Consider the following 57,671-nt stretch of genomic DNA (forward strand, 5'->3'; position numbering starts at 1 on the left):
CTGTAGAAGAAGCGGAAGCTGGACAAACGGCTCTATTAGTTGGAGGGGGAATTGGTGTACCACCACTATATGAATTGTCACAGCGTCTTGTAGCAAAGGGAGTACGCGTTATTCACATCTTAGGTTTCCAAACGAAAGATGTTGTCTTCTATGAAGAGAAATTCGCAGAGCTTGGTGATACGTATGTTGCAACAGTTGATGGTACGCACGGTACAGAAGGCTTTGTAACAGATGTAATTGATAGCTATGGAATTGACTTTGACATTCTATATTCATGTGGACCTTTAGCGATGCTTCGTGCATTAGAAGGACGCTATAAAGAGAGAAAAGCCTACATTTCATTAGAAGAGCGTATGGGCTGTGGCATTGGAGCATGTTTCGCCTGTGTATGCCATTTACAAGCAGATCCGAGTGGACATTCTTACAAGAAGGTGTGTAGCGACGGACCAGTATTTCCAATCGGGGAGGTTGTACTATGAACAGATTGCAAGTTGAATTACCAGGGTTATCATTAAAAAATCCAATCATCCCAGCATCTGGTTGCTTCGGATTTGGTCGTGAGTATGCACAGTTCTATGATTTAAGTGTACTTGGATCAATTATGATTAAAGCGACAACAGAACAGCCTCGTTACGGAAACCCAACGCCTCGTGTTGCGGAAACACCAGGCGGAATGCTAAATGCAATCGGGCTTCAAAATCCTGGATTAGAAAAGGTAATGAATTCTGAATTACCTTTTCTCGAGCAATTTGATCTTCCGATTATTGCAAATGTTGCTGGCTCACAAGCTGAGGATTATGTAGCAGTTGCGAAGGAAATTTCAAAGGCACCTAATGTTCATGCGCTAGAATTAAATATTTCTTGTCCAAACGTAAAAACGGGTGGTATCGCTTTTGGTACGAATCCTGAAATTGCTGCTGATTTAACGAAGCGAGTAAAAGAGGTTTCTGAAGTACCTGTATACGTAAAATTGTCACCGAACGTGGCAAACATTGTGGAGATTGCAAAAGCAATTGAAAATGCGGGTGCGGACGGTTTAACGATGATTAATACATTGCTTGGTATGCGTCTAGATTTAAAAACTGCAAAACCAATTTTAGCAAACCGTACAGGCGGATTATCAGGTCCTGCGATTAAGCCAGTAGCGATTCGTATGGTACATGAAGTAAGCCAAGCGGTTAACATTCCGATTATCGGAATGGGTGGTATCGAAACAGCGGAAGATGTAATTGAATTCTTCTACGCTGGCGCAAGCGCAGTTGCAGTTGGAACAGCGAACTTTATCGATCCGTTCGTATGTCCGACAATTATTGAAGAATTACCAGCATTACTAGATGAATTAGGATTTGATCACATTTCGGAATGTCAAGGAAGGAGTTGGAAGTAAGTATGTCACAGACGTTAATCGTTGCATTAGATTTTCCAGGGAAACAAGATGTAGAACAATTCCTGCGCCACTTTGAAGGGGAAGAGTTATTTGTCAAAGTAGGTATGGAGTTATTTTACAAAGAAGGCCCTGCGATTATTACGTACTTAAAAGAAAAAGGACATAAGATCTTTCTAGATTTAAAACTTCATGATATTCCGAATACAGTAAAAAGCGCTATGCGTAGCCTAGCTAGTCTAGATGTAGATATGGTAAATGTTCATGCTGCTGGGGGAAGCAGTATGATGAAAGCCGCGATTGAGGGATTAGAGGAAGGTAAGCAAGAAGGAAAAGAGAGACCGATTTGCATTGCAGTTACACAACTAACAAGCACTTCGGAAGCTATGATGAAAAAAGAGATCGGCATTGAGAAAACGTTAGAAGAAGCGGTTGCTCATTATGCAAAACTAACGAAAGAAAGTGGACTTGATGGCGTTGTTTGTTCAACACTGGAAGTTCCAAAATTACGTGAAGTATGCGGAAATGAATTTGTAACAGTAACACCGGGGATTCGTCTTGCAAGCGATGATGTAAATGACCAGGTGCGCGTAGCAACACCGAAACGTGCGAGGGAACTTGGCTCAAGCTACATCGTAGTTGGACGTAGTATTACAAAAGCAGAAAATCCGCTTGAAGCGTATAAAACAGTAAAACAACAGTGGGAAGGTGTAACAGTATGAAAAAAGAAATCGCATCGCATTTATTAGAAATTGGAGCAGTATTTTTACAACCGAATGATCCATTTACTTGGTCTTCAGGTATGAAATCACCAATTTATTGTGATAACCGTTTAACTTTATCTTATCCAAAAGTACGTCAAGCGATTGCAGCTGGATTAGAAGAGTTAATTAAAGAGCACTTCCCAACTGTAGAAGTTATTGCAGGAACAGCAACTGCTGGTATTGCGCACGCTGCATGGGTAAGTGATCGTATGGATTTACCAATGTGCTACGTACGTAGTAAAGCAAAAGGTCACGGTAAAGGGAACCAAATTGAAGGAAAAGCTGAAAAAGGTCAAAAAGTAGTAGTAGTAGAAGACTTAATTTCAACTGGCGGTAGTGCAATTACATGTGTAGAAGCACTTCGCGAAGCTGGATGTGAAGTATTAGGAATCGTATCAATCTTCACATACGAGCTAGAAGCAGGAAAAGAAAAACTAGAAGCAGCTAACGTAGCATCATACTCTTTAAGCGACTACAGTGCATTAACTGAAGTAGCAGCAGAAAAAGGTATGATTGGACAAGCTGAAATGAAAAAATTACAAGAGTGGCGTAAAAATCCAGCAAATGAAGCTTGGATTACAGCGTAACACGAAAAAAAACGACCGCGGGGGAACGCGGTCGTTTTTTATATTATTGTTAAAACTTCATGTAAAGTCCTATCGATATCAAAAAAATCATATTATAATCTCTTTACTAAATACTACTTAGTGCTTTCTGCAATCTCATATCCTCTCACAAACAATAGAGTCATATAAGAAACAATAAATGAGAAGATGCTGTACATGCCAACCCAAAAGAAAAATTTTGGAGTAAAGGCGATAACACCTATTATTAAAAAACTAGCAAACGTTACAATCGGCATTACGTAATACGTTTTCGTCTTGCGCGTTCCAATAACAGAAACGATAAAGATAAGTAATGGACAAATTAATAAGACGAAAATCAATTCATTCATAGTTATGTCCCCTTTTCTAATGGAAGTAATCTGTTTCTCGTAAACGTTTTGAAATAAATACTCTCTTAATATAATTTCGCTAATATATATATAATCCCTTTTGAAAGTCAGTAATAAATGATGGATTTCACAATAAGAAAAGTAAGCAAGAGAACACTTGCTTACTTTATAGAATAAACACCGCAACGATCGTGGTGACAATTAAGCCAATCACAACAGGTAAAAAGTTTCGGCGTGCGAGTTCAAATGGATCTACTTTACAAATGGCAGCGGCAGGAATAAGGGCCCAAGGAATTAAAGTCCCGCCTCCGGTCCAGATTGCTGCAATTTGCCCGAGTGCTGTTAATGTGGCCGTTCCGTGCCCCAGTGCTGTGCCGAAAAGATTGGCAATCGAACCAGCAAGTGATATACCGGAAAAGCCAGATCCATCTAACCCTGTTATGACACCAACGATAGTTAATGTTCCTGCTGATACATATTGGTTTAAAGGAACAGTTTGAGATAAGGCGATTCCTAAGTCGTTAATGATTCCGTGTGAACCTTTCGGTAAATAGTCCCCGATAATTTTTACAAAGCCGCTATCTCCTAAATAAAAGAGTGCAGCAATTGGAATAACTGGGCCGAAAATTTTAAATCCAAATTGGAGCCCTTCTATAAAGTAATCGGTCGTTTTATTCAGTCCATTTCCTTTGTAAGCGATGAGCGAAATAATGATAATCATAATAACAGTCGTCCCGCCGATAAGTGCAGTTGCGTCGCTTCCTTGTAGTTTAAATTGAATCATGCAAAGGATATCGATGGCATATACGATCGGAATACAAATAGCGAGCCATTTTTTTGTCCGAGGAGATAATGAAGTAAGCGTTTTAGAAGATTCAGTTGATGGGATAGATTCTTGTATAGATAAGCCTGTATGGAATTCTTTTCGTAAGAAGAAAAATGCGACGGAAGTTGTCACAATACCCATAACGATAACGAGGGGAACACTGGCAGAAACAACGCTGGAAACAGGAAGACCAGCAGCATCCGCTGTTAATTTCGGTGCACCTTGAATAACGAAGTCACCAGATAAGGCGATGCCGTGTCCGAATAAGTTCATAGCGATGGCAACTCCAATTGGCGGAAGACCGACGCGTACAGCCACAGGTAATAAAATAGCTCCCATTAAAGCGACAGCTGGGGAAGGCCAAAAGAAGAAAGAAATTGTCATCATTAAAAGGCCGATAATCCAGTAGGCGAGGGTAGGGGTACGAATCATCTTTGTAAATGGTGAAATCATCGTATCATTTATGCCAGTATGAACGAGTAGATTGCTCATTGATACGATAATAGAGATGATTAATATAGTTGGTAAAAGTTCAGTAATAGCGTAAATGAAACTTTGAAAAATACCGCTAACGGCAAGAGGGATAGAACTTGTAGCGGTTAATGCTAATAAAAAGATAAAAACGATACAAATAATCGTCGTATCTTTCCGGAGAATAAAAAAAGTAATAATAGTGAGTAAACAAAGAATATAGAGAGCATGCAACAGCGTTAATTCAACTCCCATAACATTCACATCCTTTAGGCATTCGTGTAGTTTATTGTATGAAAGCAGTAAAAGTATGTGAGTATAGGAAAAAGAAAAAAAGTGAAATTTCATGTACTGTAATGGTAAGAAGTAGAAATGGATGTTACAATACAATTAATCCTAAAAATGGAATTTAAAGAGGGCTTATGCGCAAAAAAATCGGGTTTTGGGGATTCATTATATCTTGTAGTCTATTAATCATTTTGAATCTGTTTACAAGCAATGAATGGATCAGTATCATACCTGTTTTCGGGTTTGTATTTATACTTTTATATAACTGGGATGATATAAAACAATATAGTAAGAAAAGTATCGGAATTATAATAGGTATCATTGTTGTTTGCTCATTTTTCGTAGGGTTTATTTTAATAGAAGGGCAGAAGCAAATGGAGAAAATGTCTATTTTTCAACAATGGATGTCATCTGCGAAGGGTTTTTATATTGTAATTGTATTTGTTATTTTACTAAGACTTGTTATAAGCATAGTAAGTTACATATTAAAGGAGAAGTAGAATGGGGGAGTACGAATGAGAGGGAAAATAGGGTATTATGGTGTGCTCGTTTGTTTACTATTATCAGTTATTTCAGGGCAATTTCTTAAAAGTGAATGGGTACCAATTATATGGTGTATAGGAGTATTGATATTTGCTCCCATGTATCGCTGGGATGAATGGAAAGCATATAGCAGAAAAAAGAAAATTGTTTTCAGCATCGAGTTTGTCATTATAATTAGCACGATTCCTTTTTTGTTATTGAAAGGAAATGAGATAATAGATGCAATTGTAATGTTTCAAGGGTGGTTATTTATTGTGAAATTGCTATATTTAATATGTATATTAATGTCGGTAGCGATAATCGCTAAAAAAGTAAACGAAAAGTTATTCGTTAATGAATAAAAGAAAGTGCCACCTTATCTGGTGGCACTTTCTTACTTTACTGAATGAGCTTTTTGCATCTTTTTAATTAAACGAATTTGTCCGCGATGATTGATTTCATCTTCAAAAACGTGAAACCATTTAAAGTAGTTATTTGCGGGTTTGTCATACCAGAAATCTGTCGTTTTAAATAGCCATTCATCAGGTAACGATTGAAAAGTCTCGATCGTTTTGGAACGTACTTCTTGCAATGTATGTATGTAAAATTCTATAGAGTTGCCTTTGATTTTCTCGCGTCCAAGATTCCCTAATTCAATAGCAGGTAACCACCGTTCTAATTCAGCTTCCGTTGGTTCACGGTCTTCAAAAGTATGAATTTGGTAGTAAAATTCAATAGCAGCCATATGGTACAAAAGCATACCAATTGAGTTTGCTTCCTCATCATATAAATAATCAAGTTCTTCAATTGTTAAACCTTCCACTGCTTGCATTGTTGTATAGCGAGCGTAATTCATCATGGAAACAATTTTGGAAAATTCAGGATGCAAACCATCTATCTTGTCGATTACAAAATTCAATTAAAATTCCCCCTCTTTAAACGATGACTCCAGAGAAAGAATTCTATGTGCAGAGAAAAACTCCTTTTAAAAAGGTCATGATTTTAACAAGGAATCACAATTAGTTCCCGATTTGATTTTGTAATAACTTCATATCCGTCTTTTGTGATGACAATATCATCTTCAATTCTACAACCGCCCCAGTTTGGTATGTAAATACCAGGTTCAACTGTAACAACCATACCTTCTTCTAAAGTAGCCTTACTTTCTTGGGATAGGCGAAGAGGTTCATGTATTTCTAACCCAAGACCATGACCAGTAGAGTGTCCAAAGTATTGACCGTATCCATGTTCTGTAATGTAATCTCTCGTTATATCATCGATACTTTTCGCAGTTTCTCCAGGCTTAATTGCTTTAGTTCCACGCTTTAACGCTTCTCGTACAACATTGTATATCTTTTTGAATTCTTCTGATGGTTCTCCGATTGCTACAGTACGAGTTATATCGGAACAATATCCATCGTAAAGTGCACCGAAATCTAATGTAACGATGTCGCCTCGCTCGATTATTTTATTTGATGCAACTCCATGAGGAAGTGAAGAACGAACGCCAGAAGCTACAATGATTTGGAATGAAGAGGATGTAGCCCCTTTTTTTCGCATGAAAAATTCTAACTCATCTCGTACATCATTTTCACTTATTCCTGGTTTTAGAAACGTAATGATGTGGTGAAATGCTTCGTCAGCAATATTAGCTGCGATTTTCATTGTTTCTATTTCCGGCATGTCTTTAATAATACGAATATTTTCGATGATTTCGCACACTTGAACCATTTCCACATGTACACATTTTTGTAAGTTTTTATATTGTTGCAATGTCATGTTGTTCTCTTCAATTCCGAGTTTTTGAATGTTTAATTTTGATACTTGATTTGCAATTTCTTTTTCTAAATTTCCTGTATGCATAATAATTTCAGCATCTTTTATTTGTGATTTCGCTTGATCTACATAGCGAAAATCAGTTATAAAAACAGCTTTATCCGCAGAGATTAAGACGACGCCAGCACTACCTGTAAAGCCTGTTGCATATTGGCGATTTTCTTTTTTTGTAATGAGTAACCCGTCAATTTCATAGTTTTGTAGTTGATTTTGGATTTTATTAATTTTTAAAGTCATGTTAATTCCCCCTATTCACAGTATTTAATAAAGCAAATAGTGTGCCAAAATGTATATTTGAAGAAAGGATAGTAGGGAAAACATATATTTTAGGGGAGATAAGAAAATAGCCCGCCATTTGTGGGAGACGGTTTGTTTATAAAATTCAGATTGCTTCAATAAATAGCAGGGGGATGAAAAAATATTGATTGGAGTTACACTTGTACTTTATTTACATGCTGTAAAAAATTTTATACAAATGTGAAATGACACTGTCAATTTTTTTGACAATATTGAATGGATATAGCAACTAAATTGAAAATAAATAAAAAATGCGTTGCTTATAAGCAACGCATTTTTTTATTTACGCTTTTAATTTCATTACAGTATCAGCATCAGGTGTTACATATACGGTTTGCTGATTGTCGTACGTAACAAAACCAAGTTTTGCACCACTCGGTTTTTTGACATGGCGTATTTTGGTGAAATCTACAGGAACAGAACTAGAATCTTTTGCTTTACTGAAATAGGCAGCGATTTTAGCAGCTTCTAACACAGTTTCTTCGGTAGGTTCAAGAGAACGAATGACAACATGAGACCCAGGGATATCTTTCGTATGTAACCAAATTTCATCACGACGGGCAAACTTCGTTGTTAAATAATCATTTTGCTTGTTGTTTTTACCGACGAAAATTTCTGTGCCATCACTTGCTAAATATTTGTCCAATACTGGTTTAGTAGGCTTTTTCTTTGCGTTTTTCGTTTTACGATTACGCATATAACCTTCTTCAGCTAATTCCTCACGAATTTCTTCAATATCTTTTGAAGAAGCAGCTTCCATTTGTTGAAGTAAGCTATCAAAATAAAGAATTTCTTCATTTGTTTTTTCAATTTGTTCTTCTACAACAACAACTGAATTTTTCGCTTTTTGGTACTTTTGGAAATAGCGTTGCGCATTGTCAGATGGTGTTTTTAAAGGATCTAATGTAATTTTTACAGTTCCGCCATTTTCGTCGTAATAGTTAACGACTTCAATATCTTTATCACCTTTTTTCAAAGCGTACATATTGGCTGTAAGTAGTTCTCCAAATAGTTGATATTTATCTGCTTTTCCGGCATCCTGTAATGTTTTTTCTAGTTTAATGAGTTTCTTCACATTTTTATTTTTTTCGTTTTGCATAAAGCGCTCTAAATCATAAGCTTGTTGTTTTACACGGTCGCGCTCTGCTTTTCCGAAAAAGAAACGGTCTAGCAATTCACTAACAGATGAAAATATCTTACCTTCTCCTTGCAAGTGTGCAAGAGGGAAAAGATAAAAGAATTCTTTCCCATTTGAAGTAGTCATTGTTGGTGAATATGTATGAGTTAGTAATGGTTTTTGTATGGAGAAAAATGCGTCCGCTAATGCTTTTTCATTTACCATACCTGCTTTTTTCACTACTTCTTTTGCGAATAACGGCGATATTCCCGTAAAGGTGCCGACAAGCTGTTTATCCATGTTTCCAGATAGAAAGTCTAGCGGTCTAATAAATTCATCATTTGTTTCAATCTGAAGTGGGTTAATTTTATGTTGTGCTGGTGGTGCAATATATTCAGCTCCAGCGTATACAGTTCGATGGCGGTTTACTGCTAAAGAAACGTGTTTTAAGCTATCTAAAATATTGTTTGTTTTTGTGTCTACCAAAATGATGTTACTATGTCGTCCCATTATTTCAATTACTAATGTTTTTAGCGATTCATCACCAATTTCATTTCTGCTACGAACGGTGATTTGAATAATGCGCTCTAAATCAATTTGTTCAATTTTTTCAATGAAACCACCTTCTAGATGCTTGCGGAGAAGCATACAAAACATTGGCGGAAGTGCAGGTGAATCGTAATTTTGATTTGTTAAGTGTAAACGTGCATATGTCGGATGAGCGGAAAGAATTAGTTTTTGATTTTTTCCGTTTGCTCGAATATGTAATAAAATCTCGTATTTTGAAGGTTGATATATTTTGGAAATTCTTCCTGTGTAAAGAGAATTTGCAATTTCATGTGTAATTGCTCTTGTAAATAATCCATCGAATGCCATAAATGAACACTCCTTTCTAACTAAAAGTTAATTATAGCATTTTTTTGGACGAGGCTGAATAAGCTTTCAATAGAGTATGTCTGGAATCAGGAGGTCGATAGCGGGATGAACTGGTATGGAATGCGCGCACACGAAGTGGAAGAAAGAACGAATACGAATGTGAAGGTTGGACTTACAGAGAAGGAAGCAGAAGGGCGAATAAAAAAATTTGGTACAAATGAATTAGATGAAGCCAAAAGGCCTTCTGCACTGATGGTATTTTTGGCGCAGTTTAAAGATTTTATGGTACTTGTTTTATTTGGTGCAACAGTAGTTTCGGCTTTTTTAGGGGAATACATTGATTCTATTGCGATTGTTGCGATTGTTATTATCAATGGTATTCTTGGCTTTTTTCAAGAAAGAAAGGCTGAAAAATCACTGGAAGCTTTAAAAGAGCTAGCCGCCCCGCAAGTTACTGTAATGCGGAATGGAAAGTGGGTAAAAGCACCGTCTAAAGCACTTGTTTTAGGTGATATCATTAAATTTTCTAGTGGTGATCGTATTGGGGCGGATGTACGTCTTGTTGAGGCATCAAGTTTATATATCGAAGAATCAGCTTTGACAGGAGAGTCAGTACCGGTGCAGAAGAAGGTAGAAGCTCTGCAGGGGCAAGATGTTTCAATTGGTGATCAAAAAAATATGGCTTTTATGGGTACGATGATTACACGAGGAGCTGGAACAGGGGTCGTTGTAGCAACTGGTATGAATACAGCGATGGGCCAAATTGCAAATATGTTACAAAATGCAGAGCAAATGGAAACACCACTGCAAAGAAGATTAGAGCAACTCGGGAAAATATTAATTATTGTGGCTCTTATTTTGACAGCGCTTGTCGTATTAGCCGGTGTGTATCAAGGGAATGAAGTGTACCATATGTTTTTAGCAGGCGTGTCGCTAGCTGTTGCTGCTATTCCTGAAGGATTACCAGCAATCGTTACAGTAGCTTTATCGCTTGGTGTACAGCGTATGATTAAAAAGAGAGCAATTGTAAGGAAGTTACCAGCGGTAGAAACGTTAGGGTGCGCTTCTGTTATATGCTCTGATAAAACAGGAACAATGACGCAAAACAAAATGATGGTAACACATATGTGGTCAGGTGGAGAGTTATGGAAAGTGACGGGTCAAGGGTATGAACCTAATGGCTCTTTTTTGAAAGGTGAAAAAGAATGTGATCCAGCTAAAACAAAAGCATTGTATCAACTACTCACATTTGGTTCACTATGTAATAACGCAAATATTATTCAAAAGAAAAAGGCGTATGTATTAGATGGAGATCCAACTGAGGGAGCACTAGTAGCTGCAGCAATGAAGGCGGGGATAACGCGTGAGGCACTGAAAGGGAAATTTGAAATCATTCGTGAATTTCCATTCGATTCAACTCGAAAAATGATGAGTGTTATTGTGCGAGATAGAGAGGGGAAAAAGTTTCTTGTTACGAAGGGAGCACCAGATGTCCTCCTGCAAATGAGTCAAACGATTTTATGGGGGGATAAGCAACAACCGATAAGTGAGTTGTATAGAAAAGAAGTACAGGCGGCTATTCATAGTTTAGGTAGTCAAGCGCTTCGAACAATTGCAGTTGCATTTAAGCCATTAAAAGTAACAGATTCTATTGAACATGAAAGAGACGTTGAAAAAGATTTTATGTTGGTCGGGATACAGGGAATGATTGATCCGCCAAGACCAGAGGTAGAACAGGCTGTAAAAGAGTGCAGAGAAGCTGGTATTCGAACAGTGATGATAACAGGAGATCATAAAGTGACAGCAATGGCAATTGCGGAACAATTAGGGGTTTTACCACCTGGTGGACGTGTTGTTGAAGGAGTAGAACTCGCGAATATGGATGTAGAGGAACTAGAAAGTGTTGTAGAAGACACGTATGTATTTGCTCGAGTATCACCTGAACATAAATTGAAAATTGTTAAGGCGTTGCAAAATAAAGGGCATATAGTAGCGATGACAGGTGATGGAGTAAACGATGCTCCGGCTATAAAAACAGCGGATATTGGGATAGCGATGGGAATTACAGGGACAGACGTTGCGAAAGAAGCGTCTTCTCTTGTTTTGCTAGATGATAACTTTGCTACGATTAAATCAGCAATTAAAGAAGGTAGAAATATATACGAGAATATACGTAAGTTTATCCGTTATTTATTAGCATCGAACGTAGGAGAAATTTTAGTCATGTTATTTGCAATGTTACTTGCATTACCGCTGCCGATGGTTCCCATTCAAATTTTATGGGTGAACTTAGTTACTGACGGATTACCGGCGATGGCATTAGGATTGGATAAGGCGGAAGGAGACGTGATGAAGAGAACGCCGCGTCATCCGAAAGAAGGGGTATTTGCTAGAGGGCTTGCCTGGAAAATTATAAGTCGTGGCTTTCTAATTGGAGCAGTGACGTTAGTGGCGTTTATTATTGCATATAATCAACATCCAAATGAATTGAAATATGCACAAACTGTGGCGTTTGCGACGTTGGTACTTGCACAACTTATTCATGTATTTGACTGCCGAAGTGAACATTCTATCTTCCACCGTAATCCGTTTGGGAACGTGTATTTAGTAGGAGCGGTTATCATTTCTTTACTGTTAATGTTAGTGGTTATATATTACCCACCGCTACAACCGATCTTTAGTACAATGCCAATACAAGCGAGAGATTGGTTGTTAATTGGAGGTTTGTCATCAATTCCGACCTTCTTATTAGTAGGTTCTTTATTAACAGGGAAAAAGGGGAAGAAGGAAAAGCCAATATTATATAAGAAGGGATTAAACTTGAAATAGTCAATGATATGAAAATGTGATATAATTTACAGAAGGTAGTAGAGCCTTGTCTCTATTACCTTTTTCATTGAGTTATTTCATGGCTTGGATGTGATAAAAATGATTTGTAGTATGACAGGATTTGGAAGATCGAAAGTAGAAAATGATACTTTTCAAATTACAGTAGAAATGAAATCGGTGAACCACCGTTTTCTAGAGATGAGTATTCGACTTCCGAAGCAAATGATGATATTTGAGGACAAAATTCGTAAAATAATTGCAGAACAAGTTCGGCGTGGACGCATTGAAGTGTCTATTAGTATAACGGGTGAAGGACTTGTTGAAAGAAAATTAAGTGTGAATTGGTCGCTTCTTGAGCAGTACCAATTGATTATGGAAGATATAAAAGGAAAATTTCAATTACAAGATTCTATTACACTTCAGCAATTAATGGAAATGCCAGAAGTAACAGCGATTGAAGAAGTAGAAAATGTAAATGAACAATTTGAGAACGGTTTATATGAGGCTGTTCGCCAAGCTGCTCATATGTTAAAAACGATGAGAGATGGCGAAGGAGAACGATTACATAAAGATATAGCGTATCGTTTACAAGAGATTCACAATTGTGTAAATGCAATTATTCCGCATGTACCGATTGTTACACAAAAATATCGTGAACGATTAGAAAATCGCTTAAAAGAATTACATAATCAAGATCTAGATGAACAAAGATTGTTAACAGAAGTCGCAATCTTTGCAGAGCGTTGTGATATTCACGAAGAGTTAGTTCGTTTGCAAAGTCATTTAGAGCAATTTCGTGAAACACTGCAGATTGAAGAGCCTGTTGGAAGGAAAATGGATTTCATCGTGCAAGAGATGCATAGAGAAATTAATACGATTGGTTCTAAGGCAAATGACTTAACAATTTCAAAATATGTTGTAGAAATGAAAAATAACCTTGAAAAAATTCGTGAACAAGTACAAAATATTGAGTAGCTTTCAAAAAATATATAAAGTTATACGTGGTGGAGAAATCGGATAGACTTACTAGGAGGCGCAAACTATGGCCATGCGGTTTTTAAATATTGGATACGGAAATATTGTATCTGCTCATCGAATTATTGCTATTGTAAGTCCGGAGTCAGCTCCTATTAAACGAACAGTACAGGAAGCACGCGAACATAATGCTTTGCTTGATGCTACGTATGGGAGAAAAACAAGGGCGGTTATTGTTATGGATGATGGGCATGTGGTATTAAGTCCAATTCAGCCAGAGACGATTGCACATCGTTTGAATAATAAAGAAGATTTAAGTGAGGAAGGGTAGGTTTTACATATTTATGAGAAGTAGAAGAGGATTGCTCATCGTTCTTTCAGGACCTTCTGGGGTTGGTAAAGGAACGGTTCGAAAAGAGCTATTTAGTCATGAGGATACACGTTTTCAGTACTCCATTTCAGTAACGACACGTAAGCCACGTGAAGGTGAAGTTGATGGTGTGGATTATTTCTTTAAAGAGAGAGAAGAATTTGAGGAAATGATTCGTAATGAAAAATTACTTGAGTGGGCTGAGTTCGTAGGTAATTATTACGGAACACCAATCGACTATGTTGAAAAAACATTACAAGAAGGAAAAGATGTATTCTTAGAAATTGAAGTGCAAGGAGCAATTCAAGTTAAGAAAGCTTTCCCAGAAGGTGTATTTATTTTCTTAGCACCTCCAAGTTTATCTGAACTAAAGAACCGTATTGTCGGCCGTGGTACAGAAACTGAAGATGTTATTGAAAATCGTTTAACGGTAGCGAAAGAAGAAATCGAAATGATGGACGCTTACGACTATGTTGTAGAAAACGATCAAGTTGAATTAGCTTGTGAAAGAATTAAAGCAATTGTGGTTGGTGAACATTGCCGCCGCGAAAGAGTAGCAAAATATTATAAAGAAATGACGGAGGGTCTATAATTATGTTAAATCCATCAATTGATTCATTATTAACAAAAATCGATTCTAAATATACACTTGTAACAGTAGCTGCAAAACGTGCGCGTGAAATGCAACTTGCTGATAACTGTGTTATCGAGCAACCTGTTTCTCATAAATGTGTAGGTAAATCATTAGAAGAAATCGATGCAGAAGTATTAAAATATGTACCAAGCGAAGACAAAATCATCGATTAAGGCATTCTTTTCGACAAATTAAAACATAGACTTTATAATTTTCTATGTAACGGTAACAACCTATTTACAAGTAGGTTGTTATTTTTTTACGATAGGGAAGAAATATTGGTACTGACGAGCTGGGAATTCTGTTTCAGTATTATAAGTTTGAAAAAGAAAGAGGACGAGCCATATGCTAAAAGGGAAAAAGATACTTCTATGTGTAACAGGAGGCATTGCGGTCTTTAAAGCGGCTGCGTTAACTAGTAAATTGACACAAGCTGGTGCTATTGTAAAAGTAATGATGAGTGAGTCTGCAATGAAGTTTGTTACGCCTCTTACATTTCAAGCACTTTCTCGCCATGACGTATATACAGATACATTCGATGAGAAAGACTCGGCTGTTATTGCACATATCGATTTAGCAGATTGGGCAGATGTAGTACTTGTTGCACCTGCTACTGCCAATTGTATTGGAAAGTTAGCTGGTGGTATTGCAGACGATATGATTACAACTACTTTGTTAGCTACTACAGCCCCAGTGTGGATTGCACCTGCTATGAATGTGCATATGTATGAAAATAAAATTGTACAAAAAAATATGATGACGTTAAAAACGTTAGGATATACATTTATTGAGCCTGGAGAAGGTTTTTTAGCGTGTGGTTATGTTGCGAAGGGAAGACTAGAAGAACCAGAAGCAATTATTGCACGGTTAGAAGAGGCTTTTTCAGAACAAAAACCATTGCAAGGAAAAAAAATATTAATAACTGCCGGCCCAACTCGTGAAAAGATTGATCCAGTGCGTTTTATGACCAATTTTTCTTCTGGGAAAATGGGATATGCAATTGCGGAAGTGGCAGCGAACTTAGGTGCTGATGTCATACTTGTTTCGGGACCGACAGCATTAAACCCACCATTACATGTAAATACGGTACAAGTGGAATCTGCACAAGATATGTTAGAAGTAGTTCTGCAACAGTATCAAAACGTAGATGTTGTCATTAAAACAGCAGCAGTTGCAGATTATCGCCCGAAATATGTTCATGATAATAAAATGAAAAAGAAAAATGGTGATGCTGTAATCGAACTCGAGAGAACAGTAGATATTTTAAAAACGTTAGGTGAGATGAAGGATAAACAGTTACTTATCGGTTTTGCGGCTGAAACGACAAAGGTAGAGGAATACGCGACAAAAAAATTACGTGAGAAAAATGCGAATATGATTGTTGCGAACGATGTAAAGGCACAAGGAGCTGGATTTGGTACAGATACAAACATTGTAACAATGTATAGAAAAGATGGAGAAGTTATCGAGTTACCACTTTTAACGAAGAAAGAGGTTGCTCGTGAAATATTAAAGCAAATTGAAATGATGTTAGAAGATGATCGTCTATGAAATTTGCAAGTGTAATTGTTGATGTACCTGCACGTCAGACAGATCGACCATTTGATTATATTATCCCTAAAAAGTGGGAAGATATTGTCCAGACAGGCATGCGTGTAGTAGTTCCATTTGGCCCAAGGAAATTGCAAGGCTTTATTATTGGGATCAAAGATTCGGCTGAAGTAGAAAGTAAGAAGCTAAAGACAATCCATGAAATATTAGATGTAACACAAGTTTTAAACGAGGAATTATTAAAGCTTGGATATTGGCTTACAAGCGAAACGTTATGTTATATGATTTCAGCCTTTCAAGTCATGCTTCCAACGGCGATAAAAGCTACGTATAAAAAGCGTCTACAACTTCGTAAACAAGAAGAAGTAGCACTTGAACTACTGTTTTTATTTCAAGACAAAGAAGCGATAGATTGGGAAGCTATTGAGACGCAGCCGCATCTATACCGAACGATTCAACAAGAAATTAAAAATGGCACGATTGAAGTTGTTTATCAGGTAAAAGATAAAGTGCAAAAGAAGAAACAAAGAGTCGTTCAACCTGAGTTGTCAGAAGATCGATTGGAATTAGCAGCATTTGAACTGAAAAGTAAAAAACAACAAGATGTACTCTATTATTTTGTGGAAAATTATAAAAGTGTGCCGTTGAAAGTGATAACAGAAGAGTTGCAAATAACAGACGCTCCGATTAAGGCACTTGTTAAAAAGGGGCTAATTTCAGAAAAATATGTGGAAGTGTACCGAAATCCGTATGACGATGATGATTTTGAACAAACGAAACCATTCCCACTTACGGAGGAACAACAGCAAGTTATTGCACCGATTTTATCATCAATTACAAATGAAACTTACAATCCATTTTTACTATATGGTGTTACAGGAAGCGGAAAAACAGAAGTATATTTACAATCTATAGCAGCGGTGCTCGCGAAAGGGAAAGAAGCTATTGTGCTTGTTCCTGAAATTGCACTAACGCCTCAAATGGTAGATCGTTTTAAAGGCAGATTTGGCTCGCAAGTTGCGGTTCTTCATAGTGCGCTGTCTGTTGGAGAAAAATATGATGAATGGCGTAAGATTTTAAGAAAAGAAGTGAAAGTTGTAGTTGGTGCACGTTCAGCTGTATTTGCTCCTTTTGAAAATTTAGGGATTATTATTATTGATGAGGAACATGAATCGAGCTATAAGCAAGAAGATAATCCGAGGTATCATGCAAGGGATGTAGCTGTGTGGAGGGGGCAATATCATAAATGTCCTATCGTTCTTGGTAGTGCAACACCGACACTTGAATCGTTTGCAAGAGCGAAAAAAGGTGTGTATGAATTACTAACGATGGAAAAACGTATGAATAAACAAGCTTTACCAACAGTAGAGATTGTTGATATGCGTGAGGAACTTCGTGACGGGAATCGTTCCATGTTTTCGAAGGCATTGCATGAAAAAATAGCAGATCGATTAGAAAAGAAAGAACAGATGGTGCTCTTTTTAAATAGAAGAGGTCATTCTACATTTGTTATGTGCCGTGATTGTGGGTATGTTGTACAATGTCCGCACTGTGATATCTCGCTGACATATCATAAAATGAACCATCGTTTAAAATGTCATTACTGCAGTCACGAAGAGAATATGCCGACTGAGTGTCCTGCTTGTCAAAGTACATATATTCGTTTCTTTGGTACAGGTACACAAAAGGTAGAAGAAGAAATTACAAAACTATTTCCAGAGGCACGAGTCATTCGAATGGATGTAGATACGACAAGTCGCAAAGGAATGCATGAAAAATTATTAAAGGCGTTCGGGGAAGAAAAAGCAGATATACTACTTGGAACACAAATGATTGCGAAAGGGTTAGATTTTCCTAAAGTAACGCTTGTCGGGGTTTTAACTGCAGATACGATGCTTCACTTACCTGATTTTCGAGCGAGTGAAAAGACGTATCAGTTATTGACGCAAGTAAGTGGACGAGCAGGCAGACATGAATTGCCAGGGGAAGTTATAATTCAAACGTATACACCAGAACATTACAGTATAGAGTTAGCAAAGAACCAACAATATGATGTGTTTTTTGACCAAGAAATGCAAATGAGACGAACAAGACAATATCCACCTTATTACTATGTTGTACTTGTAACAGTATCGCATCCAGAATTATTAAAGGCAGTGCAAGTGACGGAAAAAATTGTCGGTCATTTACGGGCACACTGCACGCAGCAAACAATGGTGTTAGGACCGGTTGCTTCAGCAATTCCAAGGATAAAAGATAGATATCGTTATCAATGCATGATAAAATACAAACGGGAACCAAACTTAAAGAACGTGCTCAAAATGGTAAATGAACATTATCAAGCAGAAATGCAAAAAGAGCTACAAATCTCAATTGATTTTAATCCAACAATGTTAATGTAGCGGAGGGAAATATGGCAGTTTTAGAAATAGTAAAGCATCCAAATGAAGTGTTAGAAACACCATGCGAAAGAGTAATTAACTTTGATAAAAAGTTAGTGAAATTGTTGAAAGATATGCATGAAACAATGTTAATTGCGGACGGGGTCGGTTTAGCTGCGCCTCAAGTAGGTGTAAGCTTGCAAGTTGCGGTAGTTGATATCGGTGATGATACGGGGAAAATCGAGTTAATCAATCCATCGATACTAGAAAAACGTGGTGAACAAGTAGGTCCCGAAGGCTGTCTAAGCTTCCCGGGACTTTATGGTGAAGTGGAACGTGCGGATTATATTAAAGTACGTGCGCAAAATCGCCGAGGTAAAGTATTTTTACTAGAAGCAGAAGGATTTTTAGCACGTGCAATTCAACATGAAATCGATCATTTACACGGTGTGTTATTTACATCAAAAGTGACAAGATATTATGAGGAAAACGAATTAGAATAGGTATTAAAAGGAGCGGTTTTTAAATGATAAAAGTAGTATTTATGGGAACACCGGACTTTTCAGTGCCGGTGCTTCGTCGTCTTATCGAAGATGGCTATGATGTAATAGGTGTTGTGACGCAGCCCGATCGTCCGGTAGGTAGAAAAAAAGTATTAACACCTACACCTGTTAAAGTTGAAGCAGAAAAACATGGTATTCCGGTGTTACAACCGTTAAGAATTCGTGAAAAAGACGAATATGAACAAGTCTTGGCATTAGAGCCAGATTTAATTGTAACAGCTGCTTTCGGTCAGATTGTACCAAATGAAATTTTAGAAGCACCGAAGTATGGATGTATTAACGTCCATGCGTCTTTACTACCTGAACTTCGTGGTGGTGCACCAATCCATTATGCAATTATGGAAGGTAAAGAAAAAACGGGTATTACAATTATGTATATGGTAGAGAAATTGGATGCTGGTGATATCTTAACGCAAGTAGAAGTCGAGATTGAAGAGCGTGAAACGACAGGCTCTTTATTCGATAAGTTAAGTGAAGCAGGGGCACACCTTCTATCTAAAACAGTACCTTTATTAATTCAAGGTAAGTTAGAACCAATTAAACAAAACGAAGAAGAAGTAACGTTTGCATATAATATAAAACGTGAGCAAGAGAAAATTGATTGGACAAAAACAGGTGAAGAAGTATACAATCACATTCGCGGATTGAATCCATGGCCAGTCGCTTATACGACTTTGGCAGGACAAGTTATTAAAGTATGGTGGGGAGAAAAGGTCTCTATTACAGAGAAAGCTGAACCAGGTACAATAGTAGCTCTTGAAGAAGATGGATTTGTTGTTGCAACAGGGAATGAGACAGGTGTTAAAATCACTGAATTGCAACCTTCTGGTAAAAAACGTATGAGTTGTTCGCAATTTTTACGTGGCACAAAACCTGAAATTGGAACGAAGTTAGGAGAAAATGCATGAGACAAAATGTTCGTGAGTTAGCTCTTGATGGCTTAATTCAAGTAGAAAAAAGTGGTGCATACAGTAACTTACTTTTAAATAATCTAATTGAAAAAAATGCAATTGATAGAAAAGATATTGGTTTGTTAACTGAAATTGTATATGGAACGATTCAACGTCGTGACACATTAGATTATTATTTACAGCCTTTTTTAAAAAAGAAGGTTGAGGCGTGGGTAAGAGTATTACTTCGCTTATCTTTATATCAAATGATTTATTTAGACCGAGTGCCAGAAAGAGCGGCTATTCATGAAGCAGTTGAAATTGCAAAGCGTCGCGGGCATAAAGGGATTGCTGGTATGGTAAACGGGGTATTACGTTCGATTCAGAGAGAAGGGGTACCTTCTGTAGATGAAATCAAGGATCCAATAGAACGTTTGGCAATTGCAACAAGTCATCCAATGTGGCTTGTGCAAGACTGGGCTTCTGAATATGGTTTAGAGACAGCAGAGAAAATGTGTGAAGTGAACATGTTACCTCCGGTACCAACAGCGCGTGTAAATGTTGATAAAATAACAGTAGAAGAAGCAATTGAGTTGTTGGCTGGTGAAGGTATAGAAGCGAAGCGCGGCGATTTATCAGAGGATGCAATTCAAATTGAAAGAGGGAATGTAGCGCATACAGATGCGTTCAAAAAAGGTTTTCTTTCTATTCAAGATGAAAGTTCTATGCTTGTAGCACGCGCTTTAGAACCGAATGAGGGAGATGTAGTTCTTGATAGTTGTGCTGCTCCGGGCGGAAAGACAACGCACATTGCAGAGCGATTAAAAGGAACAGGTCAAGTTATGTCTCTTGATTTACATGCACACAAAGTACGTTTAATTAAACAACAAGCAGAGAGACTTGGTCTAGAAAATGTCGAAACAAAAGCACTAGATGCTAGAAAAGTGCAAGAACACTTTGCGAATGAAACATTTGATAAAATATTAGTAGATGCACCATGTTCTGGATTTGGTGTGATTAGACGTAAACCTGATATTAAGTTAGGTAAAAATAAAGGCGATAGTGAAAGATTATCGACGATTCAACTTGCAATACTAGAAAAAATAGCACCGTTATTAAAACAAGGTGGTCGCCTTGTTTATAGTACGTGCACAATAGAAAAAATAGAAAATGAACAAGTAATAAAGCAATTTTTACAAGAGCATCCTGAATTTGAATGGGATACTACGATAAAAGATCGCATGCCAGAAAAGTTAAATCCGCATATTGATGAAGGTCAAGTGCGAATTTTACCGCATTATTTTGCAACAGATGGCTTTTATATTGCTTGTTTAAGGAAGAAGGTGTAGCATCGTGGAAACGACTGTGAGAAAACAAAAGAAAAATCTAGAAACGAAGAAACCATCAATTTATTCTTTACAACTTCATGAAATGCAAGATTGGTTAAAGGAACAAGGAGAACCTAAATTCCGTGCAGGACAAATCTTTGATTGGCTATATAAAAAACGTGTAAAAAATTATGACGACATGTCGAATCTTTCTAAAGGATTACGCGATAAATTGTCGAATTCCTTTGATATTACTACTTTAAATACATTGGTAAAACAAACATCTTCTGATGGAACAATTAAATTCTTATTCCAATTATATGATGGTTATTCTATTGAAACAGTGTTAATGCGACACGAATATGGAAATTCTATTTGTGTAACAACACAGGTTGGATGCCGTATCGGTTGTACGTTCTGTGCATCTACACTTGGTGGGTTAAAACGAAACTTAGAGGCTGGAGAGATTGTAGCGCAAGTAGTAGAAGTGCAACGTGCACTTGATGAAACAGAAGAACGTGTAAGTTCGCTTGTTGTTATGGGAATTGGAGAGCCGTTTGATAATTACGACAACTTAATGTCATTCTTACGCATTGTAAACCATGAAAAAGGAATTCATATTGGTGCAAGACATATGACAGTTTCAACAAGTGGAATTGTTCCAAAAATTTATAAGTTCGCTGAAGAAGATATGCAAATTAATTTTGCGATTTCATTGCATTCTGCAAATACAGAGTTACGTTCAAAATTAATGCCGATTAACCGTGCTTATAAGCTACCAGACTTAATGGAAGCTGTTAAATACTATGTAAATAGAACAGGGCGTCGTATTACGTTTGAATATGGCTTATTTGGAGGAGAAAATGACCAAGTTGAGCAAGCTGAAGAACTTGCTGCGCTTTTAAAAGGTGTAAAATGTCATGTAAACTTAATTCCGGTAAACTACGTACCTGAACGTGATTATGTACGTACGCCACGTGAACAAATTTTCTTATTTGAAAAAACGTTAAAAGATCGTGGAGTGAATGTAACAATTCGCCGTGAACAAGGTCATGATATTGATGCAGCCTGCGGTCAGTTACGTGCGAAGGAGCGTAAAGAAGAGACGAGGTGACGAGATGAAAGCCGTGTTTCTATCAGATAAAGGAAAAGTTCGTCAACATAATGAAGATAGTGCAGGAGTTTTTCACAATTTAGATGGAAATATTTTAGCGGTAGTAGCAGATGGAATGGGAGGTCATCGAGCTGGTGATGTAGCTAGCTCGATGACCATTCAATTATTCCATGATTATTGGAAGCAAACGCATAATATGAATGAACCAAAAAAAGTAGAAGAGTGGTTACATACGAGTGTTGGGATTATTAATGAGCGTATATATGAGTACTCTAAGCAACATGTAGAATGTAATGGTATGGGAACAACACTTATAATAGCGATTTGTACGCCAAACTTTGTGACAATAGGTCATATAGGAGATAGTCGTTGTTATATGGTATCAGAGGGAGAAATCTCGCTTGTAACGGAAGATCACTCACTTGTAAATGAACTTGTGAGACATGGTGAAATTTCAAAAGAAGACGCAGAATATCACCCGAAAAAGAATGTTTTGTTAAGGGCATTAGGAACAGAAGAAAAAGTCGGATTAGATGTTAAAACATTGGTGCTTGAGGAAGATGATCAGTTACTTCTTTGCTCTGATGGGTTATCTAACAAAGTTTCTATTGCTGATATGCAACAAATTTTACAGTTAAATGAACAGCTTGAAACTAAGGGACAACGTCTCATTCAATTGGCGAATGATCGTGGCGGGGAAGATAATATCACCCTTGTTCTTATTGATTATGCGGGTTCGACAAACGAAAGTAGGTGAAGTGCAACGTGCTGATTGGAAAACGCTTAAATGACCGTTATAAGCTGCTGAAAATGATTGGTGGTGGTGGAATGGCCAATGTGTATTTAGCTCATGATGATATACTTGGCCGAGATGTAGCGGTAAAAATATTAAGACTCGACTATTCAAATAACGAAGAGTTTATTAAACGTTTCCATCGAGAAGCGCAGTCTGTTACAACGTTGTCGCATCCAAATATTGTGAATATGTATGATGTCGGAGAAGAAGATGGTATATATTATCTTGTAATGGAGTATGTACCAGGACAAACATTGAAGCAATACATAATTGAGCGAGGGATGTTACCTATAGGAGAAGCTCTTGATATTATGGAGCAGTTAACATCCGCCATGGCACACGCCCATCATTTTGAAATTGTGCACCGTGATATTAAACCGCACAATATTTTAATTCGAGCTGATGGAGTAATAAAAGTAACAGATTTTGGAATTGCGACAGCTACAAGTGCAACAACAATTACACATACAAATTCGGTACTCGGTTCGGTGCATTACTTATCACCAGAACAAGCACGCGGCGGGATAGCAAATAAACAATCAGATATTTATTCCCTAGGAATCGTTATGTTTGAGTTGTTAACAGGAAGACAACCGTTTTCTGGCGAATCTGCTGTTGCTATAGCTTTAAAACATTTACAAAGTGAAATTCCGTCTCCAAAAAGATGGAATGAAAATATTCCGCAAAGTGTCGAAAATATTATATTAAAGGCAACTGCGAAAGATCCGTTTCACCGATATCAATCTGCCAATGCGATGAAACGAGATATTGAAACTGCGTTATATCCAGAGAGGATAAATGAGCAGCCATTTTACATACCGGAAGATATGGAAGCGACAAAAGCGATTCCAATTATTCAACAAGAACAATTATTCCAAAATGTAACTGATGAAACAATTGTTTTAAAAGGAAGTAAAGTGGATGAGCAGACAAGAAAAGAAGAAACGGATTTAAATAAGAAGAAAAAACGAAGTAATAAATGGCTCAAAATTTTAATTACAACATTTTTACTTTTAGCGATTGGAATAACGTTAGCGCTTACTGTTGTTCCAGGATTCTTTATTCCAAAAGATGTAAAAGTCCCTGATGTGGCTGGTATGAAATATACGACAGCAGTAAATACATTAGTTGAAAAGGGTTTTGAGATTACGGAACCTAATATTGTATATACAGATGATGTTGAAACCGGTGATGTGATAAAAACAGACCCCGTAGCAGGAAGAGTCGTGAAAGAAAACTCTAAAATTACTATCTATCAATCAGGTGGAAAAAAGAAAAGTAAGATGAGTGATCTCACAGGAAAAGATTTTGAGAGTATAAGGAATGAATTAGAAGAAAAATATAAGCAAGTTACAATAAATTTTATTGAAAATGATAGGCCAAAAGGTGAAATCGTAGAGCAAATTCCGACGCCTGATCAAATGGTAGTAGAGGCGGAACAAGAACTAAAAATTTGGGTAAGTAAAGGTCCTTATCAAATTAGACCAGGTGATTTTTCAGGATGGACTGAAAATAGCGTAAATGGTTATTTGAATGAGAGAAAACTAACTCCAGATATAAAACGAGAGTATTCCGATACTGTTGATAAAGGACTTGTAATTTCGCAATCTCCAAAACCAGGAACGCCGTTAAAAGAAGGAGATAAAGTGACGATTATCATTTCAGAGGGGCCTAAGCCGAAAGTAACGAAAACAGTGAAAGTGGATAATATTTCTATTCCGTATGAGTCTTCTATAATTGGTGAGAAAAAACCGCAAACAATAGAAATTTATAAAGAAGATATGCAACAAAAAATGGATAGACCAATTGAAACTAGAACAATTTCAGAGTCGGCAACTATTTCTTTAGAATTTGTAATTCAAGAAGGTACAAAAGGACACTATAAAATTGTACGAGATGGTGTAACGATTATCGACAAAGAAGTACCATACCCAACTCAATAATAATGACTTCCATTTTCTTTCTAGAGGGGATGGAATGTATTACTCTTGCCTGTTATGCTGTCTACATATAGTGGACTGTATAACAGGCAAAAATATATGATTCAAAAAGCTATAAAAGTGATACTGTTATAAATAATATTTTAAATTTGATGGTAGATTAAATATATTAACTTGTATATATGACGGGTTTTGAAATAAGTATTTAAAGAATTTTAAACCATTCAATATTAATGACAGCTTCACTTTATACAAAATAAAGGAGAATTATATGCCAGAAGGAAAAATTGTAAAAGCTCTAAGTGGATTTTATTATGTGCAGCATGAAGAAGGGATTACACAATGTCGCGGGCGTGGTGTGTTCAGAAAAAATAAAATTACACCACTGGTAGGAGACCAAGTTGTTTTTCAAGCAGATAATCCAACTGAAGGATATGTACTTGAAGTATTTGATCGAAAAAATGAACTTGTTAGGCCTCCTATTGCTAATGTTGATCAAGCAATTCTCGTTTTCTCTGCAGTAGAACCAGATTTTAACCCGGGACTATTAGATCGATTTTTAGTGCTGATTGAATATCATAACATTAAGCCGATTATTTGCATTAGTAAGATGGATTTAGTGGATGAAAAAATGAGAGAGACTGTTGAATCTTATGCAAATGACTATCGTGAGATGGGATATGATGTGTTATTTACTTCTATAAACACATCGGAAAGTATTGATATTTTAAAACCATTCTTAGAAGGTTGCATTTCTGTTGTTGCAGGGCAATCTGGTGTTGGAAAATCTTCTATGCTTAACGTTTTACGTCCAGAGTTAGAACTGAAAACGAATGATATTTCCTCGCATTTAGGACGCGGGAAACATACGACAAGACACGTGGAATTAATTGCGGTTGGAAGCGGACTAGTTGCAGATACACCTGGTTTTAGTTCACTTGATTTCATAGATATAGAGGTAGAAGATCTTACATATTGTTTTCCAGAGTTGAAAGAAGCGAGCCAATACTGTAAATTTAGAGGGTGTACACATCTTGCTGAACCGAAATGTGCTGTGAAGACAGCGGTTGAAGAAGGGAAGATTACAGAATATCGTTATAAAAATTACAAACAATTCGTAGAAGAAATTAGAGAGAGAAAGCCGAGGTATTAGTTATGATTAAAATTGCACCATCGATCTTATCAGCAGATTTTTCAAAATTAGGGGAAGAGATTAAAGATGTAGAAAAAGGCGGAGCGGATTACATTCACGTCGATGTAATGGATGGACATTTCGTACCAAATATTACGATTGGACCATTAATTGTAGAAGCTATCCGCCCAATTACATCTTTACCATTAGATGTACATTTAATGATTGAAAATCCTGATAACTATATCCCGACTTTCGCAAAAGCGGGAGCGGATATTATTACTGTTCATGTAGAGGCGTGCCCTCATTTGCATCGTACAATTCAGCTAATTAAATCTCATGGCATTAAAGCGGGAGTTGTATTAAATCCGCATACGCCAGTTTCGACGATTGAGCATGTATTAGAAGATATCGATATGGTATTACTTATGACAGTAAACCCTGGATTTGGTGGACAGAAATTTATCCATTCTGTATTACCGAAAATTAAACAAGTGGCAGAAATGGTTAAAGAGCGCAATCTAGAAGTAGAAATTGAAGTTGATGGTGGTGTAAACGCTGAAACAGCACGACTTTGTGTTGAAGCAGGAGCAAATGTACTTGTAGCTGGATCAGCAGTATACAATCAAAAAGACCGCGGTGAAGCAATTCGTGTCATTCGTGGATAATGAATGAACGAGTCTTTATCCCAGTGAAACTTCTAGTGTAGTAAGTGTTCACTATTTATAAAGGATAGAGAAAAAACATGTAAAAAGGCAATCTACCGAATGGCAGATTGCCTTTTTACAATAGAAGGGGAAGGAAACATGATTATTCATATTTTAGCGGGTGGACCTGCGGAATATTGTGCAGATTTTTCTCGATATGAAAATGAGAAAGTAGTATGGGCAGCAGTTGATAGAGGAGTATATCGTCTATTAAAGGGAGGAATTACTCCAACTGTTGCGTTTGGAGATTACGATTCAGTTACTGAAGAGGAATTAGTATGGATGGGCCAGCAAACAAATGACTTACATATTGTTCCTCGTGAAAAAGATCAAACAGATTTAGAAATTGCGATTAACTGGGCGTTAGAACAAAATCCCACATTGATTCGTATTTTTGGTGCCACTGGTGGAAGGCTGGATCACGGTTTAGCAAATATACAGATGCTTTTAAGAGGGTTAGAAGTAGGGGTAGAAATGTGTATTGTAGATAATAAAAATGAAATAAGCGTGAAAAAAGTGGGTACACATATAATTGAAGACAATAAAAATTTCCCTTATGTATCTTTTGTACCGGTTACTGAAATAGTAGAAGGGATTACATTACTTGGTTTTAAGTATCCTCTAACTAATAAAACAATAGAATGGGGATCAACACTTTGTATTAGTAATGAACTCGTTGAGGAAAAAGGTACTTTTTCATTTACTTCTGGCATATTAATGGTGATAAGAAGCACTGATTAAAGAAACAATTTTGCTCCTTACATCATATAGTGAACAAGTGGAGTAATGGGGATTAGGAGGGAAACCATGAGATTTTATACAATTAAGTTACCTAAATTTCTTGGTGGAATTGTTCGTGCCATGCTAAATACCTTCAAAAAAGATTAAAAAAAGCACCTATTACCGGTGCTTTTTCCATTGTCATAGTAAAAAAAGAGCCTAGCGGCTCTTTTTTTTATTATTAAACACGTTCGATTTTGCCAGATTTTAATGCTCTAGCAGAAACGTAAACACGTTGAACTTTTCCGTCGATGCGTACGCGAACTTTTTGAAGGTTAGCGCCCCATTTACGTTTTGTAGCGTTCATTGCGTGAGAACGAGAGTTACCAGAACGAGCTTTTCTTCCAGTGATAGCACAAACACGAGCCATTTATATTTCCCTCCCTTGATACCTTACCATACGTAATTTTTCAATGTTAGTCTTTTTTGCGATGCTAAAAACACTACTATAATTTAACACAACTAAAAAGAGAATGCAACACCGTAGAAAAAAGAAATCAAGAAAAATTACTTGACACCATATGTCGATGATGAAAAGTTGAAATCAAGAAAAATTGCTTGACATATTATAGTGGTACATGTTGTATAATAACAATGGACTATTTTGCTCATCATAAAAAATGTGATTTAAAACATAAAATATGAGAGTGAAAAGAAAGAACGATGGAATTTTCTTTAAAAAGATTATATGATAGTAACTAAAGTAGTCTAGCTCACTTTCACCATTTATGAAGGGGGAAACGAGATGTCAATTGAAATTAAAACGAAGTATGGTCAAATTGATATTAGTACAGATGTAATTGCAACAATTGCTGGAGGTGCCGCAGTAGATTGCTACGGTATCGTAGGTATGGCATCAAAAAATCAGTTAAAAGATGGTTTAACAGACATTTTACGAAAAGAAAACTTCACTAGAGGTGTTATTGTTCGTAAAGATGAAGATGAAGTACATATTGATATGTATATTATTGTGAGCTATGGTACGAAAATTTCAGAAGTAGCACATAACGTGCAGACGAAAGTGAAATATACATTAGATCAAACTGTAGGACTAGCAGTAGATTCTGTAAACATCTACGTACAAGGAGTTAAAGTAATAAACTTGTAATGTGCATTAAGGAGGAAAATCTGTGTCAATTCAAAAAATTGATGGGAAACGTTTATCACAAATGATCATGCAAGGAGCGAATAATTTAACAAATAATGTTCAGCTTGTTGATGCATTAAACGTATTTCCAGTTCCAGATGGCGATACCGGTACAAACATGAACTTATCAATGACTTCAGGCGCACGTGAAGTGAAAGCAAATCCTTCACAGCATGCTGGTAAAGTCGGCGTAAGTTTAGCCAAAGGATTATTAATGGGAGCTCGTGGTAACTCTGGAGTTATTTTATCTCAGTTATTCCGTGGTTTCTCTAAATCCATTGAACAAAAAGAAGAATTAACAACAGTTGATTTTGCTGCAGCTTTAGATGCTGGGGTAGAAGCGGCTTACAAAGCGGTTATGAAACCGATTGAAGGAACGATTTTAACGGTTGCAAGAGAAACGGGTAAATATGCAGTGACAGTTGCGAAAAAACAGCGCGACTTTGTTTTGTTTATGGAAGACGTTGTGAAAGAAGCGAATGCATCGTTAAATCGTACGCCAGATTTATTACCTGTATTAAAACAAGTTGGCGTTGTAGATAGCGGTGGTAAAGGTCTTGTTGTTGTATACGAAGGATTTTTAGCTGACTTAAAAGGAGAAACGATTTCTTCTAATGTGTCTGCCCAACCATCTATGAATGACATGGTACGCGCAGAACATCACCGTAGTGTACAAAGCCAATTGAGTACAGAAGATATTAAGTATGGATATTGTACGGAATTCATGGTGAAATTAGAGCCTGAAAAAATGAAAGAACATAATTTCTCTGAACAAAAGTTCCGTGAAGATATTAGTGTGTACGGAGATTCACTACTTGTTGTATCAGATGATGAGGTTGTTAAGGTTCATATTCATGCGGAACATCCTGGAGATCCTATGAATTATGGACAACGCTATGGTAGTTTAATTAAGATTAAAGTAGAAAATATGCGTGAACAGCATACGGCTTTATTAGATGAGCCTACTATGATGCCTGAGCCAACTAGCCAGTCTAAAGAGAAACAACAGTACGGTATCGTAACTGTTGCTATGGGATCTGGTATCAAAACTTTATTTGAGAGCATTGGCGCGACGAAAGTTATCGAAGGTGGCCAAACGATGAATCCAAGTACGGAGGATATTGTGAAGGCGATTGAAGAAGCGAATGCTGAAAAAATCATTATTTTACCGAACAACGGAAATATCGTGATGGCAGCAGAACAAGCAGCGTCAGTTGTGGATCAAGAAGTGATTGTAATTCGTTCAAAAACAGTTCCTCAAGGTATGGCTGCAATGTTAGCATTTAATCCAGTTGGAACGTTAGAAGAGAACGAAGAAAACATGAAAGAAGCTTTATCTCATGTGAAAACCGGTCAAATTACGTATGCTGTACGTGATACGGAAATTGATGGTGTAGCAATTCAAAAAGATGATTTCATGTGTATTGCAGATGGGAAAATCGTATCAACAAATGCTGCAAAAGTAGGAGCTGCAAAGCAATTACTAGAAGCACTTATTGATGAAGATTCTGAAATTGTAACGATTCTACAAGGTGAAGATGCAACTGACGAAGAAGTAGCTGAGTTAGTTGCATTTGTAGAAGAGAATTTTGAAGATGCAGAAGTAGAAGTACATGCTGGAAACCAACCGGTGTATTCGTTTATCTTCTCTGTAGAATAAGAAAAAATTCGTTTTGAAAATAAATGGATTACTTACTTGCTAATGGATAAGAAGTAGTAATATGAAGTTCATTACTAGTTTTTATTCAAAAGGCTAGCATATTGAAGATAAAAAAGAGCCTTGCTGCTAATAGTGAGGCTCTTTTCTTTCGTATTGCTTATGAGGGATTTGAGTAGTTTCTCTAAGAATGCCTATGATAGAATATATAGGGTGAAAGAGAGCGATTACAGATGTCAATAGTATGAATGAATCAAAGAAAATAATGTGACGGAGCGTGAGAATCTTGAATGAAGTTGTACAAGTTCCTGTTACGGATGTAAAGGGAATCGGAGGAGAAACATCTGAATTACTACACGAGATGGGAATTTATACAGTTTCTCATCTATTAGAACATTTTCCGTACCGTTATGAAGATTATGCGATGAAAGATCTTGCTGAAGTAAAGCATGATGAACGTGTAACAGTTGAGGGAAAGGTTCATAGTGCTCCTTTACTGCAATATTATGGGAAGAAGAAGTCGCGTCTTACGGTTCGTGTCCTCGTCGGTCGTTATTTAATTACAGCTGTATGCTTTAATAGGCCGTACTATAAGCAGAAGTTAAATTTAAATGAAACAGTAACGATTACTGGTAAATGGGATCAGCACCGTCAAACGATTGCGGTATCAGAGCTTCATTTTGGACCAGTTGTACGTCAACAAGAAGTAGAGCCTGTATACTCAGTGAAAGGGAAACTTACAGTAAAACAGATGCGCCGTTTTATCGCCCAAGCGTTCAAGGAGTATGGAGAATCTATAGTTGAAGTGCTACCTGATGGATTGCTAAGTCGATATAAATTATTGCCGCGTTATGAAGCGATTCGGGCGTTGCATTTTCCAGCAGGACAGGAAGATTTAAAACAAGCACGTCGCCGTTTTGTATATGAGGAGTTTTTCTTATTTCAGCTGAAAATGCAAACATTACGGAAAATGGAGAGGGAAAATTCGAAAGGGACGAAAAAAGAAATTCCTTCAGCAGAATTGCAAGAGTTTATCGATGCACTTCCGTTTCCATTAACTGGTGCACAGCGTCGGGTAGTAGATGAAATTATGAAAGATATGACATCTCCTTATCGGATGAATCGTCTGTTGCAAGGTGATGTAGGTTCTGGGAAAACAGTCGTTGCAGCAATTGGCCTTTATGCAGCGAAGTTAGCACATTATCAAGGTGCTTTAATGGTTCCTACAGAAATTTTAGCAGAGCAACATTATCAATCGCTCGCAGAGACGTTCTCGCACTTTGGTATGAATGTTGAATTGTTAACCAGTTCTGTTAAAGGTGTAAGGCGTCGAGAGATTTTGGCAAAATTAGAACAAGGAGAAATAGATATCCTTGTTGGAACACATGCTTTAATTCAAGATGAAGTTATCTTTCATAGGTTAGGTCTCGTTATTACTGATGAACAACATCGATTTGGTGTAGCGCAGCGACGAGTTTTAAGGGAGAAAGGTGAAAGTCCGGATGTTTTATTTATGACGGCGACGCCAATTCCGCGTACGTTAGCAATTACTGCATTTGGAGAGATGGATGTTTCTATAATCGATGAGATGCCAGCTGGTAGAAAGGTAATTGAAACATACTGGGCAAAACATGATATGTTAGATCGAGTTCTCGGTTTTGTGGAGAAGGAGATAAAAAAAGGAAGACAAGCATATGTTATTTGTCCCCTTATTGAAGAATCTGAGAAACTTGATGTGCAAAATGCGATTGACTTACATAGTATGCTGACTCATCATTATCATGGGAAATGTCAAGTCGGATTAATGCATGGCAGACTCTCATCTCAAGAAAAAGAAGAGATAATGGGACGATTTAGTGAAAATAAAGTGCAAATTCTTGTGTCGACAACAGTTGTTGAAGTAGGTGTGAACGTACCGAATGCGACTGTAATGGTTATTTATGATGCAGAGCGTTTCGGTTTATCGCAGCTCCATCAGCTCAGGGGACGTGTTGGGCGTGGTAGTGAACAATCATATTGTTTATTAATCGCGGATCCAAAATCGGAAACGGGAAAAGAGCGAATGCGTATTATGACCGAAACGAATGATGGATTTGTATTGTCAGAAAAAGATTTAGAGTTAAGAGGTCCTGGAGATTTCTTTGGAAGTAAGCAAAGTGGTTTACCAGAATTCAAGGTTGCTGATATGGTACATGATTATCGAGCGTTAGAAACAGCTAGACAAGATGCGGCGTTACTAGTAGAGTCAGAAGCGTTTTGGCATAATGATCAGTATGCTTCGCTGCGTACTTATCTTGACGGGACAGGTGTGTTCCAAGGAGAGAAGCTCGATTAAAGGGAGGCAACGAAAGTTTTTGTTGCATTCTACTTTTAATGATTATATACTACTGTTAGTACCTAGTCATAAAAATGGATGGTGCGGTATGAAAAAAAGAAGAAGTAAAAAAGAAAGACAAGAATTATTACAACAAACAATAGAAACGAATCCTTTTATTACGGATGAAGATTTAGCAGAAAAATTTCAAGTGAGTATACAAACCGTACGTCTTGACCGTATGGAATTATCTATTCCTGAATTAAGAGAAAGAATTAAACATGTAGCTACAAAGCAACATGAAGAAGATGTAAAATCTTTACCGTTAGAAGAGGTTGTCGGAGAAATTATCGATATAGAATTGGATAGACATGCGATTTCTATCTTTGAAGTGAAGGTAGAACACGTATTTAAAAGAAATCAGATTGCCCGTGGGCATCATTTGTTTGCACAAGCAAACTCACTAGCTGTTGCAGTTATTGATGAAGAATTAGCTTTAACTGCAAAGTCTACCATTCGATACATTCGTCCTGTAAAATTAGGAGAGCGTGTTGTTGCAAAAGTGCGCGTTGAAGATGTAGAGAATGATAAAGGACGGACCGTTGTCAAAGTGCGTAGCTTTGTTGGAGAAGAACTGGTTTTTACAGGCACTTTTGAAATGTATCGATCTAGTAATTATAGTGAGGAAGGTAACAACTTATGAAAATCGCAATAGATGCAATGGGCGGCGATCATGCTCCAAAGGCTGTCGTATTAGGAGCAATGAAAGCTATTAAAGAATATTCTGATTTACATATTACGTTAGTAGGGAAAGAAGAGGAAATTCGTCAATACTTAACGAGTGAAGAGCGAATTACTATACTTCATACAGATGAAAAAATCGAATCGACAGATGAACCAGTAAGAGCGGTTCGTCGAAAAAAACAAGCTTCAATGGTACTAGCAGCGCAGCAAGTGAAAGACGGCGTAGCCGATGCTTGTATATCAGCTGGTAGTACAGGAGCTTTAATGGCGGCTGGATTGTTTGTTGTAGGTCGTATGGAAGGAATTGAGCGACCAGCTTTATCCCCTACAATGCCAACTGTTGATGGAGAAGGTTTTGTTATGTTAGATGTTGGAGCGAACGTTGATGCAAAACCAATTCATTTATATCAATATGCAGTAATGGGATCTGTATACGCTGAGAAAGTAAGAGGAATTAAAAATCCTCGCGTTGGACTTTTGAATGTTGGAACAGAGGATGGCAAAGGGAACGAACTTTCAAAACAAGTCTTTGCAATGCTTAAGGATGCCCCAATTCATTTCGTTGGGAACGTTGAATCAAGAGATTTATTGCAAGGTGTAGCAGATGTTGTTGTGTGTGATGGTTTTACAGGGAATGTAGCGCTGAAATCATTAGAAGGAACAGCACTTGCGTTATTTTCTATGTTAAAAGAGCAGTTAATGAGTTCATTTACGAGCAAATTAGCAGCAGCGGTATTAAAGCCAAAACTTATGGTATTAAAAGATAAAATGGATTATTCGGAGTATGGAGGAGCGGCATTATTTGGATTGAAAGCTCCTGTCATTAAGGCTCACGGTTCTTCTAATGACCAATCAATATTTAGTGCGATTCGTCAAACGAGAGAAATGGTAGCGAAAGAAGTTATTCCTACTATTTCAAGCGTAATGGAGAAAGAGCCACTCCAATAAGAGGAGGATTTGAAATGGGAAAACTAGCATTTCTTTTTCCGGGCCAAGGTTCACAGGCAGTTGGAATGGGTAAACAGTTAGCGGAGAATAATAAAGAGGTTGCAAATGTGTTTGCAAAAGCAGATGAGGTGTTGCAAGATTCACTTTCAGAAGTGATTTTTGAAGGGCCGCAAGAAAAGCTTACGTTAACGACAAATGCACAGCCTGCCTTATTAACAACGAGTTTTGCTATTTTGACAGCTTTGAAAGAGTATGATATTACACCAGACTTTGTTGCAGGACATAGTTTAGGTGAATATAGCGCTCTTGTAGCAGCGGGTGCAATAACTTTTGAAGACGCTGTATATGCTGTAAGAAAACGTGGGGAATATATGGAAGAAGCTGTTCCTGGCGGAGAAGGTGCAATGGCGGCTATTTTAGGTGCTGATCCACATATGCTGAAACAAGTTACAGAAGAAGTAACAAGTGAAGGATATGCAGTGCAAATCGCTAATATGAATAGTACGAAGCAAATTGTGATTTCTGGAACAAAGCAAGGAGTCGAGATTGCTTCTCAAAGAGCGAAAGAAAATGGTGCAAAGAGAGCAATTCCGCTTAAGGTAAGTGGACCGTTCCACTCTTCGCTTATGAAGCCAGCAGCGGAGAAGTTCCAAAGTGTCTTAAATGAAATTACAATTCAAGATACGAATATTCCTGTTATCGCAAATGTAACAGCAGACGTTATTACAAGTGGTGCACATATTCAAGAAAAGCTAATTGAACAGCTCTATTCGCCTGTCTTATGGTACCCGTCCATTGAAAACATGGTGAGTCAAGGGGTAGATACATTTATTGAGATTGGACCTGGGAAAGTACTTGCTGGACTTATGAAGTCAATTGATCCATCAGTAAAAGCATATGCGATATATGATGAAGAGACATTAAAAGATACCATTTCAAATTTGAGAGGAGAAAACTGATGTTAAAAGGGAAAGTGGCATTAGTAACTGGCGCTTCACGTGGAATTGGTCGTGCGATTGCGATTGATTTAGCGAAACAAGGGGCAAATGTTGTAGTAAATTATGCTGGTAATGAGCAAAAGGCAAATGAAGTAGTTGATGAAATAAAGAAATTAGGTTCGGATGCAATTGCAGTAAGGGCAGATGTTGCAAATGCTGAAGATGTTACAAATATGGTGAAACAAACTGTAGATACATTTGGACAAGTTGATATTCTTGTAAATAATGCAGGTGTAACAAAAGATAATTTAATAATGCGTATGAAAGAAGAAGAATGGGATACAGTTATTAATACAAACCTAAAAGGTGTATTCTTATGTACGAAGGCAGTATCTCGATACATGATGCGCCAGCGTCATGGACGTATTATTAATATCGCTTCTGTTGTTGGAGTGACAGGTAATCCAGGACAAGCAAACTATGTTGCTGCTAAAGCGGGTGTAATTGGATTAACAAAAACATCAGCAAAAGAGTTAGCGAGCCGTAATATTACTGTAAATGCAATTGCTCCTGGGTTTATTGCGACTGATATGACGGATGTATTAGATGAAAATATAAAAGCCGAAATGTTAAAGTTAATTCCTGCAGCTCAGTTTGGTGAAGCGGAAGATATCGCAAATACTGTAACGTTTTTTGCTTCTGATCAAAGCAAATATATTACAGGGCAAACGTTAAATGTTGATGGCGGAATGGTAATGTAATAAAAGAATCGATTTCAACTAGTTTTTTTGTCCAATATTTAATATAATATTTGAGGGGAGGTGAATGGAATGGCAGATGTTTTAGAGCGTGTAACAAAAATCATCGTTGATCGTTTAGGTGTAGAAGAAACTGAAGTAGTACCAGCTGCGAGCTTTAAAGAAGATTTAGGCGCAGACTCCCTAGATGTAGTAGAACTTGTAATGCAATTGGAAGATGAATTCGAAATGGAAATTTCTGATGAAGATGCTGAAAAGATTGCTACTGTTGGCGATGCTGTGACTTACATAGAGAGTCATCTATAATGCTTAAGTGAAGTCCCGTTTTTTAGCGGGGCTTCTCGGCTTATATCTGGAGGGACTTATGCCGTACCGAAAACATAGAGAAAAAAAATACGAAACAAAATATCGTGAAGCGTTTAAAGTATTTCAAGAAGAGATAGGTATTACGTTTTCAGATGAAAAATTATTGATTCAAGCATTTACGCATTCATCGTATGTGAATGAGCATCGAAAAAAACCGCATGAAGACAATGAGCGTCTCGAATTCCTTGGAGATGCAGTATTGGAACTTACTGTGTCGCAGTATCTGTTTCAAAAATATCCGACAATGAGCGAAGGAGAGTTAACAAAACTACGTGCAGCTATTGTATGTGAACCATCTCTTGTTCGTTTTGCAAACGAGTTGTCATTTGGTAGCCTTGTTTTATTAGGAAAAGGTGAAGAAATGACAGGTGGACGTGAACGACCAGCTTTATTAGCGGATGTCTTTGAAGCGTTTATTGGTGCCCTTTATCTTGATCAAGGGTTAGAAACAGTATGGGGATTCTTAAAAGAAATTGTATACCCTAAAATTAATGAAGGTGCTTTTTCTCATGTGATGGATTATAAGAGTCAATTACAAGAGTTGATTCAGCGTGATGGTAGTGGCAATATTGAGTATCAAATTTTGCAGGAAAAAGGACCGGCCCACAATCGAGAATTTGTGTCACGTGTTACGTTAAATAACGTGGCTTTAGGTCTTGGTAGTGGCAAGTCGAAAAAAGAAGCAGAGCAACAAGCTGCTGCAGAGGCATTAAAAAAATTAAAAGAACAACTATAAGGAATCCCCCTTTGAATGAGGGGGATTCCTTATGCATAGAATGAAACTTTCTTTTTGTTTGTGAATAAAGGGAAGGGAAATCCGTATAATAGCTTGTTTTTGTATAGACAACAGTTATAACAACGGAGAATAGGAGGAAGGCCTTTCGTGTTTTTAAAAAGATTAGAAATAGCAGGGTTTAAGTCTTTTGCTGAGCGTGTATCTGTTGATTTTGTCCCAGGTGTAACTTCTGTAGTAGGACCTAATGGAAGTGGGAAAAGTAATATTACTGATGCGATTCGCTGGGTACTTGGTGAACAATCTGCAAAATCATTACGTGGTGCAAAGATGGAGGATATTATTTTTGCAGGCAGTGATACGAGAAGAGCAGTTAATGTTGCTGAAGTAACAATAACTTTAAATAATGAAGATCAACGTTTACCGATTGAATATAATGAGGTGTGTGTAACGCGTCGTGTATCTCGTTCTGGTGATAGTGATTTTTATATTAATAAACAATCATGTAGATTGAAAGATATTATCGATTTATTTATGGACTCTGGTATGGGAAGAGAAGCTTTTTCGATTATTAGCCAGGGGAAAGTTGAAGAGATATTAAGTAGTAAATCAGAAGAACGTCGTGGTGTATTTGAAGAAGCTGCGGGAGTACTGAAATACAAACTTCGTAAAAAGAAAGCTGAAGTAAAATTAGCAGACACACAAGAAAACTTAAATCGTGTACAAGATATCATTCACGAATTAAGTAGTCAAGTAGAACCTTTAGAAAGACAAGCTTCTATTGCGAAAGATTATCTTGAGAAAAAAGAAGAATTAGAGAAAGTAGAAGCGGCGCTTATTGTACATGAAATTGAAGAATTGCATGAGAAATGGGAAGCGCTTCGAAATCAGTTTGGGCATAATAAAAACGAAGAAGCTAAAATGTCAACGCATTTACAAAAAGGTGAAGAAGAGCTTGAGGAATTACGAGGACAATTACAAGCAGTAGACGAGTCTGTAGATTCCTTACAAGAAGTACTTCTTCTTTCTAGTAAAGAGCTAGAAAAGTTAGACGGACAGCGTGAGTTATTAAAAGAGAGAAAACAAAATGCAACGACGCATTGTGCACAACTCGAACAGTTAATTGTTGAATTAACAGAGAAAGCTACAAGTTATGATGGTGAAATTGAATCCAGTACTGAAGTGTTGATGCAATTTGTAAATCAAGTAAAAGAGTTGGAGACAAAATTGCATGATAATGAGCTACTGCTGGCAACTTTTGCTGACAATTTAGAGGAACAAATTGAGAATTTAAAAGGTGACTATATTGAACTTTTAAATCAACAAGCTAGTCATCGTAATGAGTTATCTATGATTGAAGAACAATCTAAACAACAAAACTCAAAAAATGAACGCCTCGATGAAGAAAATGCGAAATATGTAGAAATACGCATGGAAATTACAGCGAAAAAGACGAAACTTGTGGAAAGTTATGAACAAGTGAAAGAAAAAGTAGCTGGTATCCTTTCGAATATACAAAAGACAGAAGCGGCACTTGGGAAATGCAAGACGCAGTATAGTGAAAATGAAACAAAACTGTATCAAGCGTATCAATTTGTACAACAGGCACGTTCTCGAAAAGAAATGCTAGAAGAGATGCAAGAGGATTACTCTGGTTTCTATCAAGGGGTACGTGAAGTATTAAAAGCTAGAGAAGATAGGTTGCAAGGTATCGAGGGTGCTGTTGCAGAATTGCTAACGGTACCGAAAGAATATGAAATTGCAATGGAAATTGCTCTAGGTGCAGCGATGCAGCATATTGTTGTACAAAAAGAAGAACATGCTCGTAATGCAATTACGTTTTTAAAACAAAATAAACATGGACGAGCAACGTTTTTACCGCAAGCTGTTATTAAAAGTAGATCGCTATCATTTGAACAATTACGTATTGTAAATCAACACCCATCATTTGTAGGTGTGGCGGCAGAACTTGTGCAGTATAACAATAAGTATGAAAATGTAGTTTCGAATTTATTAGGTACTGTTATTGTTGCGAAAGATTTACGCGGGGCAAATGAGTTAGCGAAACAACTGCAATACCGTTATCGTATTGTAACAATCGAAGGTGACGTAGTGAACCCTGGCGGTTCTATGACCGGTGGAGCGGTAAAACAGGCGAAATCTTCTTTATTAGGACGTCAACGTGAACTAGAAGAGTGGACGGGCAAGTTAACTGATATGGAAGAAAAAACAACGAAGTTAGAAAACTTTGTTAAAGCAGTAAAGCAAGAGATTCAAGAAAGAGAAGTGCAAATACGGGAACTAAGGCAAAGTGTAGAAGCAGAGCGTGTAGATGAACAGAAATTAAGAGAAGAAATTAATCGCTTAGAATTAGAAGAACATCGTATTAATGATCGTTTATCTATTTACGATTTAGAGATTGAAGGATTCTTACAAGATCAAGTGAAGATACAAGGGCGTAAAGAAGAGCTAGAACAGATTTTAGCGACTCTTCAAGCAGAGATTACGGGATTAGATAGCAAAATTGTCGCTTTAACAAAACAAAAAAGTGAGCAGCATTCTTCGAAAGAAAAAGTGCAAAAAGAAATGACTGAGTTAAAAGTGTTGGCGGCTGAAAAGCAACAACGCTTATCTAATCAAAAAGAAAAAGTTGAACGATTGACGAAGGAAAAAGAAGAAACGGATGCAACGCTTGTCAAAACGAAAGAGGATTTAGCATTCTTAAAACAAGAAATGACATCGAATTCAAGTGGTGAAGAGCAAATTACGAATATGATTGAGAAGAAAGCATATGATCGTAATCAAACTTCAGAGTTAATTCGCTCTCGTCGTGAACAACGCGTATCGTTACAAGAGAGAGTAGAACATTTAGAGCGTAATCTGAAAGAAACAACAGGTAAACATAAGTACATTCTTGAGATGCTGAAAAATCAAGAAGTAAAAATAAACCGACTTGATGTAGAGTTAGAAAATAGATTACAACATTTACGTGAAACATATACGATTTCATTTGAAGCAGCAAAACTGAAGTATACAATGATGATGCCTGCAGAGGATGCACGTAAAAAGGTGAAACTAATTAAATTATCCATCGAAGAGCTAGGCACAGTGAACTTAGGTGCAATTGAAGAGTATGAGCGTGTAGCAGAGCGTCATACATTCTTACTAGAGCAAAAAGATGACCTAGAAGAAGCGAAAGCGACATTGCACCAACTTATTACTGAGATGGATGAAGAAATGAAAAAACGTTTTTCTACTACGTTTGAAGGAATTCGAATGGAGTTTCAATCGGTATTCTCTGAATTATTTGGAGGCGGTAGAGCGGATTTAGTCATGACGAATCCAGAGGACTTATTAAATACTGGTATTGATATTGTAGCGCAACCGCCAGGGAAGAAACTGCAAAACTTAGGTTTACTTTCTGGTGGGGAGCGTGCTTTAACAGCAATTGCGCTGTTATTCGGTATTTTAAAAGTGCGCCCAGTCCCATTCTGTGTACTAGATGAGGTAGAGGCGGCTCTTGATGAGGCGAATGTTGCCCGTTTTGCGCAGTATTTAAAGAGATTTAGTGATGAGACACAGTTTATTGTCATTACACATAGAAAAGGTACAATGGAAGAGTCTGACGTATTGTACGGTGTAACAATGCAAGAGTCAGGGGTATCTAAACTTGTTTCGGTTCGTTTAGATGATGGAGAAGAACTAGTTGCAAGTAATTAGGAAGGATGGGACAGTATGAGTTTTTTTAAAAAATTAAAAGAAAAAATTTCAAAACAAACAGATACGGTAACAGAGAAATTTAAACATGGATTAGAAAAAACGAGAAATTCGTTTGCAGATAAAGTAAATGATTTAGTTTATCGTTATCGTAAAGTAGATGAAGATTTCTTTGAGGAATTAGAAGAAATTTTAATTGGTGCAGATGTCGGAGTTTCGACGGTAATGGAATTAATTGATCAATTGAAAGAAGAAGTGCAACGTCGTAACATCCAAGATCCAAAAGAAGTACAAGCTGTTATTTCAGAAAAGTTAGTAGGAATTTACAAAGGCGACAGTGAGTTTAGTAATGAAATTAATATGCAAGAGGATCAATTAACAGTTGTTTTATTTGTCGGTGTTAACGGCGTAGGGAAAACGACGACGATTGGTAAACTAGCACATAAATTCAAATCAGAAGGTAAGTCTGTCCTATTGGCGGCAGGAGATACATTCCGCGCGGGAGCGATTGAACAATTAGAAGTATGGGGCGATCGCGTTGGTGTAGAAGTGATTAAACAAGGGTCAGGATCTGATCCAGCGGCGGTTATGTATGACGCTGTACAAGCCGCGAAAGCACGTAAAGTAGACGTATTACTATGTGACACAGCAGGACGCTTACAAAATAAAGTAAACTTAATGAAAGAGTTAGAGAAAGTGAAGCGTGTAATTGAGCGTGAAGTACCGGGGGCTCCTCACGAAGTATTACTTGTTATTGATGCAACAACAGGACAAAACGGTTTAAGTCAAGCGAAAACATTCCGTGAAGCAACGAATGTTACTGGTATTGTTTTAACGAAGTTAGATGGAACTGCTAAAGGTGGTATTGTATTAGCGATTCGTAACGAAATGGATGTACCGGTGAAATTCGTTGGATTAGGAGAGCAAATGGATGACTTACAGCAGTTTGATCCAGAACAATATGTGTATGGTTTATTTGCGAACTTAGTAGAAACTGAAGAAGTGTAAGTGAAAGAAGCGGTATTTTCCGCTTCTTTTTCTATAAAAATATGTGATGTTAAGAAAAAAACTTGACACTCTTTTGTACTCCATGTAAACTAATTGATGTAAAGGGAAATCACTTAACAAAGGATGATCCAACATGCTCGAGAAAACAACGAGAATGAACTATTTATTTGATTTTTATCAATCGTTGTTAACGCAAAAACAAAGAAGTTATATGTCGCTTTATTATCTAGATGATTTATCTCTTGGTGAAATTGCGGAAGAATTTGATGTAAGTCGCCAAGCCGTGTATGATAACATTAAACGGACTGAAGCGATGCTTGAAGAATATGAAGATAAATTAGTATTACTTCAAAAGTTTCAAGAGCGACAGCGACTTGTTGCAAAGCTAAAACAGCTAATCAGCGAAGAAGAGCATGTGAATGAAGAAATGAAACAAGTTGTTGAAGCTATCGAAAAATTAGATTAGGAGGGCGGCAATATGGCATTTGAAGGATTAGCCGACCGACTTCAACAGACAATGCAAAAAATCCGCGGCAAAGGAAAAGTTTCTGAAGCCGATGTGAAAGAAATGATGAGAGAAGTTCGTCTAGCTCTTTTAGAAGCGGACGTTAACTTTAAAGTAGTAAAAGATTTTGTAAAGCGTGTGTCTGAACGTGCTGTCGGACAAGATGTAATGACAAGTTTGACACCTGGACAACAAGTAATTAAAGTCGTACAGGAAGAACTTACAGAACTTATGGGCGGAGAGCAAAGCAAAATTGCTGTTGCTAATAGGCCACCGACTGTTATAATGATGGTTGGTCTGCAAGGTGCGGGTAAAACAACGACGACAGGTAAGCTTGCGAATTTGCTTCGTAAAAAGCATAATCGTAAACCAATGCTTGTTGCAGCGGATATTTACCGTCCAGCAGCGATTAAACAGCTTGAAACATTAGGGAAGCAATTGGACATGCCTGTATTCTCTTTAGGAGATCAAGTAAGTCCTGTTGAAATTGCGAAACAAGCGATTGCAAAAGCAAAAGAAGATCATCACGATTATGTTTTAATTGATACAGCAGGTCGCCTGCATATTGATGAAGAACTAATGGATGAATTAGCGAAAGTGAAAGAAGTTGCGAAACCGGATGAAATTTTCCTTGTTGTCGATGCGATGACGGGACAAGACGCGGTAAATGTTGCACAAAGTTTCCATGAACAGTTAGGTTTAACAGGTGTTGTATTAACGAAATTAGATGGTGATACGCGCGGTGGTGCAGCATTATCTATTAAGGCGGTAACAAATACACCGATTAAATTTGTTGGTATGGGTGAAAAACTAGATGCGATTGAAGCGTTCCATCCAGAGCGTATGGCATCCCGTATTTTAGGGATGGGAGACGTCTTAACATTAATTGAAAAAGCGCAAGCTACAGTTGATGAAGAGAAAGCAAAAGAACTTGAGCAAAAAATGCGTACGCTTTCGTTTACGCTTGACGATTTCCTAGAACAACTTGGACAAGTGCGTCAACTTGGACCGCTTGATGAATTGTTAGGAATGCTTCCTGGTGCAAATAAAATTAAAGGGCTGAAAAATGCGCAAGTTGATGAAAAACAAATTGGGCATATTGAGGCAATTATTCGTTCTATGACTAAATTAGAGCGAGAACAACCGGAAATAATCAATGCTAGTCGCAAAAAGCGCATTGCCAAAGGTAGCGGTACAACAGTACAAGAGATCAATCGTTTAATCAAGCAATTTGATGATATGAAAAAGATGATGAAAACGATGACGGGAATGCAAAAAGGTAAGAAAAAAGGACTAGGTGGATTGAAGTTTCCATTCATGTAAGGAAAAAAGATGGCTCTGTTAAGAAAAAATACTTTACAAAGCAATAGTCTTTTTGCTAATATAATTATCTGTGTGAAATAAATTCGGAGGTGCTTTATAAATGGCAGTTAAAATTCGTTTAAAACGTATGGGAGCTAAAAAAACTCCTTTCTATCGTGTAGTTGTTGCAGATTCTCGTTCTCCTCGTGACGGACGTTTCATTGAGGAAATCGGTACTTACAATCCGGTTGCTCAACCAGCTGAAGTTAAGATCAACGAAGAAGCAGCATTAAAATGGTTAGGAAATGGTGCTAAACCATCTGATACAGTTCGTAACTTATTCTCTAACCAAGGTATCATGGAGAAATTCCACTTATCTAAACAAGGTAAGTAATTGAGGCAATGACTATGAAGAAGTTAGTCGAGACGATTGTCAAGCCTCTTGTCGATCATCCTGAAGATGTAAAAGTTACACAGGAACTTTACAACGGAGAGATAAAGTATCGATTAACTGTACATCCTGAGGATGTTGGAAAAGTCATTGGAAAGCAAGGGAAAGTTGCGAAAGCAATTCGAATGCTCTTGTATTCAGTGGGACATCATAATGATGAAAAAGTAACACTGGAAATTCAATAAACGTAAAAAGGGCGAGGAGTTATTTCCTCTCCCTTTTTTAACATTTAAAGAGAAGTTGCATGTTCCATATGTGAAATGGAGATGCTTAATTTATATAGAAACCAGGGGTGACATACTATTTATGACAAAATGGTTTAACGTAGGGAAAATTGTAAATACTCATGGCGTAAGAGGAGAAATTCGTGTTATTTCTCGTACTGATTTTCCAGAAGAGCGATATAAAGTAGGAAACACGTTATACATAAGTAATGAGAAAAGTACAGACTACCTTCCAGTGAAAGTAACTTCTCATCGTCAACATAAGACATTTGATCTATTAACATTTGAAGGATACAACAATGTTGATGAAGCAGAGAAGTTTAAAGGTTCTTTAATAAAAGTACCAGAAGAGCAGTTAGGTGAATTAGCTGAAGGTGAATACTACTACCATGAAATTATTGGTTGCAGTGTTGTAACGGAAGAAGGAGAAGCGTTAGGAACAATAAAAGAAATTTTATCTCCTGGTGCAAATGATGTTTGGGTAATTAAACGTCCAAAAGGTCAAGATCTATTAATTCCTTATATTGATGATGTTGTACTTCAAGTTAACATTGAGAATAAATTAGTAACCATTCATGTAATGGAAGGGCTATTATAATGAAAATTGACATTTTAACATTGTTTCCAGATATGTTTACGGGTGTGTTTGGATCTTCAATTTTAAAGAAAGCACAAGAAAAAGAAGCAGTAGAGCTTCGTGTTGTCAATTTTCGCGATTATACAACGAGTAAGCATAATAGCGTAGATGATTATCCGTATGGTGGTGGCGCTGGGATGGTATTAACCCCCCAGCCTATCTTTGATGCAGTGGAAGAGTTAACGAAGGAAACAGACCGTAAACCGAGAGTTGTCCTAATGTGTCCACAAGGAGAGCGTTTTACGCAGAAGAAGGCAGAAGAACTTGCTGAAGAAGAGCATGTTATTTTTGTGTGTGGTCATTATGAAGGGTACGATGAACGAATTCGTGAGCATCTCGTAACGGATGAGATTTCTATCGGTGACTACGTATTAACCGGCGGAGAGTTAGCCTCTATGGTTATTACGGATAGTGTCGTGCGTCTCCTCCCGGGAGTGCTAGGAAATCATGCTTCACAAGTCGAGGATTCGTTTAGTACAGGTTTATTAGAACATCCTCATTATACACGTCCAGCTGATTTTCGTGGTATGAAGGTACCGAATGTACTGATGTCAGGAAATCATAAAAATATTGATGAATGGCGACACAAAGAATCACTACGTCGTACGTACACGCGTAGACCGGATTTACTGGAAGAACGAGAATTATCTAAGCAAGAAGCGAAATGGCTAGAACAGATTAAAGAAGACAAGTAAGGGCTTGATATATTTTCTATTGCAACAGTCCTAGCAATATGCTATTATAACACTTGTGCTACTGAAAACAGTGGCCGTATTAACGATGTTCCGCTGTAATTTATTAAGACTTTATAAGAGCATCTGTTTAAAGGAGAGAATTTAATATGCAACAATTAATCGCAGAAATTACTCAAGGCCAATTAAAAACTGACCTTCCTTCATTCCGTCCTGGAGACACTTTACGTGTACACGTAAAAGTAGTTGAGGGAACTCGTGAAAGAATTCAGCTTTTCGAAGGTGTTGTAATTAAACGTCGTGGTGGCGGAATCAGTGAAACATTCACAGTTCGTAAGATTTCTTACGGTGTAGGTGTTGAGCGTACATTCCCAGTTCACACGCCAAGAATCGCGAAACTTGAAGTACTTCGCCGTGGTAAAGTACGTCGTGCTAAGTTATACTACTTACGTAACCTTCGCGGTAAAAAAGCACGTATTAAAGAAATTCGATAAGACATGTATGGGAGCTTGTAAATACACAAGCTCCCTTTTTCCAATCTATATAAAATTTTGATATAATACGAGCAGCTTACATAATCGTGGAGGGGAAATGCATGAAGAAAGAAAAGAGTTCACTTTGGGAATGGATCAAAGCAATTTTGATTGCTGTTGTATTAGCAGGTGTTATTAGACAGTTTTTCTTTGCGCCAATTCTCGTAGATGGAGTATCGATGGCGTCTACTTTACATGATCGCGATCGAATGATTGTCAATAAAATTGGTTATCACATAGGAGATCCGAAAAGATTTGATATTATCGTATTCCGAGCGACGGAAGATAAAGATTATATTAAGCGCATTATCGGCCTGCCAGGCGATGAAATAGAGTATCGTAATGATAAACTATATGTTAACGGAAAGGCTTATGAGGAGCCGTATTTAGACAAGCAAAAAAAACAAATTGCTGACGGACCGCTTACATATGATTTTACTCTTGAAGAAATGACAGGGAAGAAAACTGTTCCAGAAGGTCAATTATTTGTTTTAGGCGATAATCGTCGTTTTAGTAAAGATAGCCGTTCGATTGGTACAATTTCAATGGACCAAGTGATTGGAAAAGCAAATATACTATATTGGCCGTTAAAAGATGCTCGTATTGTGAAATAAAAGAAAAAGAAGGTGGCAACATGGTAATTCAATGGTTCCCGGGACATATGGCAAAGGCTAGACGCCAAGTAACAGAAAAATTAAAGTTAATTGATGTTGTAATTGAGCTTGTAGATGCTCGATTACCTTTATCTTCTCGAAATCCAATGATCGATGAGATTATTACACATAAGCCGAGGCTTGTTGTTTTAAATAAAGCGGATATGGCAGATGATCGTTTAACAAAGCAATGGATCGCATATTTTAAAGAAAAAGGCCAGATGGCAATTTCAATTAACGCACAAGCTGGACAAGGTATGAAGGAAATTGCAGCGGCTTGTAAAGTGTTGGTGAAAGAAAAATTTGATAAAATGGTTGCAAAAGGTATTAGACCAAGAGCAATTCGGGCATTAATTGTAGGTATACCGAATGTTGGTAAATCTACGTTAATTAATAAGTTGGCGAAGAAAAATATCGCTAAAACAGGAGATCGTCCTGGTGTGACAACAGCTCAACAATGGATTAAAGTTGGGAAGGAAATGGAACTGTTAGATACACCGGGTATTTTATGGCCTAAATTTGAAGATCAATTAGTGGGTCTTCGTTTAGCGACAACGGGCGCAATTAAAGATTCAATTTTAAATTTACAAGATGTTGCTGTTTACGCTTTACGTTTTATGGAAAAACATTATCCAGAACGATTGAAAGATCGATATAATTTAAATGAAATTCCAGAAGATATTGTGGAGTTATTCGATGCAATTGGAAAAAATAGAGGCTGTTTAATGGGCGGCGGAATGATTGATTATGATAAAACATCTGAGCTTATACTTCGTGAGCTTCGTGGTGGAAAACTTGGGAAAATGACGTTTGAAACACCAGAAGAGTTCGCGGAGCAAGTAGAAGGTGTTGAAAAAGTAGAAGAAGTATAAGACGTGCGTTTGTACGTCTTTTCTTTTTTGTATATAAAGGGAGTGTGCGTGAATGCAAAAAGTGACTATTCAAGAAGCGGAACATCTACTGCAAGAAATTATAAGTGAAGAAGACGACCGCTTTCAAATATTAATGAAAGATGAGCGAAAAGGGGTACAAAAGCTCATTTTGAAGTGGCATAAACAAAAAGAGTTAGCGCAGAAAGAAAAAGAAAAGTTTTTCGAAATGTCTAAGTATGAGATTGCATTACGTGAAAAAGGGCTCACATTTATTGCAGGTATAGATGAAGTAGGGCGTGGGCCGCTAGCTGGGCCTGTCGTGACGGCAGCTGTTGTCCTTCCGGAAGATTTTTATATTCCAGGGTTGAATGACTCGAAAAAGCTGAGTGAGGCGAAGCGAGAGCGTTTTTATGATGAAATTAAAACACAAGCAATTGCAATTGGAGTTGGAATTGTATCACCACAAGTTATTGATGAGATAAATATTTATCAAGCGACGAAACAAGCGATGTTAGATGCTGTTGCGAATTTATCTTGTGCACCAGAACATTTATTAATTGATGCGATGAAACTTCCTACACCAATTCCGCAAACATCCATTATTAAAGGTGATGCGAAAAGTATTTCTATTTCAGCTGCATCCATTATTGCGAAAGTAACGAGAGATCGTATGATGAAAGAGCTTGGAGAAAAGTATCCTGCATATGGATTTGAACAACATATGGGATATGGCACAAAAAAACATTTAGAAGCGATTGAAGCGCATGGAGTATTAGAAGAACATCGCAAATCGTTTGCACCAATTAAAGATACGATTCAAAAATAAGCTGCGAATATGCAGCTTATTTTTTTATTTTGGTATATGAACATTATTATTTCCAAAAAAGAATAAAGCGATTTCAGTTTTCTGACACTTTATTGTAGACAGCGTGCCAATCATCTTATACAATGGCAATGTAATGTTTTTTAAACATTAAAAAACTTTTCGAGTAAAACAGGAAAACAGGGGAGGATGGGACCATGAATATCCATGAGTACCAAGGTAAGGCAGTCCTTAAAAGCTATGGGGTTAGCGTTCCGAACGGGAAGGTTGCATTTACAGTAGAAGAAGCTGTAGAAGCAGCGAAAGAATTAGGAACGGATGTATGTGTAGTAAAAGCACAAATTCACGCTGGTGGACGCGGCAAAGCTGGCGGAGTAAAAGTTGCAAAAAATTTAGATGAAGTTCGTACATATGCAGAGAGCATTTTAGGAACTACACTTGTGACACATCAAACAGGTCCTGAAGGTAAGGAAGTAAAACGCTTACTTATCGAAGAAGGTTGCGATATTAAAAAAGAATATTATGTTGGTCTAGTTTTAGATCGTGCAACTTCTCAAGTTGTTTTAATGGCATCTGAAGAAGGTGGAACAGAAATTGAAGAAGTAGCAGAGCAAACACCTGAAAAGATCTTTAAAGAATATATTGATCCAGCAGTAGGCTTACAAGGCTTCCAAGCGCGCCGAATCGCGTTTAACATCAATATTCCAAAAGAGCTTGTAGGACAAGCTGTGAAGTTTATGATGGGCTTATACCGTGCGTTTATCGAAAAAGATTGCTCTATCGCGGAGATCAATCCACTTGTTACAACAGGTGACGGTAAAGTTATGGCATTAGATGCGAAATTAAACTTTGATTCTAATGCTTTATATCGCAATAAAGACATTTTAGAACTTCGTGATCTTGATGAAGAAGATTCAAAAGAAATTGAAGCTTCTAAATATGACTTAAACTACATTCCTTTAGATGGAAATATCGGTTGTATGGTTAATGGTGCAGGTTTAGCGATGGCTACAATGGATATCATTAAACATTACCATGGCGATCCAGCTAACTTCTTAGATGTTGGTGGCGGTGCAACAGCTGAAAAAGTTACAGAAGCATTCAAAATTATCCTTTCTGACAAAAATGTAAAAGGTATCTTCGTTAACATTTTTGGTGGCATTATGAAGTGTGATGTTATCGCAGAAGGTGTTATTGAAGCGACGAAACAAGTAGGTCTTGAATTACCTTTAGTTGTACGTCTTGAAGGTACAAACGTAGAGTTAGGTAAGAAAATTTTAAATGAGTCTGGCTTAAATATTGTTGCAGCAGAATCTATGGCAGACGGTGCACAAAAAATTGTTTCACTAGTGGGCTAATAGAAAGCGGGGGAGAAAAATGAGCGTATTAGTTAATAAAGATACAAAAGTTATTGTTCAAGGTATTACAGGTTCTCAAGGTTTATTCCACACAAAACAAATGATTGAATACGGTACGAAAATTGTCGGTGGTGTAACGCCAGGTAAAGGTGGCACTGATATTGAAGGTGTACCAGTATTTGATACTGTAGAAGATGCAGTGAAAGCAACAGGCGCAAACGCTTCAGTTGTATACGTTCCACCCGCTTTTGCGGCTGATGCAATTATGGAAGCAGTTGATGCAGAAATCGATTTAGTAGTATGTATTACCGAAGGAATTCCTGTATTAGATATGGTAAACGTAAAGAGATATATGGCGGGTAAACATACACGTTTACTTGGACCGAACTGTCCTGGTGTTATTACGCCTGATGAATGTAAAATTGGTATTATGCCAGGGTACATTCATAAAAAAGGCCATGTAGGTATCGTATCTCGTTCTGGTACATTAACGTATGAGGCTGTACATCAGTTAACACAAGAAGGTATTGGTCAATCTACTGCTGTAGGTATCGGTGGGGACCCAGTTAACGGTACGGACTTTATAGATGCGTTAAAAGCATTTAATGAAGATGAAGAAACGCATGCTGTAATTATGATTGGTGAAATCGGTGGTACAGCAGAAGAAGAGGCAGCTGAATGGGTGAAAGCTAATATGACAAAACCTGTTGTAGGCTTCATTGGTGGCCAAACAGCGCCTGCTGGCAAACGTATGGGCCATGCTGGTGCAATCATTTCTGGCGGTAAAGGAACTGCTGCAGAAAAGATTAAAACGATGGAAGCTTGTGGTATTAAAGTAGCGGAAACTCCAGCGGTTATGGGCGAAACGCTAATCTCTGTCTTAAAAGAAAAAGGTCTATTTGAAACTTGTAAAAACTACTAATCTGTTGAAAGACACCTTCTTGCTTGAAGGTGTCTTTTTACGTAATTCTTGTTTACATAATAAAAATTATGGGTAAGGAGAATTAAGATGAAAAGAGAACGATTGTTACATCTTCATTATTTTTTAGCAGATCATTGGAAGGCGATGGAAAGACTACTATATGTCGATCCTGAATTGAAGGGAATATACACGTTTAATACAAAACAAATGGAATACTACACTGGAATATCCTCGAAAAAATCTTCAGAATTAGTAAATTTTCTTCAAAGTTCAAATCTCCCGCAATATATATCTTATTTAGAAAAAAATCGAATCTTTTATATGACTATATGGGATGAAGATTATCCACAATTATTACGTGAAATACAAGATCCCCCCTTTGTGTTATATGGAAAAGGAGAGAAGGGTTTTCTCAATAAAGCGAATAAATTAGCGGTTATTGGAACGAGAGAACCGACTTTATATGGACATGAGAGTTTAAAATTTATTTTACACCCATTATTAGAAAGGGAATGGCTTATTGTCAGTGGGTTTGCAAGAGGGATAGATACAATGTCTCATGAAATTACAGTAAGACGGCATTGCCCGACTATTGCAATACTAGGACATGGATTATCGTATATGTATCCAAAAGAAAATAGACATTTATATGAAACGTGGAATGAATATATATTGTTATTAACAGAGTATCCGCCGCACTATGCACCGAAAAAATGGTATTTTCCAAAAAGGAACCGGATTATTAGTGGTATAAGTAAGGGTGTTTTAGTTGTAGAAGCGAAATCAAGAAGTGGAACACTTATTACTGCGGACCTTGCTTTAGAGCAAAATAGAGAGGTATTTGCACTTCCTGGACCTATATTTATAGATAGTGCATCAGGAACGAATCATTTGATTCAACAAGGAGCAAAACTAGTAAGAAATGCAGAAGATATCTTGGAAGAGGTTTTAAATTAACCTTATATTTTTATGTTTTTATTAAACAATTATTGACAAATGGTAGATAGGCGCTGTATGGTATATTCATTCTTGATTGACAAAAACAAGAGAAATCAATAAGATTGATGAAGACTTGAATCCACCTCTTAAGGAGGCACTAGCATGTCAGATTACCTCGTAATCGTGGAGTCGCCTTCTAAGGCGAAGACCATTGAGAAATATTTAGGGAAAAAATACAAAGTTGTCGCGTCTATGGGACACGTTCGCGATTTACCTAAAAGCCAAATGGGGATAGAAGTAAAGAACAACTTCACCCCGAAGTATATTACCATTCGTGGTAAAGGTCCCGTCTTAAAAGATTTAAAATCAGCGGCCAAAAAAGCAAAGAAAGTCTATCTCGCGGCCGATCCAGACCGCGAAGGGGAAGCAATTGCTTGGCATTTAGCCAATACGTTAAATGTGGACGTTGAATCAGATTGTCGAGTTGTGTTTAATGAGATTACAAAAGATGCAATAAAAGAATCATTTAAACACCCTCGTGCGATTAATATGGATTTAGTAGATGCACAACAAGCAAGGCGTATACTAGATCGTCTTGTTGGTTACAATATTAGTCCTTTATTATGGAAGAAAGTAAAAAAAGGATTAAGTGCAGGACGCGTACAATCTGTAGCAGTTCGTTTAATTATCGAACGTGAAAAAGAAATTCAAATCTTTGAGCCTGAAGAATTCTGGACAATTAAGACAGAATTTGTAAAGGGGAAAGACACATTTGAAGCAAGCTTTTACGGTGTAGATGGTGAAAAAGTTCAATTAACGAATGAAACGCAAGTGAATGAAATAATTGAACAGATGAAAGATAATGCGTTTTCAGTTGAAAATGTAACGCGAAAAGAGCGAAAACGTAATCCTGCATTACCGTTTACAACATCTTCCTTGCAACAAGAGGCAGCGCGTAAGTTAAACATGCGAGCAAAGAAAACAATGATGCTCGCGCAGCAATTGTATGAAGGTATAGATCTTGGAAAGCAAGGGACGGTAGGTCTTATTACGTATATGAGAACTGACTCAACACGTATCTCAGAAACAGCTCAAACAGAGGCGCGTACTTACATTACTGAGGCGTTTGGTGCGGAATACATAGGGACAGAAAAGAAGAAAGAAACGAAAAAGTCGAACGCGCAAGATGCGCATGAGGCAATTCGTCCTACTTCGGTAATGAGAAGGCCAGAGGAACTAAAGAGTTTCTTAAGTCGTGATCAACTTCGGTTGTATAAACTGATTTGGGAGCGATTTGTTGCAAGTCAAATGGCGTCTGCTATAATGGATACTGTGACAGCTAGACTCATTAATAACAATGTTCAGTTCCGTGCAAGTGGATCGGTTGTAAAGTTTCCAGGATTTATGAAAGTGTATGTAGAGTCGAAAGATGATGGGGCTGAAGAAAAGGATAAAATGTTGCCACCTTTAGAAGTAGGGGAAACGGTATTTTCAAAGGATTTAGAACCGAAGCAACACTTTACACAACCTCCGCCGCGCTATACAGAGGCTCGTCTAGTAAGAACACTTGAAGAGCTTGGAATTGGAAGACCGTCGACTTACGTACCGACACTTGAAACGATTCAAAAACGTGGATACGTAGGTTTGGATAATAAACGCTTCGTTCCAACTGAACTTGGTGAAATAGTAATTGAACTTATTTTAGAGTTTTTCCCAGAAATTATTAACATTGAATTTACTGCTAACATGGAGCAAAGTCTTGATGAAGTAGAAGAAGGAAATGCGAATTGGGTAAAAATTGTTGATGATTTCTACGTAGGCTTTGAACCGCGTTTAGAAAAAGCGGAAAAAGAAATGCGTGAAGTGGAAATTAAAGATGAACCAGCTGGGGAAGACTGTGAATTGTGTGATCACCCAATGGTCTTTAAAATGGGTAAATACGGGAAATTTATGGCTTGTTCGAATTTCCCAGATTGTCGTAATACAAAACCGATTGTGAAAGAAATCGGTGTTACTTGTCCGAAGTGTGATAAAGGTCAAATTATTGAACGCCGTAGTAATAAAAAGAAACGTCTTTTCTATGGATGCGGTACGTATCCAGAGTGTGACTTTGTATCTTGGGATAAACCAATTGGTCGTAAATGTCCGAAGTGCGAAGGTATGCTTGTAGAGAAGAAGTTGAAAAAAGGCGTGCAAGTACAATGTATTTCGTGTGATTATGAAGAAGAACAACAAATGTGAGCGTAACTGCTCACATTTTTTTCGGGAAGAAAAGGAAAGGTGATAAATATGACAACACAAGTAGTAAACGTCATTGGCGCAGGTCTTGCAGGAAGTGAAGCAGCTTACCAAATTGCAAAACGTGGTGTCCAAGTGAAATTATATGAAATGAGACCAGTAAGGCAAACGCCAGCTCATCACACAGATAAATTTGCAGAGTTAGTATGCAGTAACTCGCTTCGAGCAAACACATTAACAAACGCTGTTGGTGTTATTAAAGAAGAAATGCGTCTAATGGACTCTGTTATTATTCGTGCAGCTGATGAGTGCTCTGTACCAGCAGGAGGAGCTTTAGCTGTAGATCGTCATGAATTTGCGGCAAAGGTAACGGAGTATGTGAAAAACCATCCGAACGTAACTGTGATGAATGAAGAAATTACTGAAATTCCAGAAGGGCCTACTGTTATCGCGACAGGTCCACTTACGTCTCCTGATCTTGCTGCACAATTAAAAGAATTAACAGGTGAAGATTATTTTTATTTCTATGATGCTGCAGCACCGATTGTTGAGAAAGACAGCATTGATATGAATAAAGTATATTTAAAGTCTCGTTACGATAAAGGTGAAGCTGCATATTTAAACTGCCCAATGACGGAAGAGGAATTTGACCGTTTTTACGAGGCTTTAATTGCTGCTGAAACAGTACCTTTAAAAGAATTTGAAAAAGAAATTTTCTTTGAAGGTTGTATGCCGGTAGAAGTTATGGCAAGTAGAGGAAGACAGACGCTAGTATTTGGACCGATGAAACCTGTTGGATTAGAAGATCCGAAAACAGGGAAAACGCCATATGCTGTTGTTCAGTTACGTCAAGATGATGCAGCAGGAACATTATACAATATCGTAGGTTTCCAAACGCATTTAAAGTGGGGGCCACAAAAAGAAGTGTTACAGTTGATTCCGGGACTGGAAAATGCAGAGATTGTACGTTATGGTGTAATGCATCGTAATACGTTTATTAATTCACCTAACTTGCTTCGTCCAACATATCAATATAAACAACGTGATGATTTATTCTTCGCTGGCCAAATGACTGGAGTAGAGGGATATGTTGAATCGGCGGCATCAGGATTACTAGCAGGTATTAACGCTGCTCGACTTGCGAAAGGTGAAGAGCCAGTTGTATTACCGCCTGTAACTGCAATGGGAAGTATGGCGAATTATATTACTGCGACAAACGCGAAAAACTTCCAACCAATGAATGCAAACTTCGGTTTGTTTGCACCGTTAGAGAAGAAAATTAAGAGAAAAGCAGAACGAAATGAAGCATATGCAACACGCGCTTTAGAAACAATTCAAAATTTTGTAAATATTTAGTTAAATTTCTTGCAAAGGCTACTAAGTTGTGATACGATTTAGTAGCCTTTATTGAGGTGAATTGTGTGAATGTGAAGAAATTGTTACAATTATTCGTTGGATATTTACAAATTGAAAGAAATTATTCAAAATATACAATTGCAAGTTATCAAAATGATTTAGAACATTTTGTGCAATTTATGGAGCGAGAAGGCATATCCTCTTTTTTAGATGTTACATACGCGGATGTTCGTTTGTACTTAACGACGTTGCACGATGAAAAGTTAGCCCGTAAATCTGTCGCAAGAAAAGTATCAAGCTTACGAAGTTTATATCGTTTTTTGATGCGTGAAGGTTATCGGAAAGATAATCCGTTTGCACTTGCGTCACTCCCCAAAAAAGAATTGTCAATCCCAAAGTTTTTATATGCTGAAGAATTAGAGGAATTATTTGAAGTTGCTGATACGGAAACACCGCTAGGTCAAAGGAATCAAGCTTTATTAGAGTTGATGTATGCGACTGGAATCCGTGTGAGTGAATGTGTCAATTTACAACTTACCGATATTGACTTCGCGGTGGGAACAATTTTAGTAATGGGAAAAGGAAAAAAACAAAGGTATATTCCGTTCGGAAGCTATGCGCAAGATGCTTTAATTACTTATATAGAGAACGGGAGAAAACAGTTAGCTCACAAAACTGAAGAACACTCTCATATGGTATTTTTAAATGCGAAAGGCACGCCGCTAACAAGTCGAGGGGTACGCTATGTATTAAACGAACTCATTAAGAAGGCTTCACTGACAATGCGGATAAGTCCCCATATGTTAAGGCATACATTTGCTACACACATGTTAGATGAAGGGGCAGATTTACGTACTGTACAGGAGCTACTCGGTCATGAGAATTTGTCGACGACACAAATTTATACGCATGTCTCTAAAGAAAGATTGCGTTCGGTCTACATGAAGCATCACCCACGGGCATAAATTGCTTTTAAAGCTATAAAAACATATAAAGGAGTTTTTTCTATGGGAAATTTCCACGCTACAACGATATTTGCAGTTCATCATAATGGAGAATGTGCAATGGCTGGAGATGGTCAGGTGACAATGGGAAATGCAGTTGTAATGAAACATACAGCTCGTAAAGTCCGTAAACTTTTCCAAGGGAAAGTTTTAGCTGGCTTTGCAGGTTCCGTCGCTGACGCATTTACTCTTTTTGAAATGTTTGAAGGGAAATTAGAAGAGTACAATGGGAACTTGCAGCGTGCTGCAGTTGAGATGGCAAAACAATGGCGTGGCGACAAAATGTTACGTCAGCTAGAAGCGATGCTCATTGTCATGGATAAAACAACTATGCTTCTTGTTTCAGGTACAGGAGAAGTGATTGAACCGGATGATGGTATTTTAGCGATTGGATCTGGTGGGAATTATGCGCTTTCTGCAGGTCGTGCTTTAAAGCAATATGCAAGTGAACATTTAACAGCGAAGCAAATTGCAAAAGCGAGTTTAGACATTGCTGGCGATATTTGTGTTTATACAAACCACAATATAATTGTGGAAGAATTGTAGAATCGTAAGGGAGGCATTTTATATGCATTTACATTTTACTCCGCGTCAAATTGTGGAAAAATTAGATCAATACATTATCGGTCAAAAAGATGCGAAGAAAGCGGTTGCTGTAGCTTTAAGAAATCGATATCGTCGAAGTAAATTAGCTGAAAATCTACGTGATGAAATTGCGCCTAAAAATATTTTAATGATTGGACCGACAGGTGTTGGTAAAACAGAGGTAGCACGACGAATGGCGAAACTCGTTGGAGCACCTTTTATTAAGGTTGAAGCTACCAAATTTACAGAAGTTGGATATGTAGGTAGAGATGTAGAATCGATGGTACGTGACCTTGTGGAAACGTCAGTTCGTATCGTGAAAGAAGAAATGGTAATTAAAGTACAAGATAAAGCAGAAGAACAAGCGAACCAACGTCTTGTTGAAATTTTAGTGCCGAGTCCGGAGAAACAATCTGGATTTAAAAACCCATTAGAAATGCTATTTGGCGGTGCTCAAAATTCGAATCAAACATCTGATGCACAGGAAGATGTTGAAATTGAAAAGAAACGTCAAGATGTGGAAAGAAAGCTTGCCGCAGGACTTCTTGAAGATGAAATTGTATCGATTGAAGTGACTGAGCAACAGTCTTCCATGTTCGATATGTTACAAGGAACTGGCATGGAACAAATGGGAATGAATTTCCAAGATGCATTAGGAAGTTTTATGCCGAAAAAAACAAAAAAACGTAAAATTTCTGTAAAAGAAGCAAGAAAACTCTTGACAAATGAGGAAGCACAGCGCTTAATTGATATGGATGAAGTTACACAAGAGGCTGTTTATCGTGCTGAACAGCTCGGGATTATTTTTATCGATGAAATTGACAAAATTGCTGGTAAGCAGTCGAATAGCGTAGATGTATCACGTGAAGGTGTGCAACGTGACATTTTGCCAATTGTAGAAGGGTCGAATGTTGCGACAAA

58 protein-coding genes (2 of these 58 only partly in view) are annotated in these 57,671 nt (G+C 37.4%); 52 read left to right on the top strand and 6 right to left on the bottom strand.

The annotated features are described in order from the left end of the window. The 4 genes in view from pyrK to pyrE are tightly spaced (at most 2 nt apart) and all read left to right on the top strand, a layout consistent with a single transcriptional unit that may run on beyond the window. A protein-coding gene (gene pyrK, locus ILT06_RS05760; protein WP_000983346.1) for a dihydroorotate oxidase B electron transfer subunit crosses the window boundary here: on the top strand, positions 1-479 show its 3' portion. It extends 301 nt beyond the left edge of the window; the window shows 479 of its 780 coding nt (coding positions 302-780); the start codon falls outside the window, past its left edge; its stop codon occupies positions 477-479. Further along, positions 476-1,387, top strand: coding sequence for a dihydroorotate oxidase B catalytic subunit (gene pyrD / locus ILT06_RS05765; protein ID WP_002121858.1), 912 nt, complete (start codon positions 476-478; stop codon positions 1,385-1,387). The genes pyrK and pyrD overlap by 4 nt, the downstream gene beginning before the upstream one ends. 2 nt (positions 1,388-1,389) lie before the next feature. Beyond that, positions 1,390-2,106 (top strand): orotidine-5'-phosphate decarboxylase, encoded by a 717-nt coding sequence (pyrF, locus tag ILT06_RS05770; RefSeq protein ID WP_048563196.1) that lies wholly within the window; start codon positions 1,390-1,392, stop codon positions 2,104-2,106. Then, positions 2,103-2,735: an orotate phosphoribosyltransferase gene (gene pyrE / locus ILT06_RS05775; RefSeq protein WP_064474984.1), complete on the top strand. Its 633-nt coding sequence runs from the start codon at positions 2,103-2,105 to the stop codon at positions 2,733-2,735. The genes pyrF and pyrE overlap by 4 nt, the downstream gene beginning before the upstream one ends. 113 nt (positions 2,736-2,848) lie before the next feature. On the opposite strand, the gene ILT06_RS05780 is transcribed toward pyrE, so the two are convergent. After that, positions 2,849-3,103 (bottom strand): YbeF family protein, encoded by a 255-nt coding sequence (locus ILT06_RS05780; protein ID WP_064474985.1) that lies wholly within the window; start codon positions 3,101-3,103, stop codon positions 2,849-2,851. Between the two features lie 166 nt (positions 3,104-3,269). Continuing rightward, positions 3,270-4,655: a hypothetical protein gene (locus ILT06_RS05785; RefSeq protein WP_222654920.1), complete on the bottom strand. Its 1,386-nt coding sequence runs from the start codon at positions 4,653-4,655 to the stop codon at positions 3,270-3,272. A gap of 167 nt (positions 4,656-4,822) precedes the next feature. Between ILT06_RS05785 and ILT06_RS05790 the strand changes: the two genes are divergently transcribed. Continuing rightward, complete coding sequence (locus ILT06_RS05790) at positions 4,823-5,188, top strand: YoqO family protein (protein WP_064474987.1); 366 nt, start codon at positions 4,823-4,825, stop codon at positions 5,186-5,188. Between the two features lie 15 nt (positions 5,189-5,203). Continuing rightward, positions 5,204-5,572: a YoqO family protein gene (locus tag ILT06_RS05795; protein ID WP_064474988.1), complete on the top strand. Its 369-nt coding sequence runs from the start codon at positions 5,204-5,206 to the stop codon at positions 5,570-5,572. A gap of 32 nt (positions 5,573-5,604) precedes the next feature. Here ILT06_RS05795 and ILT06_RS05800 read toward each other — a convergent pair whose 3' ends face one another. The 3 genes from ILT06_RS05800 to ILT06_RS05810 all read right to left on the bottom strand — a co-directional run bounded on the left by ILT06_RS05800 (position 5,605) and on the right by ILT06_RS05810 (position 9,336). Further along, positions 5,605-6,129: a DinB family protein gene (locus ILT06_RS05800; protein WP_064474989.1), complete on the bottom strand. Its 525-nt coding sequence runs from the start codon at positions 6,127-6,129 to the stop codon at positions 5,605-5,607. An 83-nt stretch (positions 6,130-6,212) separates the two neighbouring features. Continuing rightward, the gene (locus tag ILT06_RS05805; protein ID WP_064474990.1) at positions 6,213-7,283 is read right to left on the bottom strand and encodes a M24 family metallopeptidase; all 1,071 of its coding nucleotides are present in this window, start codon (positions 7,281-7,283) and stop codon (positions 6,213-6,215) included. Positions 7,284-7,626: 343 nt separating this feature from the next. Continuing rightward, positions 7,627-9,336 carry an Rqc2 family fibronectin-binding protein gene (locus ILT06_RS05810; protein WP_064474991.1) on the bottom strand — a complete coding sequence of 570 codons (1,710 nt, stop codon included), beginning with the start codon at positions 9,334-9,336 and terminating at the stop codon, positions 7,627-7,629. Positions 9,337-9,441: 105 nt separating this feature from the next. Between ILT06_RS05810 and ILT06_RS05815 the strand changes: the two genes are divergently transcribed. The 17 genes from ILT06_RS05815 (at position 9,442) to spoVM (ending at position 27,434) form a co-directional block, all read left to right on the top strand. Then, a complete protein-coding gene (locus ILT06_RS05815) occupies positions 9,442-12,165 on the top strand; it encodes a calcium-translocating P-type ATPase, SERCA-type (protein WP_064474992.1) in 2,724 nt (907 codons plus the stop codon). Between the two features lie 99 nt (positions 12,166-12,264). Beyond that, positions 12,265-13,140 (top strand): YicC/YloC family endoribonuclease, encoded by an 876-nt coding sequence (locus tag ILT06_RS05820; protein ID WP_064474993.1) that lies wholly within the window; start codon positions 12,265-12,267, stop codon positions 13,138-13,140. A 67-nt stretch (positions 13,141-13,207) separates the two neighbouring features. Next, positions 13,208-13,471 carry an extracellular matrix/biofilm regulator RemA gene (gene remA / locus ILT06_RS05825; RefSeq protein WP_001251456.1) on the top strand — a complete coding sequence of 88 codons (264 nt, stop codon included), beginning with the start codon at positions 13,208-13,210 and terminating at the stop codon, positions 13,469-13,471. A 13-nt stretch (positions 13,472-13,484) separates the two neighbouring features. After that, entirely contained in the window at positions 13,485-14,102 is a 618-nt protein-coding gene (gmk, locus tag ILT06_RS05830; RefSeq protein ID WP_001257740.1) for a guanylate kinase, read from the top strand. Between the two features lie 2 nt (positions 14,103-14,104). Beyond that, entirely contained in the window at positions 14,105-14,317 is a 213-nt protein-coding gene (rpoZ, locus tag ILT06_RS05835) for a DNA-directed RNA polymerase subunit omega (RefSeq protein ID WP_000933964.1), read from the top strand. A gap of 172 nt (positions 14,318-14,489) precedes the next feature. Beyond that, positions 14,490-15,695 carry a bifunctional phosphopantothenoylcysteine decarboxylase/phosphopantothenate--cysteine ligase CoaBC gene (coaBC, locus tag ILT06_RS05840; protein WP_000911721.1) on the top strand — a complete coding sequence of 402 codons (1,206 nt, stop codon included), beginning with the start codon at positions 14,490-14,492 and terminating at the stop codon, positions 15,693-15,695. Beyond that, positions 15,692-18,097 carry a primosomal protein N' gene (gene priA / locus ILT06_RS05845; protein WP_222654921.1) on the top strand — a complete coding sequence of 802 codons (2,406 nt, stop codon included), beginning with the start codon at positions 15,692-15,694 and terminating at the stop codon, positions 18,095-18,097. The genes coaBC and priA overlap by 4 nt, the downstream gene beginning before the upstream one ends. Positions 18,098-18,108: 11 nt before the next feature. Next, positions 18,109-18,579, top strand: coding sequence for a peptide deformylase (def, locus tag ILT06_RS05850; protein WP_000279468.1), 471 nt, complete (start codon positions 18,109-18,111; stop codon positions 18,577-18,579). 23 nt (positions 18,580-18,602) lie between these two features. Further along, complete coding sequence (fmt, locus tag ILT06_RS05855) at positions 18,603-19,547, top strand: methionyl-tRNA formyltransferase (protein ID WP_000598793.1); 945 nt, start codon at positions 18,603-18,605, stop codon at positions 19,545-19,547. After that, positions 19,544-20,878: a 16S rRNA (cytosine(967)-C(5))-methyltransferase RsmB gene (gene rsmB / locus ILT06_RS05860; protein WP_064474995.1), complete on the top strand. Its 1,335-nt coding sequence runs from the start codon at positions 19,544-19,546 to the stop codon at positions 20,876-20,878. Before fmt ends, rsmB begins: the two co-directional genes overlap by 4 nt. A gap of 4 nt (positions 20,879-20,882) precedes the next feature. After that, complete coding sequence (gene rlmN, locus ILT06_RS05865) at positions 20,883-21,971, top strand: dual-specificity RNA methyltransferase RlmN (RefSeq protein WP_000450539.1); 1,089 nt, start codon at positions 20,883-20,885, stop codon at positions 21,969-21,971. Between the two features lie 4 nt (positions 21,972-21,975). After that, positions 21,976-22,728 carry a Stp1/IreP family PP2C-type Ser/Thr phosphatase gene (locus tag ILT06_RS05870; RefSeq protein WP_000648694.1) on the top strand — a complete coding sequence of 251 codons (753 nt, stop codon included), beginning with the start codon at positions 21,976-21,978 and terminating at the stop codon, positions 22,726-22,728. Positions 22,729-22,736: 8 nt separating this feature from the next. Further along, entirely contained in the window at positions 22,737-24,710 is a 1,974-nt protein-coding gene (gene prkC, locus ILT06_RS05875) for a serine/threonine protein kinase PrkC (RefSeq protein WP_088047264.1), read from the top strand. A 268-nt stretch (positions 24,711-24,978) separates the two neighbouring features. After that, a complete protein-coding gene (gene rsgA, locus ILT06_RS05880) occupies positions 24,979-25,860 on the top strand; it encodes a ribosome small subunit-dependent GTPase A (RefSeq protein WP_064474997.1) in 882 nt (293 codons plus the stop codon). Positions 25,861-25,862: 2 nt separating this feature from the next. Beyond that, positions 25,863-26,507 (top strand): ribulose-phosphate 3-epimerase, encoded by a 645-nt coding sequence (gene rpe / locus ILT06_RS05885; protein ID WP_061678216.1) that lies wholly within the window; start codon positions 25,863-25,865, stop codon positions 26,505-26,507. Between the two features lie 99 nt (positions 26,508-26,606). Beyond that, positions 26,607-27,287, top strand: a complete 681-nt coding sequence (locus ILT06_RS05890; RefSeq protein ID WP_064474998.1) for a thiamine diphosphokinase — start codon at positions 26,607-26,609, stop codon at positions 27,285-27,287. 66 nt (positions 27,288-27,353) lie between these two features. Next, on the top strand, positions 27,354-27,434 hold the full coding sequence (spoVM, locus tag ILT06_RS05895) for a stage V sporulation protein SpoVM (protein WP_001213599.1): 81 nt from the start codon (positions 27,354-27,356) through the stop codon (positions 27,432-27,434). 73 nt (positions 27,435-27,507) lie between these two features. Here the strand turns inward: spoVM and rpmB are convergent, their stop codons facing one another. Beyond that, positions 27,508-27,696 carry a 50S ribosomal protein L28 gene (rpmB, locus tag ILT06_RS05900; RefSeq protein ID WP_000124776.1) on the bottom strand — a complete coding sequence of 63 codons (189 nt, stop codon included), beginning with the start codon at positions 27,694-27,696 and terminating at the stop codon, positions 27,508-27,510. A 375-nt stretch (positions 27,697-28,071) separates the two neighbouring features. On the opposite strand from rpmB, the gene ILT06_RS05905 reads away from it, so the two are divergent. From ILT06_RS05905 to hslU, 29 genes are all read left to right on the top strand, one after another. After that, on the top strand, positions 28,072-28,434 hold the full coding sequence (locus ILT06_RS05905) for an Asp23/Gls24 family envelope stress response protein (protein ID WP_000021109.1): 363 nt from the start codon (positions 28,072-28,074) through the stop codon (positions 28,432-28,434). Positions 28,435-28,456: 22 nt separating this feature from the next. Continuing rightward, on the top strand, positions 28,457-30,133 hold the full coding sequence (locus ILT06_RS05910; protein ID WP_088047265.1) for a DAK2 domain-containing protein: 1,677 nt from the start codon (positions 28,457-28,459) through the stop codon (positions 30,131-30,133). 283 nt (positions 30,134-30,416) lie between these two features. Then, entirely contained in the window at positions 30,417-32,465 is a 2,049-nt protein-coding gene (gene recG, locus ILT06_RS05915; RefSeq protein ID WP_064475000.1) for an ATP-dependent DNA helicase RecG, read from the top strand. Positions 32,466-32,553: 88 nt separating this feature from the next. Further along, positions 32,554-33,147: a transcription factor FapR gene (gene fapR / locus ILT06_RS05920; RefSeq protein ID WP_000747354.1), complete on the top strand. Its 594-nt coding sequence runs from the start codon at positions 32,554-32,556 to the stop codon at positions 33,145-33,147. Further along, entirely contained in the window at positions 33,144-34,136 is a 993-nt protein-coding gene (gene plsX / locus ILT06_RS05925) for a phosphate acyltransferase PlsX (protein WP_046956482.1), read from the top strand. The genes fapR and plsX overlap by 4 nt, the downstream gene beginning before the upstream one ends. Positions 34,137-34,150: 14 nt before the next feature. Next, positions 34,151-35,095 (top strand): ACP S-malonyltransferase, encoded by a 945-nt coding sequence (fabD, locus tag ILT06_RS05930; protein WP_064475002.1) that lies wholly within the window; start codon positions 34,151-34,153, stop codon positions 35,093-35,095. Next, complete coding sequence (gene fabG / locus ILT06_RS05935) at positions 35,095-35,835, top strand: 3-oxoacyl-[acyl-carrier-protein] reductase (RefSeq protein WP_098101672.1); 741 nt, start codon at positions 35,095-35,097, stop codon at positions 35,833-35,835. The genes fabD and fabG overlap by 1 nt, the downstream gene beginning before the upstream one ends. A 69-nt stretch (positions 35,836-35,904) precedes the next feature. Further along, complete coding sequence (gene acpP, locus ILT06_RS05940; RefSeq protein WP_000786062.1) at positions 35,905-36,138, top strand: acyl carrier protein; 234 nt, start codon at positions 35,905-35,907, stop codon at positions 36,136-36,138. Between the two features lie 58 nt (positions 36,139-36,196). After that, positions 36,197-36,934, top strand: coding sequence for a ribonuclease III (gene rncS / locus ILT06_RS05945; RefSeq protein ID WP_001146867.1), 738 nt, complete (start codon positions 36,197-36,199; stop codon positions 36,932-36,934). Between the two features lie 147 nt (positions 36,935-37,081). Further along, a complete protein-coding gene (gene smc, locus ILT06_RS05950; protein ID WP_064475004.1) occupies positions 37,082-40,651 on the top strand; it encodes a chromosome segregation protein SMC in 3,570 nt (1,189 codons plus the stop codon). Positions 40,652-40,666: 15 nt separating this feature from the next. Further along, positions 40,667-41,656: a signal recognition particle-docking protein FtsY gene (gene ftsY, locus ILT06_RS05955; RefSeq protein WP_000007644.1), complete on the top strand. Its 990-nt coding sequence runs from the start codon at positions 40,667-40,669 to the stop codon at positions 41,654-41,656. A gap of 133 nt (positions 41,657-41,789) precedes the next feature. Beyond that, positions 41,790-42,122: a putative DNA-binding protein gene (locus tag ILT06_RS05960; RefSeq protein WP_000891061.1), complete on the top strand. Its 333-nt coding sequence runs from the start codon at positions 41,790-41,792 to the stop codon at positions 42,120-42,122. A gap of 12 nt (positions 42,123-42,134) precedes the next feature. Continuing rightward, the gene (gene ffh, locus ILT06_RS05965) at positions 42,135-43,484 is read left to right on the top strand and encodes a signal recognition particle protein (protein ID WP_048546014.1); all 1,350 of its coding nucleotides are present in this window, start codon (positions 42,135-42,137) and stop codon (positions 43,482-43,484) included. 100 nt (positions 43,485-43,584) lie between these two features. Beyond that, complete coding sequence (rpsP, locus tag ILT06_RS05970; protein ID WP_000268750.1) at positions 43,585-43,857, top strand: 30S ribosomal protein S16; 273 nt, start codon at positions 43,585-43,587, stop codon at positions 43,855-43,857. 14 nt (positions 43,858-43,871) lie between these two features. Then, positions 43,872-44,099 carry a KH domain-containing protein gene (locus ILT06_RS05975; protein ID WP_000737397.1) on the top strand — a complete coding sequence of 76 codons (228 nt, stop codon included), beginning with the start codon at positions 43,872-43,874 and terminating at the stop codon, positions 44,097-44,099. A 121-nt stretch (positions 44,100-44,220) separates the two neighbouring features. After that, complete coding sequence (gene rimM, locus ILT06_RS05980; protein WP_000170282.1) at positions 44,221-44,736, top strand: ribosome maturation factor RimM; 516 nt, start codon at positions 44,221-44,223, stop codon at positions 44,734-44,736. After that, the gene (gene trmD / locus ILT06_RS05985) at positions 44,736-45,470 is read left to right on the top strand and encodes a tRNA (guanosine(37)-N1)-methyltransferase TrmD (RefSeq protein WP_064475006.1); all 735 of its coding nucleotides are present in this window, start codon (positions 44,736-44,738) and stop codon (positions 45,468-45,470) included. The genes rimM and trmD overlap by 1 nt, the downstream gene beginning before the upstream one ends. A 146-nt stretch (positions 45,471-45,616) precedes the next feature. Continuing rightward, positions 45,617-45,961 carry a 50S ribosomal protein L19 gene (rplS, locus tag ILT06_RS05990; RefSeq protein WP_001186518.1) on the top strand — a complete coding sequence of 115 codons (345 nt, stop codon included), beginning with the start codon at positions 45,617-45,619 and terminating at the stop codon, positions 45,959-45,961. A gap of 101 nt (positions 45,962-46,062) precedes the next feature. Then, positions 46,063-46,614: a signal peptidase I gene (gene lepB / locus ILT06_RS05995; RefSeq protein WP_000711857.1), complete on the top strand. Its 552-nt coding sequence runs from the start codon at positions 46,063-46,065 to the stop codon at positions 46,612-46,614. A 20-nt stretch (positions 46,615-46,634) separates the two neighbouring features. Beyond that, entirely contained in the window at positions 46,635-47,525 is an 891-nt protein-coding gene (gene ylqF / locus ILT06_RS06000) for a ribosome biogenesis GTPase YlqF (protein ID WP_048546006.1), read from the top strand. A 52-nt stretch (positions 47,526-47,577) separates the two neighbouring features. Beyond that, positions 47,578-48,351 (top strand): ribonuclease HII, encoded by a 774-nt coding sequence (locus ILT06_RS06005; RefSeq protein ID WP_064475007.1) that lies wholly within the window; start codon positions 47,578-47,580, stop codon positions 48,349-48,351. 194 nt (positions 48,352-48,545) lie between these two features. Further along, positions 48,546-49,706 carry an ADP-forming succinate--CoA ligase subunit beta gene (sucC, locus tag ILT06_RS06010; RefSeq protein WP_001020778.1) on the top strand — a complete coding sequence of 387 codons (1,161 nt, stop codon included), beginning with the start codon at positions 48,546-48,548 and terminating at the stop codon, positions 49,704-49,706. Positions 49,707-49,725: 19 nt separating this feature from the next. Continuing rightward, positions 49,726-50,628, top strand: a complete 903-nt coding sequence (sucD, locus tag ILT06_RS06015) for a succinate--CoA ligase subunit alpha (RefSeq protein WP_000115178.1) — start codon at positions 49,726-49,728, stop codon at positions 50,626-50,628. A gap of 87 nt (positions 50,629-50,715) precedes the next feature. Beyond that, positions 50,716-51,585 carry a DNA-processing protein DprA gene (dprA, locus tag ILT06_RS06020; RefSeq protein ID WP_088047267.1) on the top strand — a complete coding sequence of 290 codons (870 nt, stop codon included), beginning with the start codon at positions 50,716-50,718 and terminating at the stop codon, positions 51,583-51,585. 144 nt (positions 51,586-51,729) lie between these two features. Beyond that, positions 51,730-53,808: a type I DNA topoisomerase gene (topA, locus tag ILT06_RS06025; RefSeq protein ID WP_001286953.1), complete on the top strand. Its 2,079-nt coding sequence runs from the start codon at positions 51,730-51,732 to the stop codon at positions 53,806-53,808. Between the two features lie 48 nt (positions 53,809-53,856). Beyond that, entirely contained in the window at positions 53,857-55,161 is a 1,305-nt protein-coding gene (gene trmFO, locus ILT06_RS06030; RefSeq protein WP_064475009.1) for an FADH(2)-oxidizing methylenetetrahydrofolate--tRNA-(uracil(54)-C(5))-methyltransferase TrmFO, read from the top strand. Positions 55,162-55,226: 65 nt separating this feature from the next. After that, positions 55,227-56,126: a tyrosine recombinase XerC gene (gene xerC, locus ILT06_RS06035; RefSeq protein ID WP_001101235.1), complete on the top strand. Its 900-nt coding sequence runs from the start codon at positions 55,227-55,229 to the stop codon at positions 56,124-56,126. Between the two features lie 42 nt (positions 56,127-56,168). Next, on the top strand, positions 56,169-56,711 hold the full coding sequence (hslV, locus tag ILT06_RS06040) for an ATP-dependent protease proteolytic subunit HslV (protein WP_000526271.1): 543 nt from the start codon (positions 56,169-56,171) through the stop codon (positions 56,709-56,711). A 22-nt stretch (positions 56,712-56,733) separates the two neighbouring features. Next, positions 56,734-57,671, top strand: the 5' portion of a protein-coding gene (hslU, locus tag ILT06_RS06045) for an ATP-dependent protease ATPase subunit HslU (RefSeq protein ID WP_222654922.1). 454 nt of this gene lie beyond the right edge of the window; only the first 938 of its 1,392 coding nucleotides appear in the window; its start codon is at positions 56,734-56,736; the stop codon falls past the right edge of the window.

The sequence above is a fragment of the Bacillus sp. 17RED48 genome (assembly GCF_019837545.1).
Classification (GTDB): domain Bacteria; phylum Bacillota; class Bacilli; order Bacillales; family Bacillaceae_G; genus Bacillus_A; species Bacillus_A wiedmannii.

What these genes read in the sequence shown, in the direction of transcription:
- pyrD (WP_002121858.1), top strand. Translation starts at nt 476, where the DNA reads ATGAACAGATTGCAAGTTGAATTACCAGGGTTATCATTAAAAAATCCA.
- pyrF (WP_048563196.1), top strand. Translation starts at nt 1,390, where the DNA reads ATGTCACAGACGTTAATCGTTGCATTAGATTTTCCAGGGAAACAAGAT.
- pyrE (WP_064474984.1), top strand. Translation starts at nt 2,103, where the DNA reads ATGAAAAAAGAAATCGCATCGCATTTATTAGAAATTGGAGCAGTATTT.
- ILT06_RS05780 (WP_064474985.1), bottom strand. Translation starts at nt 3,103, where the DNA reads ATGAATGAATTGATTTTCGTCTTATTAATTTGTCCATTACTTATCTTT.
- ILT06_RS05785 (WP_222654920.1), bottom strand. Translation starts at nt 4,655, where the DNA reads ATGGGAGTTGAATTAACGCTGTTGCATGCTCTCTATATTCTTTGTTTA.
- ILT06_RS05790 (WP_064474987.1), top strand. Translation starts at nt 4,823, where the DNA reads ATGCGCAAAAAAATCGGGTTTTGGGGATTCATTATATCTTGTAGTCTA.
- ILT06_RS05795 (WP_064474988.1), top strand. Translation starts at nt 5,204, where the DNA reads ATGAGAGGGAAAATAGGGTATTATGGTGTGCTCGTTTGTTTACTATTA.
- ILT06_RS05805 (WP_064474990.1), bottom strand. Translation starts at nt 7,283, where the DNA reads ATGACTTTAAAAATTAATAAAATCCAAAATCAACTACAAAACTATGAA.
- ILT06_RS05810 (WP_064474991.1), bottom strand. Translation starts at nt 9,336, where the DNA reads ATGGCATTCGATGGATTATTTACAAGAGCAATTACACATGAAATTGCA.
- ILT06_RS05815 (WP_064474992.1), top strand. Translation starts at nt 9,442, where the DNA reads ATGAACTGGTATGGAATGCGCGCACACGAAGTGGAAGAAAGAACGAAT.
- ILT06_RS05820 (WP_064474993.1), top strand. Translation starts at nt 12,265, where the DNA reads ATGATTTGTAGTATGACAGGATTTGGAAGATCGAAAGTAGAAAATGAT.
- remA (WP_001251456.1), top strand. Translation starts at nt 13,208, where the DNA reads ATGGCCATGCGGTTTTTAAATATTGGATACGGAAATATTGTATCTGCT.
- gmk (WP_001257740.1), top strand. Translation starts at nt 13,485, where the DNA reads ATGAGAAGTAGAAGAGGATTGCTCATCGTTCTTTCAGGACCTTCTGGG.
- rpoZ (WP_000933964.1), top strand. Translation starts at nt 14,105, where the DNA reads ATGTTAAATCCATCAATTGATTCATTATTAACAAAAATCGATTCTAAA.
- coaBC (WP_000911721.1), top strand. Translation starts at nt 14,490, where the DNA reads ATGCTAAAAGGGAAAAAGATACTTCTATGTGTAACAGGAGGCATTGCG.
- priA (WP_222654921.1), top strand. Translation starts at nt 15,692, where the DNA reads ATGAAATTTGCAAGTGTAATTGTTGATGTACCTGCACGTCAGACAGAT.
- def (WP_000279468.1), top strand. Translation starts at nt 18,109, where the DNA reads ATGGCAGTTTTAGAAATAGTAAAGCATCCAAATGAAGTGTTAGAAACA.
- fmt (WP_000598793.1), top strand. Translation starts at nt 18,603, where the DNA reads ATGATAAAAGTAGTATTTATGGGAACACCGGACTTTTCAGTGCCGGTG.
- rsmB (WP_064474995.1), top strand. Translation starts at nt 19,544, where the DNA reads ATGAGACAAAATGTTCGTGAGTTAGCTCTTGATGGCTTAATTCAAGTA.
- ILT06_RS05870 (WP_000648694.1), top strand. Translation starts at nt 21,976, where the DNA reads ATGAAAGCCGTGTTTCTATCAGATAAAGGAAAAGTTCGTCAACATAAT.
- rsgA (WP_064474997.1), top strand. Translation starts at nt 24,979, where the DNA reads ATGCCAGAAGGAAAAATTGTAAAAGCTCTAAGTGGATTTTATTATGTG.
- rpe (WP_061678216.1), top strand. Translation starts at nt 25,863, where the DNA reads ATGATTAAAATTGCACCATCGATCTTATCAGCAGATTTTTCAAAATTA.
- ILT06_RS05890 (WP_064474998.1), top strand. Translation starts at nt 26,607, where the DNA reads ATGGCAGATTGCCTTTTTACAATAGAAGGGGAAGGAAACATGATTATT.
- spoVM (WP_001213599.1), top strand. Translation starts at nt 27,354, where the DNA reads ATGAGATTTTATACAATTAAGTTACCTAAATTTCTTGGTGGAATTGTT.
- rpmB (WP_000124776.1), bottom strand. Translation starts at nt 27,696, where the DNA reads ATGGCTCGTGTTTGTGCTATCACTGGAAGAAAAGCTCGTTCTGGTAAC.
- ILT06_RS05905 (WP_000021109.1), top strand. Translation starts at nt 28,072, where the DNA reads ATGTCAATTGAAATTAAAACGAAGTATGGTCAAATTGATATTAGTACA.
- fapR (WP_000747354.1), top strand. Translation starts at nt 32,554, where the DNA reads ATGAAAAAAAGAAGAAGTAAAAAAGAAAGACAAGAATTATTACAACAA.
- plsX (WP_046956482.1), top strand. Translation starts at nt 33,144, where the DNA reads ATGAAAATCGCAATAGATGCAATGGGCGGCGATCATGCTCCAAAGGCT.
- fabD (WP_064475002.1), top strand. Translation starts at nt 34,151, where the DNA reads ATGGGAAAACTAGCATTTCTTTTTCCGGGCCAAGGTTCACAGGCAGTT.
- fabG (WP_098101672.1), top strand. Translation starts at nt 35,095, where the DNA reads ATGTTAAAAGGGAAAGTGGCATTAGTAACTGGCGCTTCACGTGGAATT.
- acpP (WP_000786062.1), top strand. Translation starts at nt 35,905, where the DNA reads ATGGCAGATGTTTTAGAGCGTGTAACAAAAATCATCGTTGATCGTTTA.
- rncS (WP_001146867.1), top strand. Translation starts at nt 36,197, where the DNA reads ATGCCGTACCGAAAACATAGAGAAAAAAAATACGAAACAAAATATCGT.
- ftsY (WP_000007644.1), top strand. Translation starts at nt 40,667, where the DNA reads ATGAGTTTTTTTAAAAAATTAAAAGAAAAAATTTCAAAACAAACAGAT.
- ILT06_RS05960 (WP_000891061.1), top strand. Translation starts at nt 41,790, where the DNA reads ATGCTCGAGAAAACAACGAGAATGAACTATTTATTTGATTTTTATCAA.
- ffh (WP_048546014.1), top strand. Translation starts at nt 42,135, where the DNA reads ATGGCATTTGAAGGATTAGCCGACCGACTTCAACAGACAATGCAAAAA.
- rpsP (WP_000268750.1), top strand. Translation starts at nt 43,585, where the DNA reads ATGGCAGTTAAAATTCGTTTAAAACGTATGGGAGCTAAAAAAACTCCT.
- ILT06_RS05975 (WP_000737397.1), top strand. Translation starts at nt 43,872, where the DNA reads ATGAAGAAGTTAGTCGAGACGATTGTCAAGCCTCTTGTCGATCATCCT.
- rimM (WP_000170282.1), top strand. Translation starts at nt 44,221, where the DNA reads ATGACAAAATGGTTTAACGTAGGGAAAATTGTAAATACTCATGGCGTA.
- trmD (WP_064475006.1), top strand. Translation starts at nt 44,736, where the DNA reads ATGAAAATTGACATTTTAACATTGTTTCCAGATATGTTTACGGGTGTG.
- rplS (WP_001186518.1), top strand. Translation starts at nt 45,617, where the DNA reads ATGCAACAATTAATCGCAGAAATTACTCAAGGCCAATTAAAAACTGAC.
- lepB (WP_000711857.1), top strand. Translation starts at nt 46,063, where the DNA reads ATGAAGAAAGAAAAGAGTTCACTTTGGGAATGGATCAAAGCAATTTTG.
- ylqF (WP_048546006.1), top strand. Translation starts at nt 46,635, where the DNA reads ATGGTAATTCAATGGTTCCCGGGACATATGGCAAAGGCTAGACGCCAA.
- ILT06_RS06005 (WP_064475007.1), top strand. Translation starts at nt 47,578, where the DNA reads ATGCAAAAAGTGACTATTCAAGAAGCGGAACATCTACTGCAAGAAATT.
- sucC (WP_001020778.1), top strand. Translation starts at nt 48,546, where the DNA reads ATGAATATCCATGAGTACCAAGGTAAGGCAGTCCTTAAAAGCTATGGG.
- sucD (WP_000115178.1), top strand. Translation starts at nt 49,726, where the DNA reads ATGAGCGTATTAGTTAATAAAGATACAAAAGTTATTGTTCAAGGTATT.
- dprA (WP_088047267.1), top strand. Translation starts at nt 50,716, where the DNA reads ATGAAAAGAGAACGATTGTTACATCTTCATTATTTTTTAGCAGATCAT.
- topA (WP_001286953.1), top strand. Translation starts at nt 51,730, where the DNA reads ATGTCAGATTACCTCGTAATCGTGGAGTCGCCTTCTAAGGCGAAGACC.
- trmFO (WP_064475009.1), top strand. Translation starts at nt 53,857, where the DNA reads ATGACAACACAAGTAGTAAACGTCATTGGCGCAGGTCTTGCAGGAAGT.
- hslV (WP_000526271.1), top strand. Translation starts at nt 56,169, where the DNA reads ATGGGAAATTTCCACGCTACAACGATATTTGCAGTTCATCATAATGGA.